Raw genomic sequence first — 57671 nt, 5'->3', positions numbered from 1 at the left:
GCAACGGGCTCCGACCCGGCCGCTACGTCGTCACCGACGACGGGCTCGTGGTGCTCGCCAGCGAGATCGGCGTGCTCGACATCGACCCCGCGAAGGTGGTCCGCAAGGGACGCCTGCAGCCCGGCCGCATGTTCCTGGTCGACACCGAGCAGGGCCGCATCGTCGAGGACGAGGAGATCAAGGGGCAGCTCGCCGCCTCCGGTCCGTTCGAGGAGTGGCTCGAGAAGGGCCGCATCAACCTCAAGGACCTCCCCGAGCGCGAGCACATCGTGCACACGCCCGCCTCGGTCAACCGCCGCCAGCGCACCTTCGGCTACACCGAGGAGGAGGTCCGCCTCCTCCTGCTGCCGATGGCGCGCGCCGGTGCGGAGCCGCTCGGAGCGATGGGCTCGGACACCCCCGTGGCCGTCCTGTCCAAGCGCCCCCGCCTGCTCTTCGACTACTTCACGCAGGCCTTCGCGCAGGTGACGAACCCGCCGCTGGACTCGATCCGCGAGGAGGTCGTGACCTCGCTCCGCCTGGGCCTCGGCCCCGAGCGCAACCTGCTGACCGCCGGTGCCGAGCACGCGCGCCAGGTCGTCCTCGACTTCCCGGTCATCGACAACGACGAGCTCGCGAAGATCCAGCACATCGCGCCGCGCCCGCTGAGCCACATCACCACGACGATCCGCGGCCTCTACCGCGTCGACGCGGGACCCCGCGCGATGCAGGACCGCATCGACGAGATGTGCGACGAGGCCGACGAGGCCATCGCCGCGGGAGCGCAGTTCCTGGTGCTCTCGGACCGCGACTCCACCAAGGACCTCGCGCCGATCCCCTCGCTGCTGATGCTCGCCGCCGTGCACCACCACCTCATCCGCACCGAGAACCGGATGCGAGTGGGGCTCGTGGTCGAGGCGGGCGACGTCCGCGAGGTGCACCATGTGGCGACGCTCATCGGCTACGGCGCCTCCGCGGTCAACCCGTACCTGGCGATGGAGACCTGCGAGGACCTCGTCCGCAGCGGCATGCTGTCGGACGTCTCGCCGGAGAAGGCCGTGAAGAACGTGATCAAGGCGCTCGGCAAGGGCGTGCTGAAGATCATGTCCAAGATGGGCATCTCCACCGTGTCGAGCTACGCCGGGGCGCAGACCTTCGAGGCCGTCGGCCTCAGCCAGGCGTTCGTCGACCAGTACTTCACCGGCACCGTCTCGAAGCTCGGCGGCATCGGCATCGACGTCGTCGCCGAGGAGAACGCCGCGCGTCACCGCGCCGCGTACCCCGAGGACGGCGCGATCGTCGCGCATGAGCGCCTGGCGGTCGGCGGCGAGTACCAGTGGCGCCGCGACGGCGCCCCGCACCTGTTCAACCCGGACACGGTGTTCCGCCTGCAGCACTCGACGCGCAACCGCCGCTACGACGTCTTCCGCGAGTACACGAAGATGGTCGACGACCAGGCGAGCTCGCTGATGACCCTCCGCGGCATGTTCAAGCTCGACACCGCGGGGCGCACGCCGATCCCGATCGACGAGGTCGAGCCGGTCGAGGCGATCGTGAAGCGCTTCTCGACGGGCGCGATGAGCTACGGCTCCATCTCGCCGGAGGCGCACGAGACGCTCGCCATCGCGATGAACCGCCTCGGCGCCAAGTCGAACACGGGCGAGGGCGGCGAGGACACCGAGCGGCTGCTCGACCCGGAGCGTCGCTCCGCGATCAAGCAGGTCGCCTCGGGCCGCTTCGGCGTCACGAGCATGTACCTCACCCACGCCGACGACATCCAGATCAAGCTCGCCCAGGGCGCCAAGCCCGGCGAGGGCGGTCAGCTGCCGCCCACGAAGGTGTACCCGTGGATCGCGCGCACCCGGCACGCGACCGCCGGTGTCGGCCTGATCTCGCCGCCGCCGCACCACGACATCTACTCGATCGAGGACCTGAAGCAGCTGATCTTCGACCTCAAGCGGGCGAACCCGTCGGCGCGCATCCACGCGAAGCTGGTCAGCCAGTCGGGCATCGGAGCGGTCGCCGCCGGCACCGCGAAGGCCCTCGCCGACGTGATCCTCGTCTCGGGTCACGACGGCGGCACCGGCGCGAGCCCGGTGAACTCGCTCAAGCACGCGGGCACGCCCTGGGAGCTCGGCCTGGCCGAGACCCAGCAGACGCTGATGCTCAACGGCATGCGCGACCGTGTGGTCGTGCAGGTCGACGGCCAGATGAAGACCGGTCGCGACGTCGTCATCGGCGCGCTGCTCGGGGCCGAGGAGTTCGGCTTCGCGACGGCCCCGCTGATCGTCGAGGGCTGCATCATGATGCGCGTCTGCCACCTCGACACCTGCCCGGTGGGCGTCGCGACGCAGAACCCGGAGCTGCGCCAGCGGTTCTCCGGAAAGCCGGAGTTCGTCGTCAACTTCTTCGAGTTCATCGCCCAGGAGGTGCGCGAGTACCTCGCGCAGCTCGGCTTCCGGAGCGTCGACGAGATCGTCGGACACCGCGAGCTGCTCGACGTCGACCAGGCGATCGAGCACTGGAAGGCGAGCGGGCTCGACCTGACGCCGATCCTCGTCGGACCGGTCTTCACGGCGGAGGAGCCGCGCCGCCACGGCCGCGCGCAGGAGCACGAGCTCGAGCACCACTTCGACAACGAGCTGATCCGCCTCGCGGCGAACGTGCTCGACCACCGCGGCACCGTGCGGATCGAGCGCGAGATCAAGAACACCGAGCGCGCCGTCGGCACCATGCTGGGCCACGAGGTCACCGTCCGATTCGGCGAGAACGGCCTGCCGGCCGACTCCATCGTCGTGTCGCTCCGCGGCTCGGCCGGGCAGTCGCTCGGAGCGTTCCTCCCCGCCGGCATCACGCTGCGGCTCGAGGGCGACTCCAACGACTACGTCGGCAAGGGCCTCTCGGGCGGCCAGATCGTGGTGCGGCCGGACCGCCGCAGCACCTTCGACGCCTCGACGAACGTGATCGCGGGCAATGTGATCGGCTACGGGGCGACCCAGGGCACGATGTTCATCCGCGGGATGGTCGGCGAGCGCTTCCTGGTCCGCAACTCCGGCGCCACCGCGGTGGTCGAGGGAGTGGGCGACCACGCGCTCGAGTACATGACCGGCGGCCTGGCGGTGATCCTCGGCGAGACCGGGCGGAACCTCGGCGCCGGCATGTCGGGCGGCACGGCCTACATCCACGGCCTGCGCCGCGAGCTCGTGAACCGCGACGCGATCGCCTCCGGCGAGCTGACCCTCTCCGAGCTCGGCAGCGCCGACGTGGAGATCCTGCGCGATCTGCTCGAGCGGCACGTCGCGGAGACCGAGTCGACCCTGGCCCAGGGGATGCTCGACGATTTCGACGGAACGGTCTCGCGTTTCGTCAAGGTACTGCCCCGCGACTTCGCCGCGGTGCTCGCGACGCGCGCATCCGCTGTGGAGGAGGGGCTCGACCCCGACGGCGACGTCGTCTGGGGACGGATTCTGGAGGTGACCGGTGGCTGATCCCAAGGGGTTCCTGAAGGTGCAGGACCGGGAGCTGCCCAAGCGGCGTCCCGTGTCCGTCCGCCTGATGGACTGGAAAGAGGTCTACGAGCAGGGCGACTCCGCCGTGCTGCGCCGGCAGGCGGGCCGCTGCATGGACTGCGGCATCCCGTTCTGCCACAAGGGCTGCCCGCTGGGGAACCTGATCCCCGAGTGGAACGACCTGATATGGCGCGGCGAGGGCCGCCAGGCGATCGAGCGCCTGCACGCGACGAACAACTTCCCGGAGTTCACGGGCCGGCTCTGCCCGGCGCCGTGCGAGTCGTCCTGCGTGCTCGGCATCAATCAGCCCGCCGTCACGATCAAGCAGATCGAGGTCTCGATCATCGATCAGGCCTTCGGCAACGACTGGGTGCAGCCGCACCCGCCGGAGCGCCTGACCGGCAAGACCGTCGCGGTCGTCGGCTCCGGCCCGGCGGGGCTCGCCGCCGCTCAGCAGCTCACCCGCGCCGGGCACACCGTCGCGGTCTACGAGCGCGACGACCGCATCGGCGGCCTCCTGCGCTACGGGATCCCGGACTTCAAGATGGAGAAGAAGCACCTCGAGCTCCGCCTGAACCAGATGAAGGCCGAGGGCACCCGGTTCCGCGCGGGCGTCGACATCGGCTCCGACATCACCTGGGACGACCTGCGGGCGCGCTACGACGCGGTCGTGGTCGCCACCGGTGCTCTCGTGCCGCGCGACCTGCCGATCCCGGGTCGCGACCTCGACGGCGTGCACTTCGCCATGGAGTACCTCGTGCAGTCGAACCGCGCGATCGCGGGCGACCGCGTCTTCGAGCAGATCTCGGCCGAGGGCAAGCACGTCGTCGTCCTGGGCGGAGGCGACACCGGAGCGGACTGCATCGGCACCGCCCACCGCCAGAAGGCCGCGTCGGTCACGAACCTGGCGATCGGGCAGCAGCCGCCGTCGCAGCGCCCGGACAGCCAGCCCTGGCCGATGGACCCGACCGTGTTCGAGGTCTCGAGCGCCCACGAGGAGGGCGGGGAGCGGATGTTCCTCGCGTCGACCGTGGAGTTCCTCGCGAACGAGGGCGGCGAGGTCCGCGCGGTGCGCGTGGCCGAGACCGAGTACCTCGACGGGCGCCGCGTCCCCAAGGCGGGCACCGAGCGCGAGATCCCGGCCGACCTGGTCCTGCTCGCCCTCGGCTTCACCGGCCCGGAGGCGGACCATCTCGGCCGTCAGCTCGACGTCCCCTTCACCGAGCGCGGCAACGTCGCGCGCGGCGACGCCTTCGAGACCTCCGTCCCCGGCGTCTTCGTGGCCGGCGACGCCGGGCGCGGCCAGTCCCTGATCGTCTGGGCGATCGCGGAGGGCCGCTCCGTCGCGGCCGAGGTCGACCGCTACCTCGAGGGCACGACCCAGCTGCCGGCGCCGGTCGGCCCCAACGACCGGGGCTTCACGCTCTAGTCCCCGGGACGCGATAGTCTCGGCCCGCCAGCAATCAGCTCACCCTCCCCGCTAACGACGCGCCTCCGGGCGCAGAACAACGGAGCACCCCCTCAATGAGACGAGCGAAAATCGTCGCCACCCTCGGCCCGGCAACGTCGTCGTACGAGACCATTCGTGCGATCATCGACGCCGGCGTGGACGTGGCCCGCATGAACCTCAGTCACGGAAGCTACGACGTCCACGAAGGCATCTACCGCATCGTGCGGAAGGCCGCGGACGACGCCGGGCGCGCGGTCGCGATCCTCGTCGACCTGCAGGGTCCGAAGATCCGCCTCGGCAAGTTCGAGGGCGGCCCGTACGCCCTCGCCGAGGGCGACGTCTTCACCATCACCACCGAGGACGTCCTCGGCACGCGCGAGCTCTCGGGCACCACGTTCAAGGGCCTCCCGGACGACGTGAACCCGGGCGACATGCTCCTCATCGACGACGGCAAGGTCGCTGTCCGCGTCACCGCCGTCGAGGGCCCCCGGGTCGTCACCGAGGTCGTCGTCCCCGGCAACGTCTCGAACAACAAGGGCATCAACCTGCCCGGTGTCGCGGTCAACGTCCCCGCCCTCTCCCAGAAGGACGAGGACGACCTCCGCTGGGCGATCCGCCTCGGCGCCGACATCATCGCCCTCTCCTTCGTGCGCAACGCCAGCGACATCGAGCGCGTGCACGAGATCATGGCGGAGGAGGGCCGCAAGGCTCCCGTCATCGCCAAGATCGAGAAGCCGCAGGCGGTCGACAACCTGCAGGAGATCATCGACGTCTTCGACGGCATCATGGTCGCCCGCGGCGACCTCGGCGTCGAGCTGCCCCTCGAGGCGGTGCCGATCGTGCAGAAGCACGCCGTCGAGCTCGCCCGCCGCTGGGCGAAGCCGGTCATCGTCGCGACCCAGATGCTCGAGTCGATGATCGAGAGCCCCCGCCCCACGCGGGCCGAGGCCTCGGACGTCGCGAACGCCATCCTCGACGGCGCGGACGCGGTCATGCTCTCGGGCGAGACCAGCGTCGGAGCCTGGCCCGTCGTCACCGTGCAGACCATGGCCCGCATCGTCGAGTCCACCGAGGAGCACGGCCTGGAGCGCATCCCCCCGCTGGGCAGCAAGCCCCGCACCCAGGGCGGATCGGTCACGCTGGCCGCCGCCGAGGTCGCGGAGTTCGTCGAGGCGAAGTTCCTCTGCGTGTTCACGGAGTCGGGCGACTCGGTCCGCCGCATGACGCGCCTGCGCCACGGCATCCCGATCATCGGCTTCACCCCCGAGCCGGCCGTCCGCCGCCGCATGGCGCTGAACTGGGGCGTCCAGTCCTTCGTCACGCCGCGCGTCAACCACACCGACGCGATGTTCGCGCAGGTGGACGCGGTGCTGCTCCGCGAGGGCCTCGCCCAGGCGGGCGAGACCGTGGTCGTCGTCTCCGGATCGCCCCCCGGGCGCGCCGGCACGACGAACGACATGCGGGTGCACATCGTCGGCTCGTCCAGCTCGGCCGACAGGGCCGAGAACTGGGACCACTGAGTCCAGCACCCCCGGAGGGCCCGGTCGCGAGAGCGGCCGGGCCCTCCGGCGTTCCCCGGCGGTCCGCGTGGCGGGACGCGCCTCCGCGGGCGGATACCGTGGACCCATGCGACTCGGCGTGCTCGACATCGGCTCCAACACGGTCCACCTGCTCCTCGTCGACGCGCACCCCGGCGCCCGCCCGGTGCCCTACCGCTCGCACAAGCGGAGCCTCGCTCTCGTGGCGCACCTCGACGAGGCGGGGGAGATCACCGAGCGGGGCCAGCGCGAGCTGATCGCGTTCGTGACCGAGGCCGCCGAGGTCGCCCGCGAGCACCGCGCGGAGGACCTGCTGGCGTTCGCGACCTCGGCGATCCGCGAGGCCGGCAACGGCGCGGCGGTCCTCGACCGGGTCCGCGCCGAGACGGGAGTGCACCTCCAGGAGCTCGGCGGCGAGGCGGAGGCGTCGGCCACCTTCCTCGCCGTGCGCCGCTGGTTCGGCTGGGGCGCGGGCTCGATCCTGGACCTCGACATCGGCGGCGGCTCGTTCGAGCTCTCGATGGGCGTGGACGAGGTGCCCGAGCTCGCCGTGTCGGTCCCGCTCGGAGCGGGGCGGGTGACGCGGGACCTGCTGGTCGGCGATCCCGCCTCGGCCACGAGCGTGAAGGCCGCCCGGCGTCACGCCCGCGAGGTGCTCGCGGAGCCCGTCCGCGGCTTCCTCGCCCTGGCGCGCCCCGACCTGGTCGCAGGCACGTCGAAGACCTTCCGCTCGCTGGCGCGGATCACCGGCGCCGCTCCGAGCGCCGCCGGTCCGCTGGTGCGCCGCGAGCTGCACCTGGTCGATCTCCGGCTGTGGTCCGCCCGCCTCGCCGCGATCAGCGCGGCCGACCGCTCAGCGCTGCCCGGCGTCTCCGCTCTGCGGGCTCCGCAGCTGCTCGCGGGCGCTCTCGTCGCGGAGGCGGCCATGGACGCCCTCGGCATCGAGACCCTGGTGATCTGCCCCTGGGCCACCCGCGAGGGGCTGATCATCCGCCGCTTCGAGCTGCTCGACGCGCAGATCCAGCGCGAGGACGTTCAGCTCAGCGCGATGCTGTAGGACAGCGACCGCCGGCCGCCCGGCTCGAGGACGATCTGGCGCGGCTTGTCGACGATGTCGCCGTCCCAGCCCTCGGGGGTCGGGACGCTCCGCCACGGCTCGAGGCAGACGAACGGGGCCCCGACGGGCTTCCACACGCCGACCACGTCGAAGTCCCCGGTGTCGACGACGATCGCGCGGGCGGCGCCGTCGGCCTCGAGCCGGAGGGTCCGCCGGCGCGGCTCGTCGAAGATCATCACGCCCTCCTCGAAGTGCGCGTCGTCCACTGTCAGGACCCCGTCCTCGAGCGGCGCCGGGTGGCGCGCCTCGAGCAGCAGGTTCTCCGGAGCGCGGCGGTACCCTTCCGGCTCGGGCTGCGCGAAGCGGATGCGGTGCTCGCCGCGGCCCTCGGGCAGCGGCAGCGCGAAGGCCGGGTGGTTCCCGAGCGAGAAGCCCAGCGGAGAGGGACCCCTGTTCTCGACGGTCTGGGTGATCCGGAGCGAGGCGCCGGTCACGGCGTAGGCGATGAGGAGCGTCCAGTCGAAGGGGAACACCGCGCGCGTGGCGTCGTCGCTCCGGAGCCGGAACACCGCCTCGTCCGCCGAGACGCCCGCGAGCTCGAAGACCCGGTCCCGCGCGAAGCCGTGCTGCCCCATCCGGTGGTCCGCGCCGTCGTGGTGCAGCGTGTCGCCGGGGAGGCGCCCGATGATCGGGAACAGGACGGGAGCGTGCCGGCGCCACTCCGGGCCGGCCTGCCACAGGTACTCGCGGCCCTCGTCGTCGCGGAGGGACGTCATCTCGGCCCCGGCGGTCGTCAGGGCGAGGCGCAGGCTCTCGCTGCCGAGGGTGAGGACGGTGGGCGCGGGGGAGTCGCTGCTGGTCATCCTCCGATTCTGCCCGTCACGCGGTGCGGGCGGGGGTGTCGGCGGCGCGTGGCAGCATGGGGCGGTGCCTCCCGAGTCGACCCCCTCCTCCTGGCGCGCCCGCGTCGGCGAGCTCAGCGGACCCCCCGAGGCCGAGTCGCCGACCGTCCTCACTCCGATCGGGCTGCAGTTCGAGCTGCGCCGGCTGGTGCGCCGGGCCGACGATCCGTGGCGGGCGCCGGCGAGCGAGCGCGTCACGGCGAAGACCTACGATCCCGACGAGCGCCGCGACCACCGTCTGGCCACCCGCCCCGCCGTCCGTGGGCGCGGGGGCGCCTGGAACCGCACCACCCTCACCTGGAAGTCGCTGAACTTCCAGACCCACCGGCTCTCGCTCGACCCCGCTCACCAGCGCTGGTTCGCCGAGTTCGCGGCTCTGCACCGCGCCACGCGCACCGTCCACCTCGGGCAGGACCCCGACTGGATCCACCTCGACGACTACGAGAGCCCACTGCTCTGGCGGCTGCTCGAGCAGGCGCAGGCCGCCGGGATCCCGCTGCTCGCCCCGGAGAAGGGCGCGGTCCGTCTCGCCGGTCCCGCGCATGTGGCGGTGACGGTCTCGGCGGAGGAGGGAGCGCTCCGGCTGCGGCCCGTCCTGCGCATCGACGGCGCGGAGCACGCGCCCGAGTCGGCGCGTCCGGTCGCCCGGCACGGCGTCTACGTGGTCGAGGGCGGCGATCCGTCCTCGCTCCTGCTCGCGCCCGCGTCCCTGCCCTTCGACGACGAGGAGCTGCGGCTCCTCGACCACCCCGAGGAGACGGAGGTCCCGGCGGAGGACGTGCCCGAGTTCGTCGGCGAGCACCTCCCCGCCCTCCGCGGCCGCGTCGCGGTGCGCGAGGAGGGCGTCGACCTCGTCCTGGACGATCCGGAGCCCCCGCGCCTGGTCTGCACGGTCTCGTTCGAGCCGCGGCGCGCCGTCAGGGTGGGCTGGCACTGGCGCCGCTCGCCCGATCGCGCGGGCGAGCTCGACGGCACGGCCGACGCGGCTCTCGAGCGCGCGGTGCTCCGCCGGGTGCGCTCGGTGCTCGGCGAGGCCGGGTCCGCTCTCGTGCCGGAGCCGGGGACGAGCGCGGTCCTGCGCGGGGCCGAGGCGGCGGTGTTCGTGGTGGAGCAGCTCCCGCAGCTGGAGGGGATCGGCGGGGTCCGGATCGAGCGCGAGGGCGCGGCCCCGGACTACCGCCTGCTGACCGGACCGCTCACGCTCACCATCACCGCGGTCGACACCGAGAGCGCCGACTGGTTCGACCTCGGCGTCGTCGTGAGCATCGGCGACGCGACCGTGCCGTTCCTGCCCCTCTTCCGCGCTCTGGCCGCGGGCGGCGACCGCATCCGCCTGGTCGACCACTCCTACCTCTCGCTCGCGCACCCCGGCCTCGACCGGCTCCGGGAGCTGCTGACCCGGGCGGACGAGCTCGAGGAGTGGGAGACGGGACCGCGGCTCGGCCGGCACCAGGCCGGGCTGTGGAACGAGCTGGAGGAGCTCGCCGACGAGAGCGTCCCCTCCGACGCGTGGCGCGCCGTGCTCGACTCCGCGCTGGCCGCCGGGTCGCCGGAGGACTTGGAGCCGCCGGAGGGCCTGACCGCCCGGCTGCGTCCGTACCAGCGGGCGGGCTACGCCTGGCTCGTGCACCGCCTCCGTCACGGGCTCGGCGGGATCCTGGCCGACGACATGGGCCTCGGCAAGACCCTGCAGGCGCTGGCCATGATGCTCGACGCGGTCGAGGAGGCGGGCCGCGCCGGGATCCGCCGCGCGCCGTTCCTCCTGGTCGCCCCCACCTCGGTCGTGCCGGGCTGGCGCTCGGAGGCCGAGCGCTTCGCGCCCGCCCTGCGCGTCCACGTCGTCGCGAGCTCGCGGGAGGGCGCGCTCGACGCGATCCCGGCCGACGCGGACGTGGTCCTCACCAGCTACGCGGTCCTGCGCCTCGGCGGCGAGCGCTGGGCGTCGAGGACGTGGTCGGCGCTGATCCTCGACGAGGCCCAGTTCGTCAAGAACCCCGCCTCGCAGACGCACCGGGCCGCCCGCGGGGTCGGCGCGCCCGTCACGCTCGCGCTCACCGGCACACCGCTGGAGAACTCGCTCGACGAGCTCTGGGCGGTCCTCGCCCTGGTGGCGCCCGGGCTCCTGCCGCCGCTGCGCCGCTTCCGCGAGGAGTACACCCGGCCGATCCTGCACGCGGAGGCGCCCGTCGGCATCGCCTCGCCCGATCTGTCCGAGGGACGGACCGTCAGCCACACCGAGGGCGCGCGCCACCGCCTCGAGAGATTGCGCCGACGACTGCGTCCGTTCCTGCTCCGCCGCACCAAAGAGGCGGTGGCGCCAGAGCTCCCCGAGAAGCAGGAGCAGACGATCGAGGTCGCGCTGACGCCCGCCCACAGGGTGCTCTACGACGGCTACCTCCAGCGCGAGCGGCGGAAGCTCCTGGGCCTGGTCGACGACCTCGACCGGCAGCGCTTCACGGTGTTCCGATCGCTCACCCTCCTGCGCCTGCTCGCGCTCGACGCGTCCCTGGTCGACCCGGCCTACCGGCACGTCCCGTCCGCGAAGCTCGACGTGCTCGTCGAGCAGCTCGACGACGTGATCGCGGAAGGCCGTCGGGCCCTCGTCTTCAGCACCTTCACCTCGTACCTGGAGCGGGCGGGGGAGCGGCTGCGCCGGCGCGGCATCCCGTTCGTGCAGCTCGACGGCTCCACACGGGACCGCGCGGGCGTGATCGAGGAGTTCCGCTCGGGAGCCGCGCCCGTCTTCCTGATCAGTCTGAAGGCGGGCGGCACCGGGCTCACCCTCACCGAGGCCGACCACGTCTTCATCCTCGACCCGTGGTGGAACCCGGCGGCCGAGGCGCAGGCCGTCGACCGCGCGCACCGCATCGGCCAGGAGCGGCGGGTGAACGTGTACCGGCTGGTGGCGACGGACACGATCGAGGAGAAGATCGTGCGCCTCCAGGAGCGCAAGGGCCGCCTCAGCACGGCGGTGCTCGACGAGGGCGAGCTCTTCGCCCGGGCGCTGTCGGCCGACGACGTCCGCGAACTGCTGGCCGAGTGACCACGGCCCCACGAAGGGTGACAGAACGGCCAGCCGCGGCCCAGGATCCGAGCGCACACTGAGCGGATGAGACGCCGCCGCCCCCGCCCCCGCGCCGACTGGATCGTCGCCCTCGAGAAGGGCGACGACGCCGGGCTCTTCGGACCGGGCAGCGCGGTCTGGGCGGTCAACGGCGGCCTGCCCACGATGATCGCCGGAGTGCGGGCTCTGCTCATGCAGACCCTCCATGCCGGAGCGATGGCCGGTGTGCACGACCACTCCCGCTACCGCGAGGACCCGATGGGCCGCCTCGACAACACGGTCCGCTGGGTCCTGACCACCAGCTTCGGCGACACCGCCGCGGCGAGCGGAGCGGCGCGCTGGGTGACCGGCGTGCACGAGCGGATCGTCGGCTCCTACGAGGAAGCCGGCGGGCGCGAGCGCTCCTACTCGGCGCAGGATCCCCGCCTGCTGCTCTGGGTGCACGACGCCTTCACCGACGCGTTCCTCGGCGCCCACGAGATCTGGGGCGGACGGATCCCCGGCGGCCCCGACGCCTACGTGCGCGAGTGGGCCGCCTCCGGCCGGCTGCTCGGAGTGCAGGATCCGCCCGAGAGCGTCGCGGAGCTCCGCGCGCAGCTCGCCGGATTCGCGGGCGAGCTCAAGCCCGACGCACGCGTGCACGAGGCGGTCGGCTTCCTCCGCGACATCCGGCTGCCGGGCGAGGCGGGCGTGGTCTACCCGCTGCTGTTCGCCGGCGCGGTCGCCTCGCTCAGCCCCGAGGTGCGGAGGCTCCTGGGCCTCCGGCGCCCGTGGTGGCCCGCGATCACGGCGAACCGCCTGCTGTTCGTGTTCCTGGGCCGGTATCTCGGCCGGGTCTCGCCGAGCGAGCAGGCCGCGATCGACCGCATCGCCGGCCTCGACCAGGTTCGCACCGGCGCCTGACGCTCTTCCCGTACACCTGTCCGGGAAGTGGTAGACTGACGTCGATGACTCCCGCCCGCCTCGCCTCCGTGCCCGCGGCGGAGTCCCCCTCGGCGCTCGGCTCCGCCGATCCGCGAGCCCGGCGCACCCGCCGCCGCGTGTTCGACGCGGTCGAGCGGCTCGTCATGCAGAGCGACGGCGAGAGGGCCGAGGGCATCGCGGTGAGCGACATCGTGCGCGAGGCCGGGATCAGCCGCAGCTCGTTCTACGCCCACTTCGACGACGCGGCGGGAGTCGCCTCCGCGCTGCTCCGCCAGGACCTCGTGGTCGCCGACGTCGCCGAGGGCGATCCCGCCGACCGCTCCGGAGCCGACGCCCTGCAGCGCGGCTACTCGCGGCTCGTCGAGCGGCTGGTCGACCGCCACGCCTTCCATGCCCGGCTCCGCGCGCGGGCCTCCGCCCGGGTCGCCTCCGACGACGCCGTGCTCGACACGGCGCTCGCCCTGCACCGCGAGGTGCTCGCCCGGGTCGACGTCCCCGCAGCGGTCGACCCCGAGCTCACCGCGGTCTTCGCGGCCGGCGGCGTCCTCTCCGTGGTCGGCGCCTGGCTCGCCGGCTCCCTCGACGGCACCGACGAGGAGCTGGTCGAGCACCTCGTCGCGCTGCTCCCGGCCTGGCTCGCCGCGGCGCCGCTGCGCCCCCTGGACTCCTCACTCCCACCACGCCCCACGACGAAAGGCACGACATGATGACATTCGAGGTCGGCGAGACCCTGGTCTACCCGCACCACGGAGCGGTGACGATCACCGGGCTCGAGAAGCGCTCGGTCAAGGGCGTCGAGAAGACGTTCATGACGATGAACGTGCACACCAGCGAGCTCACCATCACCCTCCCCGTCGAGAACGCCGAGCTCGTCGGCGTCCGCGAGATCATCGACGACGCCGGAGTCCAGGCGGTCTACGACGTCCTGCGCAGCGACGTCGCGGAGGAGGCCAGCAACTGGTCCCGCCGCTTCAAGGCCAACCAGGAGAAGATGGCCAGCGGCAGCGTGTACCGCGTCAGCGAGGTCGTCCGCGACCTGTGGCGCCGCGAGCAGGCGGGCGGCGTCTCGGCCGGCGAGAAGCGGATGCTCCTCAAGGCGCGTCAGATCCTCGTGTCGGAGCTCTCGCTCGCCCTGAAGGGCACCGACGAGGAGGCCTCGGCCAAGCTCGACGAGGTCCTCGCCTCGGCGATCTGACCCCGCGTCGCGGCGGGTCGGCTCACTCGGGCCGGCACGCCGCGATGATCCTCGCGGCGACCTCGTCCTGCGAGGCGGAGCCGTCGATCCGCACCAGGAGCTCGCGCTCGTCGTAGACCTCCGCCAGAGGAGCCGTCTCGCGCTCGTAGACCTCGATCCGGTTCCGCACCACCTCGGGGTCGTCGTCGGCGCGGTCCTGCTCCTGCGCCCGCACGTGCAGCCGTTCGAGCACCACGTCCGCGTCGGCCGTCAGCAGCACGACGCACGAGAGCGGCGTGCCCCGCTCCTCGAGGAGCTCCGCCAGCGCGTCCACCTGGGCGAGCGTGCGCGGGTAGCCGTCGAGGATGAACCCGTCCCGGGCGTCCTCCTCGGCGATGCGCTCGGCGACCAGGGCGTTCGTCAGCTCGTCCGGCACGTACTCGCCGGCCTCCACGAGCGCCCGCAGACGCCGTCCGAGGTCGGTGCCGTCGGCGACGTGCGCGCGGAACAGATCGCCGGTGGAGATCGCCGGCACCCCCAGCTCGCGCGACAGCACGGCCGCCTGGGTGCCCTTGCCCACGCCGGGCGGGCCCATCATGATGACGCGCATCGCTCGTCCTCCTCGGTGTCGTCAGGCGATGCTAGCGGTGCGGAGCGGGGTGGCCGGTGCACACCGCGCCCGTAGGCTGGCGGGACGAGCCGAGGAGGAGCGATGCCCGCAGCACCCGGGGCCGAGCAGGCCGCCGCCGATCTGGCCGCGCTCCTGCGCGAGGTCTCCGCAGAGCTCGACGCCCGCGGCATCGCCGACCAGGCCGTCGCCGAGCTGCGGACGCCGCGCGCGATCCTCGGCTTCCGCCGCAAGCCGGTGATGGCGCCGGTGACCCGCGCGTGGCGCCTCGGCGTGGTGCTCCTCGGACGCGAGGGCGAGCTCCTCGCGACGGGATCGGTCACTCGTGCCGTCGCTCCGCTGCACGCCAACAACCAGTCCGAGTCGCAGGAGGCGCGCCGCGAGATCCGGCGCGCCGCCTTCGACGGTCCGTTCCAGGAGGGCGAGATCGTCAACTACGGCTGGCGGCGCCTCGCACTGGACGCCGCAGCGCTCGAGTCGGGCCAGGAGCCGCTGGCCCTGCGCGGCTCCGAGGTGCTCGTGCGCTGGGCGCCCGGTCTGGGCGAGCAGGGACTGATGCCGCTGCGCCGGTACCTGGCCGACCGCCTCGACCTCCTCGAGGCCGACTAGCGCCGGGTCACTCCTCCTCGGCCACCGGGTGGAACCACGGCGGATAGACGGCGACGCGGGGAGAGGCGTCGATGCCCTCGAAGAGAGCTTTGACGCGGTTGCGGGCGGCGACCGACGCCACGCCGACCGTCGCGACGCCCTCGAGCGGGAAGCGCTCGGGCACGAGCGCCTCCGCGCTGCGCAGGGCCGGCTCGTCGACCAGGAGGCGCGCGAAGGTGCGCACGAGCGCGTCGCCCTCGGTGAAGCGCGTGAGGACGTGGGAGGCGTCGCCGTCGCTCAGCACCGGGGCGGAGGCGAGCGAGCCCACCAGGACGACGTACTGCGAGGCGGTGGTCTCGTGGGCGCTCGGCGACCAGTGCGGAGCGACCCGCTCGCCGCGCAGGTCGGCCCAGAGGGCGGCGTCGGGGGAGAGGAAGAAGGGCACGAAGCCGGCGACGCTGACGCCGTCCTTCACCTGCACGGCACGGCGGTGCTCGCGGGTGGTCTCGGCGCTGACGTCGATCGCGGGGCGCTCCTGGAGCTGCTGGTCCGCCAGGATCGCGCCGGCGGCGACGATCGCCTCGAGGTTGTCGAGGTGGGTGACGTGGTAGATCCGCTGCGCGGCGATGTCGACCTTCGGCAGGGGCTTCTCGCGCGCCGTGCCGCGGGCGGCGGCGCGGGCGGTGGCCGCACGGGAGGTCCCGGGCACGCGCGCGGGGGCGCGGGTGGCACGGCCGACCTGCTCGGGGAGCTTCTTCGGGGTGCAGACGTCGCAGAGCGCGATGTCGAGGCCGTGGATGCATTCGGTGGGCACTCTGGATTCCTTCTGCGCGCGGGCTCGGGGTTCCGCCGCAGGGACGACGTTACGCGACCGGGGCCCCCGCGCGTCCCGGCGGCGGGGATCTGCGGAGCCGCGGCGTCCGCCCGGGCATCCTCTGGGAGGCGCCGGAGCACCGCTCCCCGCCGCGTAGCGTGAGCGGGATGAAGCGCGTGCCGCCCGCCGAGGGCCAGGAATCCGTCTGGGACTACCCGCGACCGCCGAGGGTCGAGACCACCACCGAGCACGTGGTCGTGCGGCTGGGCGGCGTCGTCGTCGCCGAGTCCCGCGACGCTCTCCGCGTCCTCGAGACGAGCCACCCTCCCGTCTACTACCTCCCCGTGTCCTCGTTCGCGCCCGGGGCGCTCGAGCCCGCGCCCGGCCGCAGCATCTGCGAGTTCAAGGGCGCGGCCTCCTACCTGACCGTGCGCGGGGGAGGAGGAGCGGTCGCGGAGGCGGCGGGCTGGACGTACCCCGAGCCGATGGCCGGCTTCGAGGCCCTCGTCGACACCGTCGCCCTCTACCCCGGCCGGATGGACTCCTGCACGGTCGACGGCGAGACGGTCCAGCCGCAGCCGGGCGACTTCTACGGCGGCTGGATCACCTCGCGTGTGGTCGGTCCGTTCAAGGGCTCGCCGGGCACGATGTTCTGGTGAATCAGACAGGGGAGGGCGGACCGAGCGGGTCCTGGACGAGGACCGCTCGTGCGGCGTCGATCCCCGAGGCCTCCAGCGTCCATTCCGGCCGCACCAAAGTCTCCGGCGTGACGCGGAACCGCAGCTCCTCGACCGGCGCACCGTCCGGACCGACGATCCGGTGCGTCCCGTTCGGCCGGTAGCCGAGGGCCTCCGAGACCCGGATCGAGCGGGTGTTCCAGGCGAGGGCGGCGCTCTCGGCGACCTCGGCTCCGAGGTGGTCGAAGGCGAGGAGGAGGACGGCGGCGCGCATCTCCTGCCCGAGGCCGCGGCCCTGCGCCGAGCGGGTGAGCCACGAGCCCGAGGTCAGAGTGCGGGTGGCGGCGAAGGACTCGGCGACCACGTCCTGGCAGCCGACGACCCGGCCGTCCTCGACCACGGCGAACGCGACGCGCCACGACTCCCGCGTCGTCTGCGCGCGCTGCGACCAGTGGAAGCGGGCGAGCTCGCCGGGCAGGCGCTCCGCCGGCGCCTCGGCCCAGGGGGAGGGGAACGGCGAGCGGCCGCTCTCGTGCACGCCCGCAAGGGCTGCCTCGGCGAGAGGGCCGAGGTCGGCGTCGCGGACCGGATGCAGCTCGAGCCGCGGCGTGCGCAGCTCCAGCGAGAACAGGGGCCAGGGGTCGGTGCTCATCCGACGACGCTAGCGAGCGGAGGCGCGCACCGCGCGACCAGGCCGGTACCGGTGGTGGGACTCGAACCCACAAGCCCTCTCGGACAGAGCATTTTGAGTGCCCCGCGTCTGCCATTCCGCCACACCGGCTCATCACCAGCCCGTCGAGAATACCGTAGGCTCATCGGCGTGACTGACCAGGAACCCTCGTCGACCGCACCCCGTCGGGTCGTCGTCGCCGAAGACGAATCCCTCATCCGCCTCGACATCGTGGAGATCCTCCGCGACAACGGCTTCGAGGTCGTCGGCGAGGCCGGCGACGGCGAGACCGCTGTGGCCCTCGCCACCGAGCTGCGCCCCGATCTCGTCATCATGGACGTCAAGATGCCCCAGCTCGACGGCATCTCGGCGGCCGAGCGCCTCTCGAAGGCGCACATCGCGCCCGTCGTCCTGCTCACCGCCTTCAGCCAGAAGGAGCTCGTCGAGCGCGCCAGCGAGGCCGGAGCGCTCGCCTACGTCGTGAAGCCCTTCACGCCCAACGACCTGCTGCCCGCGATCGAGATCGCCCTCTCGCGGTACGCCCAGATCCTCACCCTCGAGGCCGAGGTCGCCGACATGGTCGAGCGCTTCGAGACCCGCAAGCTCGTCGACCGCGCCAAGGGCCTGCTCAACGAGAAGATGGGGCTCACCGAGCCCGAGGCGTTCCGCTGGATCCAGAAGGCCTCCATGGACCGCCGGCTCACCATGCACGACGTCGCGCAGGCGATCATCGAGCAGCTGAGCACGAAGAAGGCCTAGCGCGAGGCCGGGCCCGAGGGCCCACGGCCTCAGGGCCAGAGGCGGGTGCGCTCCCACGGGGAGCCGCCCGCCTCCGTCGTTCCCGGGCGGTACTCGAGACGGGTGTGATCCTGCTCCGGCGCGGTCGAGCCCTGCCAGAACTCGATGCGCTCGGGCACGACGCGGTAGACGGCCCACTCCCGGTCGAGCGTCGCGGGCGAGCAGCCCACGGCGACGCTGGTCTGGAGCGTGACGAGGCCGAAGTCCTGCGCGCTGCGCATCGGCTCGCTCTGGCGTCCGACGAGCAGGGCGGTGCGAGCGGCCTCGGAGCGGCGGCGGAAGTCGTCGGCCGACTCCTGCGCGGAGGCGCGCTCGACCCGGCCCTCGACCCGGACCTGACGGCCCTGGACCGGCCAGAAGAAGGTCAGCGCGGCGTGCGGGTTCTCCTCCATGGCGCGTCCCTTGGGGCTGGTGGCATGGGTGGAGAACGCCCAGCCCGCCTCGTCGATCTCGCGCAGCACGAGCACGCGCGCCGAGACGGTGCCGTCGTCGGAGGCGGTGGAGAGCGTGGCGCCGTGGGGGAGGAGCTGGCCCGCGTCCTTCGCCTCCTCGAGCCACTGCGCGAACAGCTCGAGAGGATCGGCCGGAGCCGCCTCCGCATCGAACGAAGGCAGCTCGGAGGGCATGGACGGGAGGCTCTTGAGGAGATGGCGAAGGCTCATCCGCTCAGTGTCGCCCTTCGGGCACCATCGGGCACAGTCGCGCGCCGTCGCTTGACAGTGCCGCTCGCCGCGGTGCCGGGTCCCCGAGCGGCGCGGCCGACCGGTCGATCCCCCGTCGCTCGCAGGCACGGGCGGTCCCGACGGCGGTCGCGGTCCTGGGCGCGGTCCTCGCGCACCGCTCCCGCGAGGGGGACCCGTCCGCTCCCGTCAGCGGGCGTCGCGGATGATGTTGGTGATCCGCACGGTGGAGAGGCGGCGCCCCTCCTGGTCGCGCACGACGATCTCGTGGGTGGTGAGGGTGGACCCCAGGTGGATCGCGTCGCAGGTGGCGATCACGAAGCCCGAGTGGACCGAGCGGCTGTGGCTCGCGTTCAGCTCGATGCCCATCGCCAGGCGGCCCGCGCCGGCGTGCACGTTCGCCGCGATCGAGCCCATCGACTCGGCGAGCACGACGTGCGCGCCGCCGTGCAGGATGCCGACCGGCTGCCGGTTGCCCTCGACGGGCATCGAGGCCACCGAGTGCTGCGGGGTGAGCTCGTGCCAGAGGATCCCCATCCGCTCGGCGAGCTCGCCCATGCCGCGGCCGATCCCGGCGACCAGGTCGAGCGCGGGCGGGCGGATCCAGGCGGTCGTGGTGGGGGTCGGCTCGGTCACGTCGCTCCTCGCGCTGGAGCCTCGGAGCGGCCCTGACCGGCGGGCGCGAGCGGGCCGATCCGGTGTCGGAGGCGCTGTGTAGTCTGGCCCTGTGTCAGATCCGGAACAGCCTACCCTCCTGCTCGTCGACGGCCATTCCCTGGCGTTCCGGGCGTTCTACGCGCTCCCGGTCGACAGCTTCCAGACCCGCGAGGGCCAGCACACGAACGCCATCCACGGCTTCCTCTCGATGCTGATCCTGCTGCTGAAGAACGAGAAGCCGACCCACCTCGGCGTCGCGTTCGACATCTCCCGCTACTCGTTCCGCACGCGCGAGTACCCGGAGTACAAGGGCACCCGCGGCGAGACGCCGCCCGAGTTCAAGGGCCAGGTCCCCCTCCTCGAGGAGGCGCTGCACGCCATGAACATCCGGACCGTCTCGAAGGAGGACTTCGAGGCCGACGACATCCTCGCGACGCTCGCCCGCCAGGGGGCCGAGGCCGGCTTCCGCGTGCTGGTCGTCTCGGGCGATCGCGACACCATCCAGCTGGTGACTCCGGACGTCACCCTGCTCTACCCCTCCACCCAGGGCGTCTCGCAGCTCACCCGCTACGACCGCGACAAGGTCTTCGAGAAGTACGGCGTCGAGCCGCACCAGTACCCCGAGATCGCCGCGCTCGTCGGCGAGACCAGCGACAACCTGCCCGGCGTCGACAAGGTCGGCCCCAAGACGGCCGCGAAGTGGGTCAACCAGTACGGCACGGTCGCCGACATCATCGCCCACGCCGACGAGATCAAGGGCGTGGTCGGCGAGAAGCTGCGCGAGCAGAAGGAGAACGCGCTCCGCAACCGCCGCCTCAACCGGCTGGTGACGGACGTCGAGCTCCCCCTCGGGCCGCACGATCTGACGCGCCGTCCGATCGATCCCGACGCGGTCCGCGAGATCTTCAGCCGCCTCGAGTTCAAGACCCTGCAGGAGCGGGTCCTCACGATCGCCGCGGAGGAGGGCGTCGACGGCGCTGCCGCGGCCCTGGCGGGCGACGTGGTCACGACCTCCGCACCCGCCGTCCGCACCCTGGTCGACGAGGAGCTCGCGCACTGGCTCGACCGCGTGTCGGCGAAGGGCACCGCGCCCGTCGCCGTGCAGGTCCTGCTCGGAGCCGGCGGGCTCGAGGGTGTGGGTCTCGCGGTCGAGAAGGAGACGGCGTTCGTCCCGTGGGCCGCCGAGCGGCCCGACTACACCGCGCTCGAGCAGTGGCTGGCCGGGCCCGCCCCCAAGTACTTCGCCGACGCGAAGCCCCAGATCAAGGCGCTGCGGAGGGCCGGACTCCCCGTCGCGGGGCTCGCGTTCGACACCCGCGTCGCCTCCTGGCTGGTGCAGCCCACCGGGCACCCGGCCACGCTCGCGGCGCAGGTCGCGCAGCACCTCGACGAGACCATGGCGCAGGGCGACCCGAACCAGCTGGTCCCCACCGTCGAGCCGATGGGGCCCGCCACCGAGGCCTGGTACGCGTACCGGCTCGTCGCTCCGCTGCGCGAGCGGCTGGGCGAGGGGATGCTCTCGGTGCTCGTCGACATCGAGCTGCCGATCGTCCAGGTCCTCGCGACGATGGAGCTCACCGGCGTCGCGATCGACGCCGACGTGCTGGCGCGCCTCCGCGCCGAGCTGACCGTCTCGGCCGCCGACCTCGCGAGCCGCGCGTTCGCCGAGATCGGCCACGAGATGAACCTCGGCTCGCCCAAGCAGCTGCAGCAGGTCCTCTTCGAGGAGCTCGACATGCCGCGCACCCGGGCCACGAAGACGGGCTACACCACCGACGCCTCCGCCCTCGCAGACCTGCAGGAGTCGCACCCGCACCCGTTCCTCGGGCTGCTCCTCGAGCACCGCGACGCGACCAAGCTCAAGCAGATCATCGAGACGCTCGAGAAGTCGGTCACCGCCGACGGCCGGATCCACACCAGCTACGACCAGACCGGCACGGCCACCGGCCGGATCTCCTCCAACGACCCGAACCTGCAGAACATCCCCGTCCGCAGCGAGGTGGGCCGCCGCATCCGCACCGCCTTCGTCCACGGAGCGGAGGCGAGCACCCTCCTCACTGCCGACTACTCGCAGATCGAGATGCGGATCATGGCGCACCTCTCCGGGGACGCCGGGCTGATCGAGGCCTTCCACTCCGGCGAGGACCTGCACCGCTTCGTCGGATCGCGGATCTTCGGCGTCGATCCGGGCGACGTCACCTCGGCCATGCGCAACAAGGTCAAGGCGATGTCGTACGGTCTCGCCTACGGCCTGAGCGCCTTCGGCCTGTCGAAGCAGCTGCGCATCTCGAGCGCCGAGGCCAAGCAGCTGATGACCGACTACTTCGTCCGCTTCGGCGCGGTGCGCGATTACCTCCGCAGCGTCGTCGAGCAGGCCCGCGAGACCGGCTACACCGAGACGATCTTCGGACGCCGGCGTCCGTTCCCCGACCTGCAGAGCGCGAACCGCGTCCTCCGCGACAACGCCGAGCGGGCGGCGCTCAACTCGCCGATCCAGGGCTCGGCCGCCGACATCATGAAGCGGGCGATGATCGGCGTGCAGGCCGACCTCGACGAGCAGGGGCTCGGCTCGCGGATGCTCCTCCAGGTGCACGACGAGCTCATCTTCGACGTCGCCCCCGGCGAGGAGGAGCCGCTCGAGGCGATCGTCCGCGGCCGGATGGCGGGAGCCGCCGACCTGAGCGTCCCGCTCGAGGTGCAGGTGGGCCACGGGTCCGACTGGGACGTCGCCGCGCACTGAGCCGGCCGCAGCGCCTGGCTAGGCTCGGAGGCATGAGCACCGACACCCCCCGCGAGCCCACCGCCGTCGACGCCGTCGCCGAGCGCTGGGTCGACACGCTCGTCGACCTCGACCCCACCCTCGGCACCGCGATCGGACGCAGCGGCGCGAACGGCCGCCTGGGCGACTACTCGCCGGCCGGTCTCGAGCGCGCCCGGGCGGCGACCGCCTCGGCCCTCGCCGAGCTCGAGGCCGCCGACCCCGTGGACGACGTCGACCGCGTCACGGTCGCTGACCTCGGCGCCGAGCTCCGGCTCTCCCTGGAAGGGCACGACGCCGGTCTGCCGCTGCGGGACCTCAACGTGATCGCGTCCCCGGCGCAGGAGCTGCGCGACGTCTTCGACCTGATGCCGACGGACGAGGTCGCCGACTGGGAGGCGGTCGCCGAGCGGCTGCTGGCCGTGCCGGCCGCCCTCGAGGGCTACGCGGAGACCCTGCGCGAGGGGATGCGCACCGGCGTGGTCCCGGCCCGCCGCCAGGTCGAGCTCGTCGCCGAGCAGGCGCGGAAGATCGCCGCTCCCCGGGGGTTCTTCGCCGAGCTGGCCGCGGAGGCCGCTCCCGCCGCCGGATCCCTGCCCGCGTCGCTCGCTCAGCGACTGGAGGACGGCGCCCGCCGTGCCTCGGCCGCCTACGGGTCGCTCGCGCAGTTCCTCCGGGGCGAGCTCGCCCCCGCCGCGACCGAGCAGGACGCCGTCGGCCGGGAGCTGTACGCGCTTCACTCCCGCCGCTTCCTCGGCGCTGTCGTCGACCTCGACGAGACCTACGAGTGGGGGATCGAGGAGCTGGCCCGCATGACGTCCGAGCAGGAGGCGATCGCGCGCGAGATCCTGCCCGGCGCCTCCGTCGCCGAGGCGATCGCCCACGTCGAGGCGGACCCGGCGCGCACTCTGCACGGCGTCGACGCTCTGCAGGCCTGGATGCAGGAGACCAGCGACCGCTCCGTCCGCGAGCTCGCCGGCACCGCCTTCGACATCCCGGAGGAGGTGCGCCGCCTCGAGTGCAGGATCGCGCCGACCCAGGAGGGCGGCATCTACTACACCGGTCCGAGCGACGATCTCTCGCGCCCGGGGCGGATGTGGTGGTCGGTCCCGGCCGGAGTCACCGAGTTCGCCACCTGGCGGGAGCTGACCACGGTCTACCACGAGGGCGTCCCGGGCCATCACCTGCAGATCGGCCAGGCCGTCCACAACCGCGCCCGCCTCAACACCTGGCGCCGTCAGCTCGCCGGGACCTCCGGCCACGCCGAGGGCTGGGCGCTCTACGCGGAGCGGCTGATGGAGCGCTTCGGCTACCTCGACGACCCGGCCGACCGCCTGGGCATGCTCGACGGCCAGCGGATGCGCGCGGCGCGCGTCGTGCTGGACATCGGCGTGCACCTCCAGAAGCCGATGCCGGGCTCCGGCACCGTCTGGACCGCCGAGTCGGCCCTCGACTTCATGCGGGCCAACGTGAACATGGACGACGCGTTCGTGCGCTTCGAGGTGAACCGGTACCTCGGCTGGCCGGGGCAGGCTCCGTCCTACAAGATCGGGCAGCGGATCTGGGAGCAGCTGCGCGACGAGGCGGAGGCGCGCGAGGGCGCCGCGTTCTCGCTCGCGGCCTTCCACCGGAGGGCGCTCGACCTCGGCGGCGTCGGTCTCGACACCCTCCGCTCCTCCCTCGCCGGCTGACTCCGGAACCCGCGCCTGGACGGGCGCGGCGAGATTGCCGTGCGCCTCCCGGGGCGTCTAAGCTGGGGTGTCACTTCTGTGGCGCCGCCGTGCCCGCGGCGCGCGAGGAAGGCCGGTCCTCCGGCCGGCCGAGCGCGGCTCCCGGGCCGGAGGCACATCCCTCACCACCGCAGTGGTCACCACTCCGCCGAGCCGCGAGGCCCGCAGGCGGCCGCCGCCCGAGACCCATCCATCCTGGAGCATCCCTTAATGACAACCGCAACGACCGACAAGGCAACCAAGCAGGTCGCGATCAACGACATCGGGTCTGCTGAAGACTTTCTTGCCGCGGTCGAAAAGACTCTGAAGTTCTTCAACGACGGAGACCTCATCGAAGGCACCGTCGTGAAGATCGACCGCGACGAGGTCCTCCTCGACGTCGGCTACAAGACCGAGGGCGTCATCCCCTCGCGCGAGCTCTCCATCAAGCACGACGTCGACCCCTCCGAGGTCGTCAACGTGGGCGACAGCGTCGAGGCCCTCGTCCTCCAGAAGGAGGACAAGGAGGGTCGCCTGATCCTGTCCAAGAAGCGTGCGCAGTACGAGCGCGCGTGGGGCGACGTCGAGAAGATCAAGGAGTCGGACGGCGTCGTCACCGGCTCGGTCATCGAGGTCGTCAAGGGCGGTCTCATCGTCGACATCGGCCTCCGCGGCTTCCTCCCGGCCTCGCTCATCGAGCTGCGCCGCGTCCGCGACCTCACGCCGTACCTCGGCCAGGAGATCGAGGCGAAGATCCTCGAGCTCGACAAGAACCGCAACAACGTGGTCCTGTCGCGTCGCGCGCTCCTCGAGCAGACCCAGTCCGAGAGCCGCACCACGTTCCTGAACAACCTGCACAAGGGTCAGGTCCGCAAGGGCGTCGTGTCGTCGATCGTCAACTTCGGCGCGTTCGTCGACCTCGGCGGCGTCGACGGTCTCGTCCACGTCTCCGAGCTCTCCTGGAAGCACATCGAGCACGCCTCCGAGGTCGTCGAGGTGGGCCAGGAGGTCACCGTCGAGATCCTCGAGGTCGACCTCGACCGCGAGCGCGTGTCGCTCTCGCTCAAGGCGACCCAGGAGGACCCGTGGCAGGTCTTCGCCCGCACCCACGCGATCGGACAGGTCGCGCCGGGCAAGGTCACGAAGCTGGTCCCGTTCGGTGCCTTCGTCCGCGTCGCGGACGGCATCGAGGGCCTCGTCCACATCTCCGAGCTGTCGGGCAAGCACGTCGAGCTCGCCGAGCAGGTCGTGTCGGTCGGCGAAGAGGTGTTCGTCAAGGTCATCGACATCGACCTCGACCGTCGCCGCATCTCCCTCTCGCTCAAGCAGGCGAACGAGAACGTCGACCCCGAGGGCACCGAGTTCGACCCGGCGCTCTACGGCATGGCCACGGAGTACGACGACCAGGGGAACTACAAGTACCCCGAGGGCTTCGACCCCGAGACCAACGAGTGGCGCGAGGGCTTCGAGTCGCAGCGCGAGGCCTGGGAGCTGGAGTACGCCGCTGCTCAGGCGCGCTGGGAGGCCCACAAGGCCCAGGTCGCCAAGTCGCAGGAGGAGGCGGCCACCGTCTCCGAGGGCGTCTCGGTCGGCGCCGGCTTCACCAGCGAGTCGACCACCGGCGGCACCCTCGCCGACGACGAGTCGCTCGCCGCGCTCCGCGAGAAGCTGTCCTCGAACAACTGATCGCGAGCACATCGCATCGAACGGCCGGTCCCCTCGGGGGCCGGCCGTTCGGCGTTCCGGGCGACGGCGCTGGGTAGGGTGGCCGGGTGCATCTCGTCGCCCTCACCGGAGGCATCGCCTCGGGCAAGTCCACCGTCGCCCGCCGTCTCGCCGAGCACGGAGCGGTGGTGGTCGACGCCGACGTCCTCGCGCGCGAGGTCGTCGAGCCGGGGGAGCCGGCGCTGGCGGCGATCGCCGAGCGCTTCGGCCCGTCCGTGATCCGCGCGGACGGCGCGCTCGACCGCCCGGCGCTCGGCGCGATCGTCTTCTCGGACGCGGCGGCCCGCGCCGACCTCAATGCGATCACCCATCCGGCGGTGACCCTCCGTTCGCAGCGGCTGTTCGCGGAGGCCGCCGAGGCGGACCCGGCCGCGGTGGTCGTCTACGACGTCCCCCTCCTGGCCGAGGGCCGTGGAGCGGGGGAGTTCGACGAGGTGGTCGTCGTGCACGCGCCGCAGCACCTCCGCATCGAGCGTCTCGTCGCCCTCCGGGGACTGACCGAGGAGGAGGCTCGTGCGCGGGTCTCGTCGCAGGCGAGCGACGAGGAGCGCCTCGCCCTCGCCGACGTCGTGATCGACTCCTCCGGCATGCTGGAGGAGACGCTCGCTCGGACCGACGCGCTGTGGGAGCGTCTCGCCCGCTGACGGTCCGTCCCGGACACCCGCCCTCGTGGCCGAGCGGCCCGGCCGGAGAGCGCACCCCCGTTCGCCGCCAGCGCACGCGCCGTCCGGTGTCGGTGGTCGCGGCTACGCTTCGAACCATGGAGCCAACCCGTGCCGTGCACCCGTTCGAGGTCATCAGCGAGTACAAGCCGAGCGGTGACCAGCCCGGCGCGATCGCCGATCTGAGCGCCCGCATCAACGCCGGCGAGACCGATGTCGTCCTGCTGGGCGCCACCGGGACCGGCAAGTCCGCGACCACGGCCTGGCTCGTCGAGGCCGTGCAGCGCCCCACGCTCGTGCTCGCGCACAACAAGACCCTCGCCGCGCAGCTCGCCAACGAGTTCCGCGAGCTGTTCCCCAACAACGCCGTCGAGTACTTCGTCTCGTACTACGACTACTACCAGCCCGAGGCCTACGTCCCGCAGACGGACACCTTCATCGAGAAGGACAGCTCGGTCAACGCCGAGGTCGAGCGGCTGCGCCACTCCACCACGAACTCGCTCCTGAGCCGCCGCGACGTGATCGTGGTGTCGACCGTCTCCTGCATCTACGGCCTCGGCCAGCCCGAGCAGTACCTCGAGGCGATGGTGGCGCTCCAGGTCGGCCAGCGGGTCGACCGGGACCGCCTCATCCGCAAGTTCGTGTCGATGCAGTACGCGCGCAACGACGTCGACTTCGCCCGCGGCACCTTCCGGGTGCGGGGCGACACGATCGAGATCATCCCGATGTACGAGGAGCTCGCGATCCGGATCGAGATGTTCGGCGACGAGATCGAGGCGCTCTACACGCTCCACCCGCTCACCGGCGACATCGTCCGGAAGCTCGACTCCGTGTCGGTCTTCCCCGGCTCGCACTACGTCGCCAGCCAGGACGTCATGCACCGTGCGATCGACACCATCCAGCAGGAGCTCGAGGTGCGCCTGGCCGACCTCGAGAAGCAGAACAAGCTCCTCGAGGCGCAGCGCCTGCGGATGCGCACGACCTTCGATCTCGAGATGATGCAGCAGATCGGATTCTGCTCCGGCATCGAGAACTACTCCCGCCACATCGACGGCCGCGAGTCGGGCGAGGCCCCGCACTGCCTGCTCGACTACTTCCCGGACGACTTCCTCGTCGTGATCGACGAGTCGCACGTGACGGTGCCGCAGATCGGTGCGATGTACGAGGGCGACGCCTCCCGCAAGCGCACGCTGGTCGAGCACGGCTTCCGCCTGCCCTCGGCGATGGACAACCGGCCCCTGAAGTGGGAGGAGTTCAAGTCTCGCGTCGGTCAGACCGTCTACCTCTCGGCGACCCCGGGCCGCTACGAGATGGGCATCGCCGACGGCATCGTCGAGCAGATCATCCGCCCGACCGGCCTGATCGATCCCGAGATCGTCGTCAAGCCGACGAAGGGCCAGATCGACGACCTGCTCGAGGAGATCAAGCGCCGCACCGAGCGCGACGAGCGCGTGCTCGTCACGACGCTGACGAAGCGCATGGCCGAGGAGCTCACCGACTTCCTCACGGAGGCCGGCGTCCGGGTCCGCTACCTGCACTCCGACGTCGACACCCTGCGGCGCGTCGAGCTCCTCTCGGAGCTGCGGGCGGGCGTGTACGACGTCCTGGTCGGCATCAACCTGCTGCGCGAGGGGCTCGACCTGCCGGAGGTCTCGCTCGTGGCGATCCTCGACGCCGACAAGGAGGGCTTCCTCCGCTCGTCCACGTCGCTCATCCAGACGATCGGCCGTGCGGCGCGCAACGTCTCTGGCGAGGTCCACATGTACGCCGACAAGGTGACGGACTCGATGCGGCTCGCGATCGACGAGACCGACCGCCGACGCGAGAAGCAGGTCGCCTACAACCTCGACCACGGCATCGACCCGACGCCGCTGCGGAAGAAGATCGCCGACATCACCGACGCCCTCGCCCGCGAGGGGGCCGACACCGCCAAGCTGCTCGCCGGGCGCGACGCCAAGAAGAAGAGCCCGACGCCGAACCTGCGCCGTCAGGGTCTCGCTGCGAACGGCGGCAACGATCTCGAGGCGATCATCTCCGACCTCAACGGGCAGATGCTCCAGGCGGCGGGCGAGCTCAAGTTCGAGCTCGCGGCCCGGCTGCGGGACGAGGTCCAGGAGCTCAAGCGCGAGCTCCGCCAGATGGAGAAGGCCGGGCACCTGTCCTGATCGGGGGCGCTGATCCGCAAGGGGAGGGGCCCGCGGATCAGCGCCCAGCGAACGCCACGGGCGATGTCGGTGGCTCCGCATACACTTTCGGAGTGTCGATCCTGAACGCCGTTACGGACCCCTCCTCCACCCCCTCTCCCTCCTTCCACCGCTTCGTCTCCTCGCTCGACGAGTCGTCCTCGAAGCTGGTGGTGAGCGGCGCGCGGGTGCACAACCTGCAGAACGTCGACCTCGAGATCCCGCGCGACTCGATGGTGGTGTTCACCGGTCTCTCGGGCTCGGGCAAGTCCTCCCTGGCCTTCGACACGATCTTCGCGGAGGGCCAGCGGCGCTACGTCGAGTCACTCTCCGCGTACGCCCGCCAGTTCCTCGGGCAGGTGGACCGGCCGGACGTCGACTTCATCGAGGGCCTCAGCCCCGCGGTCTCGATCGACCAGAAGTCGACGAACCGCAACCCGCGCTCCACCGTCGGCACGATCACCGAGATCTTCGACTACATGCGTCTGCTGTGGGCGCGCATCGGCGTCCCGCACTGCCCCATCTGCAGCGAGCGGATCTCCGCGCAGACCGTGCAGCAGATCGCCGACCAGCTGATGGAGCTCGAGACCGGTACCCGCTACCAGATCCTCAGCCCCGTCGTCTCGCAGAAGAAGGGCGAGTTCGTCGACCTCTTCAAGGAGCTGACCGCGGGCGGCTACTCCCGCGCCATGGTGGACGGGAAGCTCGTCCAGCTGAGCGAGCCGCCGGTGCTCAAGAAGCAGTACAAGCACGACATCTCCGTCGTGGTCGACCGGCTCGTGGCCGGCCCCGACATCCTCGGGCGCCTCACCGACTCGCTCGAGACGGCCCTGCGGCTCACCGACGGCCTCGTGCAGATCAACTACGTCGACGGCGAGGGCGACGGCGCCTGGACCACCTACTCCGAGAAGCTGTCCTGCCCCAACAACCACCCGATCTCGCTGACCGAGATCGAGCCGCGGACCTTCTCCTTCAACGCGCCCTTCGGCGCCTGCCCGGAGTGCTCGGGCCTCGGCACGCGCATGTCGGTCGACGACGAGCTGCTGCTCGGCGACCCCGACCTGAGCATCGCCGAGGGCGTCATCATCCCCTGGACCACCCAGGGCAAGGGCTTGTTCCAGTACTACGAGAAGCTGCTCGACGGCCTCTCCCGCGACCTCGGCTTCACGCTCACCACCCCGTGGAAGCGCCTCAGCACCGAGGTGCAGCAGGCCGTCCTCCACGGCGACAACTTCGAGGTCAAGGTCAAGTGGAAGAACCGCTACGGCCGCGAGATGAGCTACACCTCGGGCTTCGAGGGCGTCGTGCCCTACATCGAGCGCCAGTTCGTCCAGGCCGAGACCGACGTCCAGCGCACCCGTTGGTCCGAGTTCCTCCGCGAGGTGCCCTGCCCCGTGTGCAAGGGCTCCCGCCTGAAGCCGGAGGTGCTCGCCGTGCTCGTGCACGGGGCGAGCATCGCGGACGTGGCCGACCTCAGCCTCGGCGACGCCCAGGACTTCATGAGCCGGCTCGAGCTGACCGACCGCGAGGCGCACATCGCCGCGCAGGTGCTGCGCGAGATCCGCGCGCGCATCGACTTCCTCATCGAGGTCGGGCTCAACTACCTCAACCTCTCGCGCGCCGCCGCCTCCCTGTCGGGCGGCGAGGCGCAGCGCATCCGCCTGGCGACCCAGATCGGCTCCGGGCTGACCGGCGTGCTCTACGTGCTCGACGAGCCGAGCATCGGCCTGCACCAGCGCGACAACCGCCGCCTGATCGACACCCTCATCAAGCTGCGCGACCTGGGCAACACGCTGATCGTGGTCGAGCACGACGAGGACACCATCCGCACCGCCGACTGGATCGTCGACATCGGCCCGGGCGCCGGGGTCAACGGCGGCAAGGTCGTGCACTCCGGCTCCTACGAGTCGCTGCTCGAGAACACCCACTCGCTCACCGGCGACTACGTCTCGGGCCGCAAGGCGATCGAGGTCCCGAAGAAGCGGCGGAAGATCGACCGCAAGCGGATGATCAAGGTCGTCGGGGCGAACGCCAACAACCTCCGCAAGGTCGACGCGGAGTTCCCGCTCGGCACGTTCGTCGCGGTCACCGGGGTCTCCGGCTCCGGCAAGAGCACCCTCGTGAACGACATCCTCTACCGCGTGCTCGCCAACCAGCTCAACGGCGCCCGCAAGGTGCCGGGCAAGCACACGCGCGTCACCGGCCTCGAGAACCTCGACAAGGTCGTGCACGTCGACCAGAATCCGATCGGCCGCACGCCGCGCTCGAACCCCGCCACCTACACGGGCGTGTTCGACCGCATCCGCAACCTCTTCGCCGAGACCACCGAGGCGAAGGCGCGGGGGTACCTGCCCGGCCGCTTCAGCTTCAACGTCAAGGGCGGCCGCTGCGAGGCCTGCTCGGGCGACGGCACCATCAAGATCGAGATGAACTTCCTGCCCGACGTCTACGTGGCGTGCGAGGTCTGCGGGGGAGCGCGCTACAACCGCGACACCCTGACCGTGCACTACAAGGGCAAGAACATCGCCGAGGTGCTCGACATGCCGATCGCCGAGGCGGCCGACTTCTTCGAGCCGATCACGGCGATCCACCGCTTCCTCCGCACGCTGGTGGAGGTGGGCCTCGGCTACGTCCGCCTCGGGCAGAGCGCGACCACGCTCTCCGGCGGCGAGGCGCAGCGCGTCAAGCTGGCGACCGAGCTCCAGCGCCGCTCCAACGGCCGCAGCGTCTACGTGCTCGACGAGCCGACGACGGGCCTGCACTTCGAGGACGTCCGCAAGCTCCTCCTCGTCCTCAACGGCCTGGTCGACAAGGGCAACACGGTGATCACCATCGAGCACAACCTCGACGTCATCAAGTCGGCAGACTGGCTGATCGACATGGGTCCCGAGGGCGGCGCCGGCGGCGGACAGGTGGTCGCGGTGGGCACCCCCGAGCACGTGGCGAAGGTCGAGGGCAGCCACACCGGCATGTTCCTCGCCGAGATCCTCGGCTGACGCGAGCGAGAGGCATGGCGCAGACAGTCGACTTCCGGCCGAAGCCGGGTGAGATCCCGACCCTCCCGGGCGTGTACCGCTTCACGGACGCCCGGGGGCGGGTGCTCTACGTGGGCAAGGCCAAGAACCTCCGCGCGCGGCTGAGCAACTACTTCGCCCCGCTGCCGAGCCTGCACGAGCGCACCCGCCGGATGGTCACCTCGGCCTCCGGGGTCGAGTGGACCGTCGTCGGCACCGACGTCGAGGCCCTGCAGCTCGAGTTCACCTGGATCAACGAGTTCGATCCCCCGTTCAACGTCAAGTTCCGCGACGACAAGTCCTACCCCTACATGGCGGTGACGCTCGGCGACGAGGCCCCGCGGGTGATGGTCACGCGGAACGCCAAGATCAGGAAGGCCCGCTACTTCGGGCCCTACCCCAAGATCTGGGCGATCCACGAGACGATCGACCTGATGATCAAGGCGTTCCCGATCAGGACCTGCAACGACTCCAACTACAAGCGCGCCATGCAGAGCGGCAAGCCCTGCTTCGCGTCGCAGATCGGCCGCTGCGGCGGGCCCTGCTCCCACCGCGTCACCTTCGCCGAGCACCGCGAGATGGTCGACCGCTTCGTCGCCTTCATGGGCAGCCACGACCGCCGGATGATCGGCGAGCTCGAGAAGGAGATGCGCGAGGCTGCGGCGGCGATGGAGTACGAGCGCGCGGGGAAGCTTCGCGATCAGGCCGCCGCCCTCGACGCGGTCCTGGCCAAGAGCGCGGTCGTGCTCAAGGACAACGTGGACGTCGACCTCTACGCGATCGTCCACGACGAGCTCGCCGCCTCCGTGCAGCAGTTCCGGGTCCGCGGCGGGCGCATCCGCGGCGAGCGGGGCTGGGTCGTCGACAAGGAGCTCGACATGAGCACGGCGGAGCTCGTCGACACGGCACTCCAGGCCGCCTACGAGACCGGCGACGTCCCGCCCCGGGAGGTCGTCGTGCCGGAGCTGCCCGAGGACACCGAGGCGCTCGAGGAGTGGCTGAGCGGACTGCGCGGCACGAACGTGCGCCTCCGAGCGGCCCAGCGCGGAGACAAGGCCGCCCTCCTCGAGACGGCGACGCAGAACGCGAAGCACTCGCTGATGCTCTACAAGACCCGCCGCTCCGCCGACTTCACCGCTCGGACGCAGGCTCTGGAGGACATCCGCGACGCCCTCGGCATGAGCGAGGCGCCGCTCCGGATGGAGTGCTACGACGTCTCCCACCTCAGCGGCACCAACATCGTCGCCTCGATGGTGGTCTTCGAGGACGGGCTCGCGCGGAAGGACCAGTACCGGCGGTTCTCCATCGCGGAGTCGACGGACGACACCGAGTCGCTGCACCAGGTGCTCACCCGCCGCCTCGCGTACCTCCGCGAGCCGGTCGAGCCCGCGGCGGTCGACCCCGAGACCGGCGAGGCCAATCGGCGCAAGTTCTCGTACCCCCCGCAGCTGCTGATCGTCGACGGCGGTCAGCCGCAGGTCGCAGCCGCGCAGCGCGCGCTCGACGAGTCCGGGGTGACCGGCATCACCCTCTGCGGGATCGCCAAGCGCCTCGAGGAGATCTGGCTGCCGGACTCCGACTTCCCCGTCATCCTGCCGCGCAACAGCGATGCGCTCTTCCTCTTCCAGCGCATCCGCGACGAGGCGCACCGCTTCGCGATCACCCACCAGAGGACGCGTCGCAAGCGCGACATCTCGTCGCAGCTGGCCGAGGTGCCCGGGCTCGGAGGCACGCGAGTCCGCGACCTGCTGAAGCACTTCGGATCCGTCGCCCGGCTCCGCGAGGCGGGCGAGGCCGAGATCGCCGAGGTCAAGGGCATCGGCCCGACGCTGGCGGGCGCGATCCACGCGCACCTGCATCCGGACGGGTCCGCCGTCGGGGGCACGCCCTAGGCTGGAGGCCCGCGCTCCGGGGGAGAGCGGCCGGTGCCCCGCACCGAGGACACGAGCAGACACGAGCACGGAGAGCGCATGAGCACGGAGAGCGAGCAGCAGGACGTGCTGATCGTCACGGGGATGTCCGGAGCGGGCCGGTCCACCGCCGCGAACGCGCTGGAGGACCTCGGCTGGTACGTCGTCGACAACCTGCCGCCGCAGATGCTGCGCCCGCTGGTCGACCTGGCGCAGCGTGCGGGGGACACGCTGCCGAAGATCGCGGCGGTCGTCGACGTCCGCGGACGCGACTTCTTCGAGGACCTCGGCGACATCGTCCGCGAGCTGCGCGCCGGGGTCGACCTCCGAGTGGTGTTCCTCGAGGCCACCGACGCCGCGCTCGTCCGCCGCTTCGAGCAGGTGCGCCGTCCGCACCCGCTGCAGGGCCGGGGGACCCTCCTCGACGGCATCTCCGCCGAGCGGACGCGCCTCGCTCAGCTGCGGGAGTCGGCCGACATCGTCATCGACACCTCGGACCTCAACATCCACCAGCTGGCCACCAGCATCACCGAGCGCTTCGCCGAGGCCGGCCGCGCGGGCCTCCAGGTCACGGTGATGAGCTTCGGCTTCAAGTACGGGCTGCCGACGGACGCCGACATGGTGGCCGACGCGCGGTTCCTGCCGAACCCGTACTGGATCCCGGAGCTGCGTCCGCACACGGGTCTCGACGAAGAGGTGAGAGACTACGTGCTGGCCCAGCAGGGCGCCGAGGAGTTCATCGACTCCTACTCCCGGGCCCTGCGCCCCGTGCTCGACGGCTACCAGCGCGAGAACAAGCGCCACGCGACCATCGCGATCGGCTGCACGGGAGGCAAGCACCGCTCCGTCGCGGTCGCGGGCCGTGTCGCGGCCCGTCTGGCCGAGCTGCCGGGCGTCGCCGTCAACGTGGCGCACCGCGACCTCGGCCGAGAATGATCCCCGCGCGCTCAGTCGCGCACCCGACGTAAGGAAGACTCCGTGGCCCTCACCGCAGACGTCAAGGGCGAACTGGTCGCGATCGTCTCGCGCAAGAACACCGTCCGTGCCGCCGAACTGGCGACCATCCTCCGCTTCTCCGGAGGACTGCACATCATCTCCAACCGCCTCGCGGTCGAGGTCGAGCTCGACTCCGCCCCGCTCGCGACCCGCGTGCGCCGCGACCTCGCCGAGCTGTACGGCGTCCGCAGCGAGGGCAGCATCGTCTCGGCCGGCGGATCCCGGAGGACCACGAGCTGGCTGGTGCGCGTCGTCGAGGGCGGGGACACCCTCGCCCGGCAGACCGGCCTCCTCGACCAGCGGGGCCGGCCCGTCCGCGGCCTGCCCAACCGCCTCACGACCGGCTCCCGCGAGGAGCTCGCCGCCCTGTGGCGCGGCGCCTTCCTCGCCCAGGGCTCGCTGACCGACCCGGGCCGCTCCGCGGCGCTCGAGATCATCTGCCCCGGCAACGAGGCGGCCATGGCGATCGTCGGAGCCGCCGGACGCCTGGGAGTCCAGGCCAAGTCCCGCGAGGTGCGCGGCGTCCACCGGGTCGTCATCCGCGACGGCGAGAGCATCAGCGCGATGCTCACCCTGATGGGCGCGACCGCGACCGTCGCGAGCTGGGAGGAGCTGCGCCAGCGCCGCGAGGTGCGGGCGACCGCGAACCGCCTCGTCAACTTCGACGACGCGAACCTCCGCCGCTCCGCCCAGGCCGCCGTCGCGGCGTGCGCCCGCGTCGAGCGCGCGATGGAGATCCTGGGCGACGACATCCCCGAGCACCTTCGCTACGCCGGGCGCCTGCGCCTCGCGCACCGCGACGCGAGCCTCGACGAGCTCGGCCACCACGCCGATCCGCCGATGACGAAGGACGCCGTCGCCGGCCGCATCCGCCGCCTCCTCGCGATGGCCGACAAGCGCGCGTCCGACCTCGACATCCCGGGCACCGACGCGAACCTCCCGGCCGAGCTGCAGGACCTGTAGACCCGGCCGCACGGCGCGCCCCGCCCGGCGAACGCTGAGTGTCTCCTGGTCGAACAACGCAAGCCCTCCGAACGCGGAGGGGCCCCCTCGCTAGACTGATCGGGTCGCTCAGGACACTCCCGGCCCTCCTCCTCCGCCTCGCGGAGGACGCCGAGACGCCGGCGGGTCGCACGGGAGCGACGACCACGAACAGGAGATCGCACATGGCTGACTACACGCTCGCCGAACTGCCCTACGACTACTCGGCCCTCGAGCCGAACATCAGTGGGCGGATCATGGAGCTCCACCACGACAAGCACCACGCGACGTACGTGGCCGGGGCGAACACCGCCCTCGCCTCGCTGCAGGAGGCTCGCGACAGCGAGAACCTCGCGAACGTGAACAAGCTCCAGAAGGACCTCGCCTTCAACCTCGCCGGTCACGTGAACCACACCGTGTTCTGGAACAACCTCTCGCCGGACGGCGGCGACAAGCCCGTCGGCGAGCTCGCCGCGGCCATCGACGACAACTTCGGGTCGTTCGACAAGTTCCGCGCCCACTTCACCGCCTCGGCCCTCGGCATCCAGGGCTCCGGCTGGTCGATCCTCGCCTGGGACTCTCTCGGCGAGAAGCTCATCATCGAGCAGCTCTACGACCACCAGGGCAACCTCGCCGCGGCGACCGTCCCGGTCCTCCTCCTCGACATGTGGGAGCACGCCTTCTACCTCGACTACGTCAACGTGAAGGCCGACTACGTCAAGGCGTTCTGGAACATCGTGAACTGGGCCGACGTCTCCGCGCGCTTCGAGAAGGCCCGCGAGAAGACTTCGGGCCTGCTGCTACTGTCGTAGCGATCTCGGCGTCCCGGGCCCCGCGTCCGGGACGCCCTGTCGTCGGCTTCCACCCCTCCACTGCACCGTCGAGGTGCCTTTCCTCACCAGGAGATATCTGTGTCCGTCAAGATCGGCATCAACGGCTTCGGCCGTATCGGCCGTAACTTCTTCCGTGCAGCCCTCGCCAAGGGCAGCGACCTCGAGATCGTCGCGGTCAACGACCTCACCGACAACAAGGCCCTCGCGCACCTCCTGAAGTACGACTCCATCACGGGCCGCCTCGACGCGACCGTCGAGCTCGACGGCGACCGCATCGTCGTCAACGGCAAGCCGATCATCGTCCTCGAGGAGCGCGACCCCGCGAACCTCCCCTGGGGCGAGCTGGGAGTCGACGTCGTCATCGAGTCGACCGGCCGCTTCACCAAGTCGGAGGACGCGCGCAAGCACATCACCGCGGGTGCCAAGAAGGTCATCGTCTCCGCTCCCGCCACCGGCAGCGACGTCGCGACCCTGGTCCTCGGCGTGAACGAGAACACCTACGACCCCGCGACGCACGACATCATCTCGAACGCGTCCTGCACCACGAACTGCCTCGCGCCGCTCGCCAAGGTGCTGCTCGACAACTTCGGCATCGAGCGCGGCCTGATGACCACGGTCCACGCGTACACCGCCGACCAGAACCTCCAGGACGGCCCGCACAGCGACCTGCGTCGCGCCCGCGCCGCCGCCGTCAACATCATCCCGACCTCGACCGGTGCCGCCAAGGCGCTCGGCCTGGTCATCCCGGAGCTCGTCGGCAAGCTCGACGGCTACGCCCTCCGCGTCCCGGTCCCGACCGGCTCGATCACCGACCTCACCGTCGAGCTGACCAAGCCCGCCACCGTCGAGGAGATCAACGCGGCGTACAAGGCGGCCTCCGAGGGAGACCTCAAGGGCATCCTCAAGTACACCGAGGACCCGATCGTCTCGAGCGACATCGTGACCGACCCGCACTCGTCGATCTTCGATGCGGGCCTCACGAAGGTCATCGGCAGCCAGGTCAAGGTCGCCTCCTGGTACGACAACGAGTGGGGCTACTCCAACCGCCTCGTCGACGTCACCGAGTTCGTCGCCGGCAAGCTCTAAGGGCTGCGCGCAGTGACGTACCGCACTCTGGACTCACTGGGCTCCCTCGCAGGCAAGCGCGTCGTCGTCCGCTGCGATCTGAACGTCCCCCTGAAGGACGGAACGATCACGGATGACGGCCGCGTGCGCGCGTCGGTGCCCACGCTCCAGCGTCTGGTCTCCGAGGGCGCCCGAGTCGTGGTCGTGAGCCACCTCGGGCGCCCCGAGGGGAAGCCCGAGGCGAAGTACAGCCTCGCTCCCGTCGCCGCCCGCCTCGGCGAGCTGCTCGACGCTCCGGTGGCCTTCGCCGAGGACACCGTCGGGGAGGCGGCGTCGGCCGCCGTCGACGCCCTCGAGGACGGCCAGGTCGTCGTCCTCGAGAACCTCCGGTTCAACGCCGGCGAGACGAGCAAGGACGAAGCCGAGCGCCGCACCTTCGCCGAGAAGCTGGCCGCCTACGGCGACGCCTTCGTCTCCGACGGGTTCGGCGTCGTGCACCGCAAGCAGGCGAGCGTCTACGAGCTCGCCGAGCTTCTCCCCAGCGCCGCCGGCACGCTGATCGCGGCCGAGCTCGAGGTGCTGGAGCGGCTCACCGAGAAGCCCGAGCGCCCCTACGCGGTCGTCCTCGGCGGCTCGAAGGTCTCGGACAAGCTCGGCGTGATCGAGCACCTGCTGCCGAAGGTCGACTCGATCCTCATCGGCGGCGGAATGCTGTTCACCTTCCTCAAGGCCCAGGGCCACGAGGTCGGCGCCAGCCTGCTGGAGGCGGACCAGGTCGACACCGTGCTCGGCTACCTCGCGAAGGCGAAGGAGCTGGGCGTGGAGATCGTCCTGCCGACGGACGTCGTCGTGGCGTCGGAGTTCGGCCCCGACGCCGAGCACCAGGTCGCCTCGGCCGACGCGATCGAGGGCACGCCCTTCGGTGAGAAGGGCCTCGGCCTGGACATCGGACCGGACACCGCCGCGCACTTCGCCGAGATCATCGCGGCGTCCGAGACGGTGTTCTGGAACGGCCCCATGGGCGTCTTCGAGCTCGAGCCGTTCGCGGCGGGCACCAAGACCGTCGCGAAGGCGCTCACCGAGGTCGACGGCCTCAGCGTCGTCGGCGGAGGCGACTCCGCCGCGGCCGTCCGCGCCCTCGGGTTCCGTGACGACCAGTTCGGCCACATCTCGACGGGAGGCGGAGCGAGCCTCGAATTCCTCGAGGGCAAGCGCCTCCCCGGACTGGAGGTCCTCGGATGGTAGACACCGCCGCCCGCACCCCGCTCATCGCCGGCAACTGGAAGATGAACCTGGACCACCTCCAGGCCATCGCCTTCGTGCAGAAGCTGGCGTGGAGCCTTAAGGACGCCGACCACGACTTCGACGGCGTCGAGGTCGCGGTGTTCCCGCCCTTCACGGACCTCCGGCCCGTGCAGATCCTCGTCGACTCGGACAAGCTGCCGCTCAAGTACGGTGCGCAGGACGTCTCGAAGTTTGACAGCGGCGCCTACACCGGTGAGATCTCGGGCCAGTTCCTGAAGCAGCTCGACTGCGACTACGTGATCGTCGGCCACTCGGAGCGTCGCACGCTCCACGGCGAGACGGACGCGGACATCGCCGCGAAGTCGGCTGCGGCCCTCCAGCACGGCGTCGCTCCGATCATCTGCGTCGGCGAGACCGCGGAGGACCTCGAGAAGCACGGCCCGTCGGCCGTGCCGGTCGCCCAGCTGAAGGAGGCCCTCACCGGCCTCCCCGCGGACGCCGACCTCGTCGTCGCCTACGAGCCGGTCTGGGCCATCGGCTCCGGACAGGCCGCGACGCCCGAGCAGGCCCAGCAGGTCTGCAAGGCGCTCCGCGGTGTCGTCGCCGACGTCCTCGGCGCCGACACCGCCGCGAAGACCCGCATCCTCTACGGCGGCTCCGTGAAGTCCGGCAACATCGCCGGCTTCATGCGCGAGCCCGACGTCGACGGAGCACTCGTCGGAGGCGCCAGCCTCCAGGTCGACGAGTTCGCGGCGATCGCGCGATTCCGGAACCACGTCGGGGTCTGAGCTGCTGCGACGAGAGGGCGGGCCCATCGGGCCCGCCCTCTCGTCGTCCACGCCGCTCCCTGCACGGCGTGGCGCGGTCGGCTTCGCGACGGGGCGCGGTTCCGAGAGCGGGATGCGTTCGGCTACGTCGATCCGCTGGGACGCGGATCGCCGGTTCGCCTCGCTTCGTCCACGCCGCTCCCCGCGCGGCGTGGCGCGGTCGGCTTCGCGACGGGGCGCGGTTCCGAGAGCGGGATGCGTTCGGCTACGGAGATCCGCTGGGACGCGGATCGCCGGTTCGCCTCGGAGATCCCACACCGGCATCACGCGTTGGCCGGTCCGGGGCTGTCGGCTCGTCGCGGGGTGTCGTCCGAGAGCGTGGCGCGTTCGGCTCGATCGATCCGCTGGTACGTGGACCACAGGCTCGCGGTCCAGCGACTGAAGAGGTTGTCGAGGGCACCGCGACGAGGCCACCCGCTCCGCCCCTCGACGGACACTCGTATACATCGCCCCGAACACGGGACGACGCATTCCTCGCGGATTCGCAGGCGCCGTTATACTCGTCGGGGCGCGCAACGCGCCAGAACTTCGAAAGGTACCGCGTGGACATCCTCCAGGTCGTGCTCCAGGTCATCCTGGGCATCACGAGCCTCCTGCTCACCATGCTGATCCTGCTCCACAAGGGGCGCGGCGGCGGACTGTCCGACATGTTCGGGGGCGGAGTCACCTCCAACCTCGGCGCGTCGGGCGTCGCCGAGCGCAACCTCAACCGCATCACCGTGATCCTGGGCGTCGTCTGGCTGGCCTGCATCGTGGTGCTCGGACTCATCACCAAGTTCACCACCGGAGCATAGGGGTACTCGCAATGGCATCAGGCGGCAGTGCAATCCGCGGTTCGCGCGTCGGCGCAGGACCCATGGGCGAGCAGGACCGGGGCTTCCACGCGGAGCGCGTCGCGGTCTCCTACTGGGACGCTCTCGGCAACGAGACGGTGCGCCACTTCTCGGCGGCCCTCCCCGAGGACGAGATCCCTGAGGTGATCGACTCGCCGCAGTCCGGTCTCCCCGCGGGCCGCGACCGGGCGAACCCGCCGCAGGTCGCGAAGACCGAGCCCTACAAGACGCACCTCGCCTACGTGAAGGAGCGCCGCACCGAGGCCGAGGCGGCTCAGCTCCTCGAGGAGGCGCTGCAGCAGCTGCGCGCCCGACGAGGCACCGCGACCCCGTCCTGATCCTCACCGGACGACGAACGACGGAAGGCCCGCCCCCTCGGGGGACGGGCCTTCCGTCGTTTCCGGACCGTGCTCAGTAGCTCGGAGCGATGAGCGACTCGGGGACCTCGGCCGCTGCCTCCTGGTCGACGAAGAACACCGTGCGCTTGCGGCCGAACGCGCCCGACGCGGGCACCTCGTTCGTGCTGGCACCCGCGAGCGCGAGGCCCAGGGCCGAGGCCTTGTCGGCGCCGGCGAGCACCATCCAGATGCGGTCCGACTGGTTGATCAGCGGCAGCGTGAGGGTGAGGCGCTCGGGCGGCGGCTTCGGCGAGTTGCGGACAGCGAGGACGCCGGGCGTCGTGGAGCGGATCGCGGAGCGCTCGGGGAACAGCGACGCGATGTGCCCGTCCGGCCCGACGCCGAGGAAGGTGATGTCGAAGCGCGGGTAGTCGCGCCCCTCGGAGGCGTGCTCGCGCAGCTCCGCGTCGTAGGCAGCGGCGGCGCCGTCGAGGTCCAGGCCCTCGTCCGAGGCCGGGTAGGAGTGCACGTTCGCCGCCGGCACATCGAGGACGCTGAAGAGGTCCCCGGCCTGGACGTCGTTGCGGTCCTCGTGGCCGCGGGGCACCCAGCGCTCATCGCCCCACCAGAAGTGCACGCGCGACCAGTCCACGTTGCCGGCGGCGGAGGAGGAGCCGATCTCCTTGAGCGTGGCGGCTCCCATCGTCCCTCCGGTGAGCACGACGTTCGCCGAACCCAGGTCGTCGAGGACGTCGATCGTCTTGGTGAGGAACCGGGCGGCGACCGAGCCGGCGAGGGTCTGCTTGTCGCGGTGGACCAGCACGCGGCGTTCGGTGGTCATCTCAGGGGACTCCTTCGGGTTCGGGTGCCGATCGGCGGGGTTCGGCTCCGTGTCGGGAAGCTCTGAGGCGTGGGCGCCCTGGACGGGCGCCCACGCCTCAGGAGGCGCTGCGGGCCTCGGCCTTCTCAGTGAGCATGTCGACCCCGCGCGAGATCACTTCACCGTACAGGTCATCCGGGTCGAGCCGGCGCAGCTCCTCCGCCAGGCAGTCCCGGAGGCTGCGGCGGGGGAGCGAGATGTCGTGGACCGGCTGATCGGGCTGCGTGAGCGTCGCGACGTTGGGCACCGAGCGCTCGAGCTCGATCACTCCGGAGTCGCGGATGAGCCGCACGCCGTGGATCCCGCTGGACCCGGTGGCGCTGATCGTGAGCTCGTGGTCGACGGGGATGTCGAGCTCGAGCTGCAGCCAGGCGGCGAGCAGGATCGTCGAGGGGGAGTCGGGCGCGCCCGAGACCTCGACGGCCGTGATCGGCTCGTAGGGCGGCTGGTCGAGCACGGCTGCGAGCTGCGCGCGCCAGAGGGTGAGGCGGGTCCAGGCGAAGTCGGTGTCGCCGGGGGCATAGGTGGAGGCGAGGTGGTGCAGCGCCTCCGCCGGGTTCGACTGGGCCGACGCGTCGGTGATCCGCCGGGTGGCGATCCGGCCGATCGGGGACGCGGAGGCGTTGTCCGGAGCGCTGTTCGGCCACCAGGCCACGACGGGGGCGTCGGGGAGGAGCAGGCCCGTGACCAGGCTCTCCTCGTCCTCGGCCGCGTCCCCGTAGGGACGGAGCACGACGACCTCGCTCGCGCCGGCGTCGCCTCCGACCCGGATCTGCGCGTCGACCCGCGCCGTCGCGTCGACCGGGACCGTGGTGGTGCCGTCGTCTTTCGAGACCACGATGACGCGCATCGGGTGCTCGCGGGACGCGTCGTTCGCGGCTTCGATGGCCTCCTCCTCGTGACCCCGGGAGGTCGCGATGATGAGGGTGAGGACGCGGCCGAGGGCGACGGCGCCGCCCTCCTCGCGGATCTTGACGAGGGTCTTCGAGACCTCGCTCGTCGTGGTGTCGGGCAGATCGACGATCATGGACGCCTCCAGGTGCGGCCGTCGCGGGCGAGGAGCTCGTCGGCGGAATCGGGGCCCCAGGTTCCGGGGCGGTACTGCTCGGGCTGGCCCTGCGTGGCCCAGAACTCCTCGATCGGGTCGAGGATCTTCCAGGACAGCTCGACCTCCTCGTGCCGGGGGAAGAGCGGCGGCTCGCCCAGGAGGACGTCGAGGATGAGACGCTCGTAGGCCTCGGGACTCGCCTCGGTGAACGCGTGGCCGTAGCCGAAGTCCATCGTCACGTCGCGCACCTGCATGCCGGCGCCGGGCACCTTCGAGCCGAAGCGCATGGTGACGCCCTCGTCGGGCTGGACCCGGATGACGAGCGCGTTCTGGCCCAGCGACGTGGTCTGGCTCTCGGCGAAGAGCTGCTTCGGTGCCCGCTTGAACACGACCGCGATCTCGGTGACGCGGCGGCCGAGGCGCTTGCCGGCCCGCAGGTAGAACGGCACGCCGGCCCAGCGTCGGGTGCCGATGTCCAGGCGCATGGCGGCGTAGGTCTCGGTGGTCGAGGTGGGGCTCATGCCGTCCTCCTCGAGGAAGCCGAGCACCTTCTCGCCGCCCTGCCAGCCGCCGGCGTACTGCCCGCGGGCGGTCGCGGTGGAGAGGTCGGCGGGGAGGCGGACGGCCGCGAGGACCTTCTCCTTCTCCGCACGGAGGTCGGCCGCGTCGAACGAGATCGGCTCCTCCATGGCGGTCAGGGCGAGCAGCTGCAGCAGGTGGTTCTGGATGACGTCGCGCGCCGCTCCGATGCCGTCGTAGTAGCCCGCGCGCCCGCCCACGCCGATGTCCTCGGCCATGGTGATCTGCACGTGGTCGACGTAGTTCGAGTTCCAGAGCGGCTCGTACATCATGTTGGCGAAGCGGAGGGCCAGGATGTTCTGGACCGTCTCCTTGCCGAGGTAGTGGTCGATCCGGAAGACGGAGTCGGGCGGGAAGACCGACTCGACGACGTCGTTCAGCTCGCGAGCCGTCTTCAGGTCGCTGCCGAACGGCTTCTCGATGACGACGCGGCGCCACTGGCCGTCCTTCTGCTCGGCGAGGCCGGAGCTGCGCAGCTGCTCGGTGACCTGCGGGAAGGACTTCGGGGGGATCGAGAGGTAGAAGGCGAAGTTGCCGTTCGTGCCGCGCTCGCGGTCGAGGTCGTCGACGGTCGTCTTCAGGCGGGCGAACGCCTCGGGGTCGTCGAACTCGCCCTGCACGAACCGGATGCCCTGCGCGAGCTGCGCCCAGACCTCCTCGTGGAACTCGGTGCGGGCGTGCTTCTTCACGGAGTCGTGGACGACCTGCTCGAAGTCCTGGTCGTCCCAGTCGCGCCGGGCGAATCCGACGAGGGCGAAGCCGGGAGGCAGGAGGCCGCGGTTGGCGAGATCGTAGACCGCGGGCATGAGCTTCTTGCGGGAGAGGTCGCCGGTCACGCCGAAGATGACGAGGCCGCTGGGCCCGGCGATCCGGTTCAACCGGCGGTCGAAGCTCAACCTCAGCGGATTGAACTCGGGGGTGATGTCCACAGACATGTGCAGTGTCCTTCTGTGTGCCGGTGGGACCGGCGCACTGCTATCGGTGAGGGAGGGGGAGGAGCGGGCGGGCCCGGCTGCTGCCCCGGGAAGTGGTCGCGGGACGACCGCGGGCACGCCGCCGCGCGCTCGAGAGCGCAGCGGCGGCGTGCCCGTCGGATCAGGTGTTGAGGGCCTCGAAGAGCGCCTCGAGGTCGGCCTCGGGGTCGGTCAGCGTGAGGGTCAGCACCGGCCGGCCGTGCTCGGCGAGCACGCTCGCGTCGCCGGCGGCCTGCGCCAGGATGAGCTGGCCGAAGGTGAACGGGCTGTCCGGGATCTCGAGGTCCACGTCGGAGCGCTCGGTGATCTGGAGGAACACGCCGGTCGGCGCCCCTCCCTTGTGGTACTGCCCGGTCGAGTGCAGGAAGCGCGGGCCCCACCCGAAGGTGACGGGGCGCTGGGCCTGCGCGGCGAGGAGGTCGCGCACGCCCTCGAGCTGCGGGAGCGCGAGGCGGTCGACGTACGCCTGGATCGAGACGTAGCCGCCGTCGCCCAGCTGCGCGAGGAGGCGGTCGACAGCGGCGGCGACGGTCGAGACGCCCTCGGTGACGCTGCTGCTGCCGGTGACCTCGATGCCCGCGTCGGTGAACGCGGGCGCCTCGGGCTCGGGGCGCTTCTCGAGCAGGGCCCGGGTCGCGACCTTCGCCGACTCGACGTCGGGCTGGTCGAACGGGTTGATGCCCAGGAGGCGACCCGCGACGGCGACGGCGTACTCCCACGTCAGCATCTGAGCGCCGAGCGAGCCGGAGAGGAGGATCTCGCCCTCGTGGCGGTCGCGCGGGAACAGGTGCAGCGCCGTGGCGTCCTCGACCAGGCGGACGACCTGCACGTCGGGCAGGTCCTCCGAGAGCTCGGGGGCCAGCGTGCCGAGGACGACGGGGAGGATGCCCGTGCCGTCCTTGCCGGTGGACTCGGCGATCAGCTGCTCCGCCCAGTCGGCGAAGCCGACGATGTCGGTCCCGTCGGCGACGATCGCGAGCTTGTCGCGGCGCGGGCTGGTCGCGGCGATCGCCGCTCCGAGGATCAGGCCCGGGTTCTCGGGGGAGTCCACGGCGAGCCCGAGGGAGGCCTCGGCCGCCTCGTCGAGGAGGGCCTCGATGTCGGCGCCGGCGAGCCCGGACGGCACGAGGCCGAACGCGGAGAGCGCCGAGAAGCGCCCGCCGATGTTCGGGTCGGCGTTGAACACGCGGTAGCCGGCCTCGCGGGAGGAGGTGTCCAGGGGCGAGCCCGGGTCGGTCACGATGACGATGCGGTCGAGCGGATCGATGCCCGCCTCCGTGAACGCCTTCTCGTAGGCCTTCTTCTGGCTCGCGGTCTCGACGGTCGAGCCGGACTTCGAGGAGATGACGACCGCGGTCGACGCGAGCCGGTCGTTCAGGGCCGCGAGCACCTGGCCGGGCGCCGTCGAGTCGAGCACGGTGAGCTCGACGCCGGCGGTGCGGGTGATGACCTCGGGCGCGAGCGAGGAGCCGCCCATGCCGCCGAGGACGATGTGGTCGACGCCCTTGGCCTGGAACTCCTCGCGCAGGGCGAGGATCTGGGGGATCAGGGGGCGGGAGACGGTGGTCGACTCGGTCCACCCGAGGCGCTTGGCCGCCTCCTCCTCCGCCGCGGCGCCCCACAGGGTGGGGGCCTGGGCGGTGATGCCGGACGCGACCTCGTCGGCGACGAGCTCCGGGACGACGCGGTCGACGGCCTTCTCGGCGTCTCCGCTGACGTGGATCTGGATGGCCATGATCAGGCCTGCGCCTTCGCGCCCTCGAGCGCCGCGGTGACGGTGTCGAGCAGCTCGTTCCAGGAGACGATGAACTTCTCCACGCCCTCCTTCTCGAGCAGCTCGGTGACGTCGGCGTACGAGACGCCCTGCGCCGCGACGGCGTCGAGGACGGCGTTCGCGTCGGCGTACGAGCCGGTGACGGTGTCGCCGGTGATGACGCCGTGGTCGAAGGTCGCCTCGAGGGTCTTCTCGGGCATCGTGTTGACCACGCCGGCCGCGACGAGCTCGGTCACGTAGAGGGTGTCGGGGAGGTCGGTCGACTTGACGCCGGTCGAGGCCCAGAGGGGGCGCTGGCGGTTGGCGCCGGACTCCTGGAGCAGCAGGGCGCGCTCGGTGGCGAACGCCTCGACGAAGACCTCGTAGGCCAGCTGCGCGTTGGCGACGCCGGACTTGCTCTTGAGGGCGCGGGCCTCGTCGGTGCCGACGGCCTCGAGGCGCTTGTCGATCTCGGTGTCGACGCGCGAGACGAAGAACGAGGCGACGGAGTGGATGGTCGACAGGTCGATGCCGGCGTCCTTGGCCTTCTCGAGGCCGGCCAGGTACGCGTTGATGACGGCGCGGTAGCGGGCGAGCGAGAAGATCAGGGTGACGTTCACCGAGATGCCGGAGCCGATGACCTCCGTGATGGCCTCGAGGCCCTCGACGGTCGCGGGGATCTTGATCATCGCGTTGGGGCGGTCGACCTTGGCCCAGAGGGCCTTGGCCTGCTCGATGGTGCCCTGGGCGTCGTGCGCCAGGCCGGGCTCGACCTCGATCGACACGCGGCCGTCGTAGCCGTTGGTCGCGTCGTAGATCGGGCGGAAGATGTCGGACGCCGCGGCGACGTCGTCGGTGGTGATCTCGAAGACGGCGTCGGTCACCGAGGTGCCGGCGGAGGCGAGCTCGCGCACCTGGGCGTCGTAGGACTCGCCGTTGGTCAGGGCCGCGGCGAAGATCGTGGGGTTCGTGGTGACTCCGACGACGTTCTTCTCCTCGATGAGCTTCTGCAGCCCTCCGGTGGAGATGCGCGAGCGGGAGAGGTCGTCGAGCCAGATGCTGACGCCAGCGGCGGAGAGCTCTGCGGTGGGGGTGTTCTCGGTCATGTCTCTTCTTCTTCTGCGTAGGTGGTGCGTGGTGTGAGGGGGAGCCGCTGCTCCGACGGCGAAGGCCGCGTCCGTGGTGGACGCGGCCTTCGGGTCAGGAGGCTGCGAGCGACTCCTTGGCGGCGGACAGTGCCGCCTCGGTGGTGATCCCGAACTCGCGGAACAGGGTCTTGTAGTCGGCCGAGGCGCCGAAGTGCTCGATCGAGACGGAGCGGCCGGCGTCGCCGACGTACTTCTGCCAGCCCAGGCTCAGGCCGGCCTCGATCGAGACGCGCGCCTTCACCGAGGAGGGCAGGACCTTCTCGCGGTACTCGGCGTCCTGCTCCTCGAACCACTCGAGGGACGGAGCCGAGACGACGCGGGCGTTGACGCCTTCGCTCCTCAGGGCCTCGCGCGCCTCGACGGCGATCTGGACCTCGGAGCCGGTCGCGATGAAGATCACGTCCGGGGTGCCGCCCGGCGCCTCGGCCAGGATGTAGGCACCACGGGCGACGTTCGCGGCGGAGGCGAAGGTCTCGCCCTCCGCGTCGCCCTCGCCGCGCTCGAACACCGGGATGTTCTGACGGGTGAGCGCGAGGCCGGCGGGGCCCTCGCGGCGCTCGAGGATGGTCTTCCAGGCGTAGGCGACCTCGTTCGCGTCGCCGGGGCGGACGATGTCCAGGCCCGGGATCGCGCGGAGGGTCGACAGCTGCTCGACCGGCTGGTGCGTCGGGCCGTCCTCGCCGAGCGCCACGGAGTCGTGGGTCCAGACGTAGATGGCCGGCGCCTTCATGAGCGCGGCGAGACGGACCGCCGGGCGCATGTAGTCGGAGAAGATCAGGAAGGTGCCGCCGAAGGGGCGGGTGTTGCCGTGCAGGACGATCCCGTTGAGGATCGCGCCCATGGCGTGCTCGCGGATGCCGAAGTGCAGCACGCGGCCGCCCTTCTTCCCGGTCCACTCGTGGGTCGAGAACTCCGTCGGGACGAAGGAGCCGGCTCCCTCGATCGTCGTGTTGTTCGACTCGGCGAGGTCGGCGGAGCCGCCCCACAGCTCGGGGATCACGCCGGCGAGGGCGTTGATGACCTTGCCGGATGCAGCGCGGGTCGAGACCTCCTTGCCGGGCTCGAAGACGGGGAGCGCCTCCTGGACGCCCTCGGGCAGCTCGCCCGAGAGGACCCGGTCGAGCAGCTCCTTCTTCTCGGGGTTCGCGGACGCCCAGGCGGCGAGCTGCTCGTCCCACTCGGCGTGCTGGGCCTGGCCGCGCTCGACGGCCTTGCGGGTGTGCTCGATGACCTCGTCGGCGACGTCGAAGGTCTTCTCGGGGTCGAAGCCGAGCACCTCCTTGAGTCCGCGGAGCTCGTCGGCGCCCAGGGCGGAGCCGTGGATCTTGCCGGTGTTCTGCTTCTTCGGCGACGGCCAGCCGATGATGGTGCGCAGGATGATGAGCGACGGCTTGTCGGTCTCGCCCTTCGCGGCCTCGATCGCGGCGTGCAGCTCGGCGACGTCCTCGTGGTACTCGCCCGTCTTCTTCCAGTCGACGACCTGGACCTGCCAGTCGTAGGCCTCGTAGCGCGCCTTGACGTCCTCGGTGAAGGCGATGTTGGTGTCGTCCTCGATCGAGATCTGGTTGGAGTCGTAGATGACGACCAGGTTGCCGAGCTTCTGGTGGCCGGCCAGCGAGGAGGCCTCGCTGGTGACGCCCTCCTGCAGGTCGCCGTCGCCGGCGATCACGTAGACGAAGTGGTCGAACGGGGAGGTGCCCGCGGCGGCCTCCGGGTCGAACAGGTCGCGCTCGAAGCGCGAGGCGTAGGCGAAGCCCACGGCGGAGGCGAGGCCCTGGCCGAGCGGCCCTGTGGTGATCTCGACGCCGTCGGTGTGGCCGTACTCCGGGTGGCCCGGGGTCTTCGAGCCCCAGGTGCGCAGCGCCTTGAGGTCGTCGAGCTCGAGTCCGTAGCCGCCCAGGTAGAACTGGACGTACTGGGTCAGCGACGAGTGGCCGACCGACAGGATGAACCGGTCGCGGCCGATCCAGGTCGCGTCGGACGGATCGCGGCGCATGACCTTCTGGAACAGGAGGTAGGCGGCGGGCGCGAGGCTCATGGCGGTTCCGGGATGGCCGTTGCCGACCTTCTCGACCGCATCCGCGGCGAGAACCCTCGCCGTGTCGACTGCCTTCTCGTCAATGGATTCCCATTGCAGTTCTGACACTTGGTACTGACCCTTCTCGAGACGTGGGGCAGACGGGGACCGTCCGCCCTCTCGCATGGTGGAGCACGCCGCATGACGACTTCGACACGATGCTCCGGCGACGGCCCTCTCGGCCCCGTGCCGACGATCGTCGGGCGGGCTCGGGTGCGTGCCGGGCGCTCTGGCGAGCAGTCCCGAGTATACGGAGGGGGGTGCGCCGCTGACCGGGGGTTGCGTGGTCGCATATGTCTGCGTCCGATTGGACAAGCGTGCACGCCGGGCCCGGCTCCCGGACGGGCGCATTACACTCGTTCGGGATCATCGAATCGTTAGAGGAGCAATGGACGCAGTCGTGGAGACCACCGCCGTCGAGCGGGACGGGGCGTCGCCGACGACCCTCTCGCGCAAGGTGAAGGCCTTCGTCGCTCTGACGAAGCCGCGCGTGATCGAGCTGCTCCTCGTGGTGACTGCTCCGACGATGATCCTGGCGCAGGGCGGGATCCCGAATCTGCTGCTGGTCCTCAACGTCCTGATCGGCGGCGCCCTGAGCGCCGGGTCCGCGGGCGCGTTCAACTGCTACTTCGACCGCGACATCGACCGGATCATGAACCGGACGAAGAACCGGCCGCTCGTGACCGGGGAGATCTCGGACCGGGCCGCGCTCGTCTTCGCGACCACGATCGGCGTCCTGTCGATCGTCTGGCTCGGCCTCACTGCCAACTGGCTCTCCGCGGGCCTCTCGCTCGCCGCGATCCTGATCTACGTCGTGTTCTACACGCTCTTCCTCAAGCGCCGGACGCCGCAGAACATCGTGTGGGGCGGCATCGCGGGCTGCATGCCGGTGCTGATCGGCTGGGCGGCGGTCACCGGCTCGCTCGACTGGGCCCCCGTCATCCTCTTCTCCGTCATCTTCCTCTGGACGCCGCCGCACTACTGGCCGTTGTCGATGAAGTACCGGGACGACTACCAGGCCGCCGGCGTGCCGATGCTGGCCGTCGTGCGCGGGCGCACGATCGTCGGGCTCCAGGTCATCCTCTACGCCTGGGCCACCGTCGCCTGCTCGCTCCTGCTGATCCCCGTCGCCGGAATGGGGGTGCTCTACACGGTGGTCGCGCTCGGCAGCGGAGTCTGGTTCATCGCCGAGACGCACCGCCTCTACAGCCTCGCGATCCGTCACGAGCACGTCTCGCCGATGCGGGTGTTCCACGGGTCCATCGGATACCTCACCCTGCTCTTCCTCGCCGTCGGCATCGACCCGCTGCTGCCCTTCTGATGGTGACGCCGTTCTCCTTGCTCGCCGAGCGGGTGACCCTCGGTCCGCGCGCACTGCGCTGGGGGACCACCGCGGCGCTCGTCGCGAGCATCCTGATCATCTTCTTCGGGGGCGTCGTCCGGCTGACCGGCTCGGGCCTCGGCTGCCCCACCTGGCCGGCGTGCGAGCCGGGCTCGCTCACCTCGACACCCGAGCTCGGGATCCACGGCTTCATCGAGTTCACGAACCGCGCGTTCACCGGCGTCCTCGTGGTCGCGGTGGGCTGGGCGATCACGGCCGCGCGCCTGCAGAAGCCGCGCGACCGCACCATGACCCGGCTCGCCTGGTCGCAGTTCTGGCTCGTCGTCGCGAACGCCCTCGCGGGCGGCGCGACCGTGCACTCGGGCCTGAACCCGTACATCGTGGCCGGGCACTTCGTTCTCGCCATCGCCCTCCTCACCACCACCGCACTGACGTGGCACCGCGCCCACCGCTCGCAGTCCGTGGCCTTCGAGCCGGACCGCGCGACGCGGGCGCTCAGCATCGGGCTCGTCGGCCTGACGCTCCTCGTCATCCTCGTGGGGACCCTCGTGACGGGGACCGGCCCGCACGCCGGCGACTCCGCGGAGGTGCCCCGCATGCAGTTCCACTGGGAGAGCGTGACCGTCGTGCACGGCGTGCTCGGCACAGCGGTGCTCGTCGTGGGCGCCGCGCTGCTCCTGCGCCTGTCGCGGGCGGCGGGCTCGGAGCTCGCCCGGCGGCGCGTGATCGCCTTCCTCGTGGTCGTCGTGCTGCAGGCGCTGGTCGGGGTGGCGCAGTCGCTCACCGCGCTGCCCGAGACGCTCGTCGCGGTGCACCTCCTCGGCTCGGCGCTCATCTGGGTCGGCGCGGTCCGCGTGCTGCTCGACGTGAACCCGAGGCTGTTCACCGTGCGCGCCCAGCGCCGGGGCGCCGCCCAGGAGCTCCAGCCCGCCGCCTGACCGCGGGCTCCGGCTCGGCGGAGAGCAGGTGCCGCCGGAGGCGCAGGAGCACGCGGGGGAGCGCCCGCAGCGGGAGGTCGGCCGCGATCGCGCGGGCGAGAGGGCCGAACGCCCGTGCGGGTCCGGTCGGCAGGCCGGCGCCCACCAGTGCGGTCACGAGTCGTGCGGGGATCGGGGTCGATGCGTCGTTCGTCATGGCGGAACCGAATCACGGACCACCGACACCGGTATGGCCATGCGCGTCTGGAGGCACGTCACCGGTGCCCGGCCGACACCCAGGTGCGGAGGTTCCGCTGAACGGCGGACGCCGGTAGAATGAGAAGCTGGTCACGGTTCGACGCACCCTGCGCACGTGATCCGCACACGGCCCGATGGAGCGCCGACGCACACCTCCGGAATCCAGGGACGCACATCATCCGCTCCGCGCATCAGATCGATCGCGCGACCGGCCGGAGAGCACCCGCGGGCCACCCCCGGGGGAATGACTCCGGGACCCGACCGGTTAGCAGTGGGTAGGAAACGAGGTACACATGTCAGACATCCTGATCGACCGCCCCGAGCTCGAGAGCCTGGGCGTCTACGAGTTCGGCTGGTCCGACTCGGACTCCGCCGGAGCCTCCGCGCGACGCGGCATCTCGCCCGAGGTCGTCTCCGACATCTCCGCGCTCAAGAACGAGCCCGCCTGGATGCGCGACCGCCGCATGAAGGCCCTGAAGCTCTTCGAGCGCAAGCCCATGCCGACGTGGGGCGCCGACCTGTCGGACATCGACTTCGACAACATCAAGTACTTCGTCCGCTCCACCGAGAAGCAGGCGCAGACCTGGGACGACCTCCCGGACGACATCAAGAACACGTACGAGAAGCTCGGCATCCCGGAGGCGGAGCGCCAGCGCCTCGTCGGCGGCGTCGCGGCCCAGTACGAGTCCGAGGTCGTCTACCACCAGATCCGCGAGGACCTGGAGGAGCAGGGCGTCATCTTCATGGACACCGACACGGCGCTGCGCGAGCACCCCGAGATCTTCGAGGAGTACTTCGGCACCGTCATCCCCGCGGGCGACAACAAGTTCGCGGCGCTGAACACCGCCGTCTGGTCCGGCGGCTCCTTCGTGTACGTCCCCAAGGGCGTCCACGTCGACATCCCGCTGCAGGCCTACTTCCGGATCAACACCGAGAACATGGGCCAGTTCGAGCGGACCCTGATCATCGCGGACGAGGACAGCTACGTCCACTACATCGAGGGCTGCACGGCTCCGATCTACAAGTCGGACTCGCTGCACTCGGCCGTGGTCGAGATCATCGTGAAGAAGAACGCCCGCGTGCGCTACACGACGATCCAGAACTGGTCGAACAACGTCTACAACCTCGTCACCAAGCGCGCGATCGCGCACGAGGGCGCGACGATGGAGTGGATCGACGGCAACATCGGCTCCAAGGTCACGATGAAGTACCCGTCGATCTTCCTGGTCGGCGAGCACGCCAAGGGCGAGACCCTCTCCGTCGCGTTCGCGGGCCCCGGCCAGCACCAGGACGCCGGCGCGAAGATGGTCCACATGGCGCCGTACACGCAGTCGTCGATCGTCTCGAAGTCGATCGCCCGCGGCGGCGGTCGCGCCGGATACCGCGGCGAGGTCCGGGTGGACGCGAACGCGCACCACTCGGCGAACACCGTGCGCTGCGACGCCCTCCTGGTCGACACCATCTCGCGCTCCGACACCTACCCGGCGATCGACATCCGCGTCGACGACGTGCAGCTCGGCCACGAGGCGACGGTGTCGAAGGTCAGCGAGGAGCAGCTCTTCTACCTGATGTCGCGCGGCCTGCCGGAGGACGAGGCCATGGCCATGATCGTTCGCGGCTTCATCGAGCCGATCGCGCGCGAGCTGCCCATGGAGTACGCCCTCGAGCTGAACAAGCTCATCGAGATGGGGATGGAGGGCAGCGTCGGTTGACGCCCGCCTCCCCCCTCGAAGGGGCGCCCGGACGGGGCGCCCCGCACCCATCGAAAGGAACCACCGCCAGATGACGGTCCCCACGAGCGCCGCGACCCCCGAGATCGACGGCGCGGCCGCCGCTGAGCGCCTGGGCATCAGCGCCCACTCCGACGGGGCGTTCACGCCCGTGCAGACGCGCTCCGAGCGCTTAGCGTCGGTCGACGTCGAGGCCTTCGAGGCCGTCACCGGCCGCGAGATCGCCTGGAAGCTGACGCCCGTCGCCCGCCTGGGCGATCTCATCGACGGCGCGCTCGACGGCTCGCCCGCCCCGGTCGAGCACACGGCGGTGGACGGTGTCGACGTCTCGTGGGTCGGCCGCGACGACCAGCGGATCGGCACTGCCGGCCTCCCCGAGGACCGCGCCGCCGCGAACGCCTGGTCGAGCTTCGAGAAGGCTCTCGCCGTCCGCGTGACGGGAGAGGACGAGAAGGTCGCCACCCTCGTCCGCTCGGGCCTCGGCTCCGCACCCCGCGCCGCGCACACGATCATCGAGGCGGCGCCCTACGCCCGCGCCGTCGTCGTGCTGCAGAACGAGGGGGAGGCCTCCCTCGCGGAGAACGTGGAGATCCTCGTCGGCGAGGGCGCGCAGCTCACCGTCGTCACCGTGCAGGAGTGGGCGGACGACGCCCGGCACCTGGCCAACCACTTCGTGCGGGTCGGACGCGACGCGAAGGTGAAGCACATCGTGGTCACCCTCGGCGGCTCCATCGTCCGGGTGAACCCCTCGGCGCACCTCGTCGAGCGCGGAGCGGACGGCGAGCTCTTCGGTCTGTACTTCGCCGACGGCGGCCAGCACCTCGAGCAGCAGGTGTACGTCGACCACGACGCCCCCGACACCCGCAGCCGCGTGACCTACAAGGGCGCGCTGCAGGGCGAGGGCGCGCGCACCGTCTGGATCGGCGACGTCCTGATCCGCAACAGCGCCACCGGCACCGACAGCTACGAGCAGAACCGCAACCTGGTCCTCTCGGACGGCACGCGCGCCGACTCCATCCCGAACCTCGAGATCGAGACCGGTGACATCGCCGGAGCGGGGCACGCCTCGGCGACCGGCCGCTTCGACGACGAGCAGCTCTTCTACCTGCAGTCCCGCGGGATCCGCGAGGACGAGGCGCGACGCCTGGTCGTGCGCGGGTTCCTCAGCGAGATCGTGCAGCAGATCAAGGTCGCCGAGCTCGAGGACCGACTGCAGCTCGCGATCGAGGCGGAGCTCGCCGGCAGCGCCGGCCAGACCGGCTCCTCCCGCGGAGCGGCGGTCACCGCATGAGCAACGCCGCGATGATCTGCTCGGTCTCCGAGCTGATCCCCAACCAGGCCATGCGGGTCGAGGTCGACGGAGTCGCGATCGCGGTCGTGCAGGACTCCGCCGGCGAGATCCACGCCATCGGCGACACCTGCACCCACGGCGAGATCTCGCTCTCCGAGGGCTTCGTCGAGGGCGACAGCCTCGAGTGCTGGGCGCACGGCTCCCAGTTCTCCCTCCGCACCGGCACCCCCCTGAACCTCCCGGCCTACGAGCCGGTCCCCGTCTTCGTCGTCGAGATCATCGACGGCGACGTCTACATCGACCCGACCGTCACGAAGGAAGTCTGAATGTCCGTTCTCCAGATCAGCGATCTCCACGTCAGTGTCGAGACCGAGCAGGGGACCAAGCAGATCCTCCGCGGTGTCGATCTCACCATCAACCAGGGTGAGATCCACGCGATCATGGGCCCGAACGGGTCCGGCAAGTCCACCCTCGCGTACACGATCGCGGGACACCCCAAGTACCACGTCGACGGCGGCTCGATCACCCTCGACGGCGTCGAGGTACTCGACATGTCCGTCGACGAGCGCGCCCGCGCGGGCCTCTTCCTCGCCATGCAGTACCCGGTCGAGATCCCCGGTGTGACCAACACCAACTTCCTCCGCACCGCCAAGACCGCGATCGCCGGCGAGGCGCCCGCCATCCGCACGTGGACGAAGGACGTCAAGTCGGCGATGGCGAACCTCCGCATGGACTCGTCCTTCGCGGCGCGCAACGTCAACGAGGGCTTCTCGGGCGGCGAGAAGAAGCGCAACGAGATCCTCCAGCTCGAGCTGCTCGCCCCGCAGTTCGCCGTCCTCGACGAGACCGACTCCGGCCTCGACGTCGACGCGCTCAAGATCGTGTCGGAGGGCGTCAACCGCGCCCACCAGAGCACCGGTCTCGGCGTGCTGCTGATCACGCACTACACGCGGATCCTCCGCTACATCCAGCCCGACTTCGTCCACGTCTTCGTCGCCGGCCGCGTCGCCGAGCAGGGCGGCAAGGAGCTCGCCACCCGGCTCGAGGACGAGGGCTACGACCGCTTCCTGACCTCGGCGACGGTCTGATCATGGCGGTCACCACTCTCGAGCCGAAGCTCTTCGACCAGGTCGAGGAGGCCCTCAAGGACGTCATGGACCCCGAGCTCGGGGTCAACGTGGTCGACCTGGGACTCATCTACGACCTGGGCTGGGACGACGAGAACGACGCCCTCGTCATCCATATGACCCTCACCTCGGCGGGCTGCCCGCTGACCGACGTGCTCGAGGAGCAGACCGCCGAGTCGCTCGACGGCATCGTCGAGGCGTTCCGGATCAACTGGGTCTGGATGCCGCCGTGGGGTCCCGACCGGATCACCGAGGACGGGCGCGACATGATGCGCGCACTCGGCTTCTCGATCTAGCCGCTGCACACCGACGCCGAAGGGCCGGGAGGAGTCGTCCTCCCGGCCCTTCGGCGTTCCTGTCGTCTTCAGCCTGTCGCAGTCCGTCGTGGAGTCGGAACGGCCGGGCGGGACGGCTCCGGAGTCCGGGGCCGTCGTCGTCCCCGCCGGTCGAGTCGGTGGAGTCTCCACCGATGTCAAGTAGGAGGACCGGGCGGCTCGACCTCTGCCGGATGCCCGAAGGGCCGGGAGGAATCGTCCTCCCGGCCCTTCGGGCATCCGTGCGACCGCTCAGCGCGAGCGTCGCGAGAGCATCGCCCAGGTGGTGGGGAGCAGCGCGGCAGCGACCAGCGCCTTGAGCGCGTCGCCGACCAGGAAGGGCACGAGTCCCGCGGAGAGGACGGAGCCGAGGTCGGCGGGCAGCCCCAGCGAGGCGAGGGCGGCGGCCAGCCAGGGCAGGCCGACGAGGTAGATGGTGGCGGTGCCGGCGAGGAAGGTCACCAGCGTGCCGAGGACGCGACGGTCCCACTGCCGCTGGGCGAGCCACCCGGTGACGATCGACGCGAGGACGAAGCCGACGATGTAGCCGCCGGTGGGACCCGCGAGGACCGCCCAGCCGTGCGAGCCCTCGGTGAAGACCGGGGCGCCGAGAGCGCCGACGAGCGCGTACACGAGCATGGAGAGCGCGCCGCGGAGTGCGCCGAGCGTCGTGCCGACCAGGAGGACCGCGAAGGTCTGGCCCGTGAAGGGCACCGGCCACATCGGGATGAACAGCTGCGCCATCGCCGCGGTGAGACCCGCACCCGCGAGCACCAGCAGGGCGTCGGTCGCGACGGAGCGGGTGACGAGCCGGTCGGCGAGGACCGGGCGCGGGAGGGCGGAAGAGGAAGGGGACATGGGTGATCTCCGAGAGTCCTGGTCGCCCGAGAGCGAGGAGCGAGCGCGTCCGCGGTGAGCGGACGTGGATCCGCCCCGCGGCTCAGGAAATATACTAGGGGGCTGCCGCATCGCGGCCCCTTGCCCCACTCCTCCCGAACCGAACGCCATTTCTTGGCGGGAACGGACAGCACTGTGCTCAGCGTGCACGACCTCGAACTCCGAGTCGGCGCCCGACTCCTGATGGAGAACGTCTCCTTCCGGGTGGGCGACGGCGACAAGGTCGGCCTCGTCGGCCGCAACGGGGCGGGGAAGACGACGCTGACCAAGGTCCTCGCGGGCGACCTCATCGCCTCGAAGGGCACGGTCGACCGCGGCGGCGAGATCGGCTACCTCCCTCAGGACCCGCGCTCCGGCGACCCGGAGGAGCTCGCGCGCACCCGCATCCTCGACGCCCGCGGGCTGGGGCAGCTGGTGCTCGGCATGCAGGAGGCGACGGTCGCGATGTCGAGCAGCGACACCTCCGTGAGCGAGGCCGGCATGAAGAAGTACGGCAACCTCACGGACCGCTTCCTCTCCCTCGGCGGATACGCGGCTGAGGCGGAGGCCGCGTCGATCGCGAGCAACCTCAACCTCCCCGACCGGATCCTCGACCAGCCGCTCAAGACGCTCTCCGGTGGCCAGCGGCGCCGCATCGAGCTCGCGCGCATCCTCTTCTCCGACGCGAGCACGCTGATCCTCGACGAGCCGACGAACCACCTCGACGCCGACTCCGTCGTCTGGCTCCGCGAGTTCCTCAAGAACTACCGCGGCGGCTTCATCGTGATCAGCCACGACATCGAGCTGGTCGGCGAGACCGTGAACCGCGTCTTCTACCTCGACGCCAATCGCCAGGTCATCGACGTCTACAACATGAACTGGAAGAACTACCAGCGCCAGCGCGCCGCCGACGAGGAGCGCCGCAAGAAGGAGCGGGTCAACGTCGAGAAGAAGGCCGGCGCCCTCCAGCTGCAGGCCGCGAAGTTCGGCGCAAAGGCCTCGAAGGCCGCAGCGGCGCACCAGATGGTCGCGCGGGCCGAGCGCATGCTCAGCGGGCTCGAGGAGGTCCGCGCGGTCGATCGCGAGGTCGACGGCGGTGAAGATCTCGAGCGAGCCGTAGCTCTTCGACAGGTTCTGAGCCTGCAGAGGGGTGCGACCGCAGGCGGACG

General features: G+C 71.2%; 47 protein-coding genes and 1 tRNA gene (1 of these 48 running past the window's edge). 34 read left to right on the top strand and 14 right to left on the bottom strand.

Going from position 1 to position 57671, the window contains the following annotated elements; all coding sequences use genetic code 11:
- The 4 genes from gltB to C5C74_RS03815 form a co-directional block, all read left to right on the top strand.
- A protein-coding gene (gene gltB, locus C5C74_RS03830) for a glutamate synthase large subunit (RefSeq protein ID WP_104232656.1) crosses the window boundary here: on the top strand, positions 1–3467 show its 3' portion. 1129 nt of this gene lie to the left of the window's left edge; 3467 of the gene's 4596 nt are visible here — the last part of the coding sequence; the start codon falls outside the window, past its left edge; the stop codon is at positions 3465–3467.
- Positions 3460–4917, top strand: a complete 1458-nt coding sequence (locus C5C74_RS03825) for a glutamate synthase subunit beta (protein WP_104351007.1) — start codon at positions 3460–3462, stop codon at positions 4915–4917. Before gltB ends, C5C74_RS03825 begins: the two co-directional genes overlap by 8 nt.
- Before the next feature lie 95 nt (positions 4918–5012).
- Positions 5013–6458 carry a pyruvate kinase gene (gene pyk, locus C5C74_RS03820; protein ID WP_104221869.1) on the top strand — a complete coding sequence of 482 codons (1446 nt, stop codon included), beginning with the start codon at positions 5013–5015 and terminating at the stop codon, positions 6456–6458.
- 106 nt (positions 6459–6564) lie between these two features.
- Complete coding sequence (locus tag C5C74_RS03815; RefSeq protein WP_104221871.1) at positions 6565–7533, top strand: exopolyphosphatase; 969 nt, start codon at positions 6565–6567, stop codon at positions 7531–7533.
- Here the strand turns inward: C5C74_RS03815 and C5C74_RS03810 are convergent.
- The gene (locus C5C74_RS03810) at positions 7512–8396 is read right to left on the bottom strand and encodes an aldose 1-epimerase family protein (RefSeq protein WP_104221873.1); all 885 of its coding nucleotides are present in this window, start codon (positions 8394–8396) and stop codon (positions 7512–7514) included. The two genes, C5C74_RS03815 and C5C74_RS03810, sit on opposite strands and share 22 nt — an antisense overlap.
- A gap of 64 nt (positions 8397–8460) precedes the next feature.
- Here C5C74_RS03810 and C5C74_RS03805 point away from each other — a divergent pair, with 64 nt between their 5' ends.
- From C5C74_RS03805 to C5C74_RS03790, 4 genes are all read left to right on the top strand, one after another.
- The gene (locus C5C74_RS03805) at positions 8461–11478 is read left to right on the top strand and encodes a DEAD/DEAH box helicase (RefSeq protein WP_104351016.1); all 3018 of its coding nucleotides are present in this window, start codon (positions 8461–8463) and stop codon (positions 11476–11478) included.
- Positions 11479–11544: 66 nt separating this feature from the next.
- A complete protein-coding gene (locus C5C74_RS03800) occupies positions 11545–12402 on the top strand; it encodes an oxygenase MpaB family protein (protein ID WP_104351006.1) in 858 nt (285 codons plus the stop codon).
- A gap of 44 nt (positions 12403–12446) precedes the next feature.
- A complete protein-coding gene (locus tag C5C74_RS03795) occupies positions 12447–13130 on the top strand; it encodes a TetR/AcrR family transcriptional regulator (protein ID WP_104221877.1) in 684 nt (227 codons plus the stop codon).
- On the top strand, positions 13130–13618 hold the full coding sequence (locus tag C5C74_RS03790; RefSeq protein ID WP_068257183.1) for a CarD family transcriptional regulator: 489 nt from the start codon (positions 13130–13132) through the stop codon (positions 13616–13618). Before C5C74_RS03795 ends, C5C74_RS03790 begins: the two co-directional genes overlap by 1 nt.
- Positions 13619–13640: 22 nt before the next feature.
- Here C5C74_RS03790 and C5C74_RS03785 read toward each other — a convergent pair whose 3' ends face one another.
- Positions 13641–14207, bottom strand: a complete 567-nt coding sequence (locus C5C74_RS03785) for an adenylate kinase (protein WP_104221879.1) — start codon at positions 14205–14207, stop codon at positions 13641–13643.
- A gap of 102 nt (positions 14208–14309) precedes the next feature.
- Here C5C74_RS03785 and C5C74_RS03780 point away from each other — a divergent pair, with 102 nt between their 5' ends.
- Entirely contained in the window at positions 14310–14834 is a 525-nt protein-coding gene (locus C5C74_RS03780; RefSeq protein WP_104232649.1) for a hypothetical protein, read from the top strand.
- Positions 14835–14841: 7 nt separating this feature from the next.
- Here the strand turns inward: C5C74_RS03780 and C5C74_RS03775 are convergent, their stop codons facing one another.
- Positions 14842–15627: a DarT ssDNA thymidine ADP-ribosyltransferase family protein gene (locus C5C74_RS03775; protein ID WP_104221883.1), complete on the bottom strand. Its 786-nt coding sequence runs from the start codon at positions 15625–15627 to the stop codon at positions 14842–14844.
- 167 nt (positions 15628–15794) lie between these two features.
- Between C5C74_RS03775 and C5C74_RS03770 the strand changes: the two genes are divergently transcribed.
- Positions 15795–16286, top strand: coding sequence for a DUF427 domain-containing protein (locus C5C74_RS03770; protein WP_104225302.1), 492 nt, complete (start codon positions 15795–15797; stop codon positions 16284–16286).
- A gap of 1 nt (position 16287) precedes the next feature.
- Here the strand turns inward: C5C74_RS03770 and C5C74_RS03765 are convergent, their stop codons facing one another.
- Positions 16288–16956, bottom strand: a complete 669-nt coding sequence (locus tag C5C74_RS03765) for a GNAT family N-acetyltransferase (protein WP_104309124.1) — start codon at positions 16954–16956, stop codon at positions 16288–16290.
- Between the two features lie 46 nt (positions 16957–17002).
- Positions 17003–17085, bottom strand: a tRNA-Leu gene (locus C5C74_RS03760).
- A 39-nt stretch (positions 17086–17124) separates the two neighbouring features.
- Here C5C74_RS03760 and C5C74_RS03755 point away from each other — a divergent pair.
- Positions 17125–17733: an ANTAR domain-containing response regulator gene (locus C5C74_RS03755; protein WP_104221889.1), complete on the top strand. Its 609-nt coding sequence runs from the start codon at positions 17125–17127 to the stop codon at positions 17731–17733.
- 29 nt (positions 17734–17762) lie between these two features.
- On the opposite strand, the gene C5C74_RS03750 is transcribed toward C5C74_RS03755, so the two are convergent.
- Both C5C74_RS03750 and C5C74_RS03745 read right to left on the bottom strand, forming a co-directional pair.
- Positions 17763–18434, bottom strand: a complete 672-nt coding sequence (locus C5C74_RS03750; RefSeq protein WP_104232645.1) for a pyridoxal 5'-phosphate synthase — start codon at positions 18432–18434, stop codon at positions 17763–17765.
- Positions 18435–18641: 207 nt separating this feature from the next.
- The gene (locus C5C74_RS03745) at positions 18642–19088 is read right to left on the bottom strand and encodes a PaaI family thioesterase (RefSeq protein ID WP_374953047.1); all 447 of its coding nucleotides are present in this window, start codon (positions 19086–19088) and stop codon (positions 18642–18644) included.
- A gap of 91 nt (positions 19089–19179) precedes the next feature.
- Between C5C74_RS03745 and polA the strand changes: the two genes are divergently transcribed.
- The 15 genes from polA to C5C74_RS03670 all read left to right on the top strand — a co-directional run bounded on the left by polA (position 19180) and on the right by C5C74_RS03670 (position 40188).
- Complete coding sequence (polA, locus tag C5C74_RS03740) at positions 19180–21849, top strand: DNA polymerase I (RefSeq protein ID WP_104351005.1); 2670 nt, start codon at positions 19180–19182, stop codon at positions 21847–21849.
- Positions 21850–21881: 32 nt separating this feature from the next.
- The gene (locus tag C5C74_RS03735; RefSeq protein ID WP_104351004.1) at positions 21882–23558 is read left to right on the top strand and encodes a DUF885 domain-containing protein; all 1677 of its coding nucleotides are present in this window, start codon (positions 21882–21884) and stop codon (positions 23556–23558) included.
- A 249-nt stretch (positions 23559–23807) separates the two neighbouring features.
- The gene (gene rpsA, locus C5C74_RS03730) at positions 23808–25262 is read left to right on the top strand and encodes a 30S ribosomal protein S1 (RefSeq protein ID WP_104225298.1); all 1455 of its coding nucleotides are present in this window, start codon (positions 23808–23810) and stop codon (positions 25260–25262) included.
- An 86-nt stretch (positions 25263–25348) separates the two neighbouring features.
- On the top strand, positions 25349–25945 hold the full coding sequence (coaE, locus tag C5C74_RS03725) for a dephospho-CoA kinase (protein WP_104225297.1): 597 nt from the start codon (positions 25349–25351) through the stop codon (positions 25943–25945).
- 116 nt (positions 25946–26061) lie between these two features.
- The gene (gene uvrB / locus C5C74_RS03720) at positions 26062–28128 is read left to right on the top strand and encodes an excinuclease ABC subunit UvrB (RefSeq protein ID WP_104221901.1); all 2067 of its coding nucleotides are present in this window, start codon (positions 26062–26064) and stop codon (positions 28126–28128) included.
- A 188-nt stretch (positions 28129–28316) separates the two neighbouring features.
- On the top strand, positions 28317–31142 hold the full coding sequence (gene uvrA / locus C5C74_RS03715) for an excinuclease ABC subunit UvrA (RefSeq protein ID WP_258064088.1): 2826 nt from the start codon (positions 28317–28319) through the stop codon (positions 31140–31142).
- Positions 31143–31156: 14 nt separating this feature from the next.
- Positions 31157–33052: an excinuclease ABC subunit UvrC gene (gene uvrC / locus C5C74_RS03710; RefSeq protein WP_104351003.1), complete on the top strand. Its 1896-nt coding sequence runs from the start codon at positions 31157–31159 to the stop codon at positions 33050–33052.
- 78 nt (positions 33053–33130) lie between these two features.
- Entirely contained in the window at positions 33131–34006 is an 876-nt protein-coding gene (gene rapZ, locus C5C74_RS03705; RefSeq protein WP_097166020.1) for an RNase adapter RapZ, read from the top strand.
- Positions 34007–34048: 42 nt separating this feature from the next.
- Positions 34049–35029 (top strand): DNA-binding protein WhiA, encoded by a 981-nt coding sequence (gene whiA / locus C5C74_RS03700; RefSeq protein WP_104221905.1) that lies wholly within the window; start codon positions 34049–34051, stop codon positions 35027–35029.
- A gap of 203 nt (positions 35030–35232) precedes the next feature.
- On the top strand, positions 35233–35859 hold the full coding sequence (locus C5C74_RS03695) for a superoxide dismutase (protein ID WP_104221907.1): 627 nt from the start codon (positions 35233–35235) through the stop codon (positions 35857–35859).
- Positions 35860–35958: 99 nt separating this feature from the next.
- Positions 35959–36966 carry a type I glyceraldehyde-3-phosphate dehydrogenase gene (gap, locus tag C5C74_RS03690; protein WP_104221909.1) on the top strand — a complete coding sequence of 336 codons (1008 nt, stop codon included), beginning with the start codon at positions 35959–35961 and terminating at the stop codon, positions 36964–36966.
- A 12-nt stretch (positions 36967–36978) separates the two neighbouring features.
- Positions 36979–38190: a phosphoglycerate kinase gene (locus C5C74_RS03685; protein WP_104351002.1), complete on the top strand. Its 1212-nt coding sequence runs from the start codon at positions 36979–36981 to the stop codon at positions 38188–38190.
- Positions 38184–38978 carry a triose-phosphate isomerase gene (tpiA, locus tag C5C74_RS03680; RefSeq protein WP_104237487.1) on the top strand — a complete coding sequence of 265 codons (795 nt, stop codon included), beginning with the start codon at positions 38184–38186 and terminating at the stop codon, positions 38976–38978. Before C5C74_RS03685 ends, tpiA begins: the two co-directional genes overlap by 7 nt.
- A 581-nt stretch (positions 38979–39559) precedes the next feature.
- The gene (gene secG / locus C5C74_RS03675; protein ID WP_104221915.1) at positions 39560–39811 is read left to right on the top strand and encodes a preprotein translocase subunit SecG; all 252 of its coding nucleotides are present in this window, start codon (positions 39560–39562) and stop codon (positions 39809–39811) included.
- 11 nt (positions 39812–39822) lie between these two features.
- Positions 39823–40188, top strand: a complete 366-nt coding sequence (locus C5C74_RS03670; RefSeq protein WP_055791968.1) for an RNA polymerase-binding protein RbpA — start codon at positions 39823–39825, stop codon at positions 40186–40188.
- A 73-nt stretch (positions 40189–40261) separates the two neighbouring features.
- Here the strand turns inward: C5C74_RS03670 and pgl are convergent, their stop codons facing one another.
- From pgl to tkt, 6 genes are all read right to left on the bottom strand, one after another.
- Positions 40262–41029, bottom strand: coding sequence for a 6-phosphogluconolactonase (gene pgl / locus C5C74_RS03665; RefSeq protein ID WP_104221917.1), 768 nt, complete (start codon positions 41027–41029; stop codon positions 40262–40264).
- Between the two features lie 97 nt (positions 41030–41126).
- On the bottom strand, positions 41127–42095 hold the full coding sequence (locus C5C74_RS03660; RefSeq protein ID WP_104232638.1) for a glucose-6-phosphate dehydrogenase assembly protein OpcA: 969 nt from the start codon (positions 42093–42095) through the stop codon (positions 41127–41129).
- Entirely contained in the window at positions 42092–43630 is a 1539-nt protein-coding gene (gene zwf / locus C5C74_RS03655; RefSeq protein WP_104246802.1) for a glucose-6-phosphate dehydrogenase, read from the bottom strand. Before zwf ends, C5C74_RS03660 begins: the two co-directional genes overlap by 4 nt.
- A 160-nt stretch (positions 43631–43790) precedes the next feature.
- Positions 43791–45404: a glucose-6-phosphate isomerase gene (locus C5C74_RS03650; protein WP_104260739.1), complete on the bottom strand. Its 1614-nt coding sequence runs from the start codon at positions 45402–45404 to the stop codon at positions 43791–43793.
- A gap of 2 nt (positions 45405–45406) precedes the next feature.
- Positions 45407–46528, bottom strand: coding sequence for a transaldolase (tal, locus tag C5C74_RS03645; protein WP_104221924.1), 1122 nt, complete (start codon positions 46526–46528; stop codon positions 45407–45409).
- 94 nt (positions 46529–46622) lie between these two features.
- The gene (gene tkt / locus C5C74_RS03640) at positions 46623–48716 is read right to left on the bottom strand and encodes a transketolase (RefSeq protein WP_104221926.1); all 2094 of its coding nucleotides are present in this window, start codon (positions 48714–48716) and stop codon (positions 46623–46625) included.
- A 319-nt stretch (positions 48717–49035) separates the two neighbouring features.
- On the opposite strand from tkt, the gene C5C74_RS03635 reads away from it, so the two are divergent.
- The 7 genes from C5C74_RS03635 (at position 49036) to C5C74_RS03605 (ending at position 55608) form a co-directional block, all read left to right on the top strand.
- Positions 49036–49968: a heme o synthase gene (locus C5C74_RS03635; RefSeq protein WP_104221928.1), complete on the top strand. Its 933-nt coding sequence runs from the start codon at positions 49036–49038 to the stop codon at positions 49966–49968.
- The gene (locus C5C74_RS03630; RefSeq protein ID WP_104351001.1) at positions 49968–50927 is read left to right on the top strand and encodes a heme A synthase; all 960 of its coding nucleotides are present in this window, start codon (positions 49968–49970) and stop codon (positions 50925–50927) included. Before C5C74_RS03635 ends, C5C74_RS03630 begins: the two co-directional genes overlap by 1 nt.
- 530 nt (positions 50928–51457) lie before the next feature.
- A complete protein-coding gene (sufB, locus tag C5C74_RS03625; protein WP_104221933.1) occupies positions 51458–52876 on the top strand; it encodes a Fe-S cluster assembly protein SufB in 1419 nt (472 codons plus the stop codon).
- A 70-nt stretch (positions 52877–52946) separates the two neighbouring features.
- Positions 52947–54185 (top strand): Fe-S cluster assembly protein SufD, encoded by a 1239-nt coding sequence (gene sufD, locus C5C74_RS03620; protein ID WP_104348652.1) that lies wholly within the window; start codon positions 52947–52949, stop codon positions 54183–54185.
- A complete protein-coding gene (locus C5C74_RS03615) occupies positions 54182–54511 on the top strand; it encodes a non-heme iron oxygenase ferredoxin subunit (RefSeq protein ID WP_077222834.1) in 330 nt (109 codons plus the stop codon). Before sufD ends, C5C74_RS03615 begins: the two co-directional genes overlap by 4 nt.
- Positions 54512–55273, top strand: a complete 762-nt coding sequence (gene sufC, locus C5C74_RS03610) for a Fe-S cluster assembly ATPase SufC (protein WP_104221937.1) — start codon at positions 54512–54514, stop codon at positions 55271–55273.
- Between the two features lie 2 nt (positions 55274–55275).
- Entirely contained in the window at positions 55276–55608 is a 333-nt protein-coding gene (locus C5C74_RS03605; protein ID WP_104221939.1) for a metal-sulfur cluster assembly factor, read from the top strand.
- Between the two features lie 270 nt (positions 55609–55878).
- On the opposite strand, the gene C5C74_RS03600 is transcribed toward C5C74_RS03605, so the two are convergent.
- Positions 55879–56484, bottom strand: coding sequence for a biotin transporter BioY (locus C5C74_RS03600; RefSeq protein WP_104232632.1), 606 nt, complete (start codon positions 56482–56484; stop codon positions 55879–55881).
- Positions 56485–56658: 174 nt separating this feature from the next.
- Here C5C74_RS03600 and C5C74_RS03595 point away from each other — a divergent pair.
- The coding region (locus tag C5C74_RS03595; RefSeq protein ID WP_146083005.1) for an ATP-binding cassette domain-containing protein at positions 56659–57671 on the top strand (1013 nt) is incomplete at its 3' end.

Origin of the sequence: Rathayibacter sp. AY1E8, assembly GCF_002931415.1 — a bacterium.
Taxonomy (GTDB): domain Bacteria; phylum Actinomycetota; class Actinomycetes; order Actinomycetales; family Microbacteriaceae; genus Rathayibacter.
The sequence above is the reverse complement of the archived record's forward strand: the minus strand, read 5'-3'. Positions and strand labels throughout refer to the sequence as shown.

Coding starts and splice junctions, on each gene's coding strand:
- pyk (WP_104221869.1), top strand. CDS start 5,013: ATGAGACGAGCGAAAATCGTCGCCACCCTCGGCCCGGCAACGTCGTCG.
- C5C74_RS03815 (WP_104221871.1), top strand. CDS start 6,565: ATGCGACTCGGCGTGCTCGACATCGGCTCCAACACGGTCCACCTGCTC.
- C5C74_RS03810 (WP_104221873.1), bottom strand. CDS start 8,396: ATGACCAGCAGCGACTCCCCCGCGCCCACCGTCCTCACCCTCGGCAGC.
- C5C74_RS03800 (WP_104351006.1), top strand. CDS start 11,545: ATGAGACGCCGCCGCCCCCGCCCCCGCGCCGACTGGATCGTCGCCCTC.
- C5C74_RS03795 (WP_104221877.1), top strand. CDS start 12,447: ATGACTCCCGCCCGCCTCGCCTCCGTGCCCGCGGCGGAGTCCCCCTCG.
- C5C74_RS03790 (WP_068257183.1), top strand. CDS start 13,130: ATGACATTCGAGGTCGGCGAGACCCTGGTCTACCCGCACCACGGAGCG.
- C5C74_RS03785 (WP_104221879.1), bottom strand. CDS start 14,207: ATGCGCGTCATCATGATGGGCCCGCCCGGCGTGGGCAAGGGCACCCAG.
- C5C74_RS03780 (WP_104232649.1), top strand. CDS start 14,310: ATGCCCGCAGCACCCGGGGCCGAGCAGGCCGCCGCCGATCTGGCCGCG.
- C5C74_RS03770 (WP_104225302.1), top strand. CDS start 15,795: ATGAAGCGCGTGCCGCCCGCCGAGGGCCAGGAATCCGTCTGGGACTAC.
- C5C74_RS03765 (WP_104309124.1), bottom strand. CDS start 16,956: ATGAGCACCGACCCCTGGCCCCTGTTCTCGCTGGAGCTGCGCACGCCG.
- C5C74_RS03750 (WP_104232645.1), bottom strand. CDS start 18,434: ATGAGCCTTCGCCATCTCCTCAAGAGCCTCCCGTCCATGCCCTCCGAG.
- C5C74_RS03735 (WP_104351004.1), top strand. CDS start 21,882: ATGAGCACCGACACCCCCCGCGAGCCCACCGCCGTCGACGCCGTCGCC.
- rpsA (WP_104225298.1), top strand. CDS start 23,808: ATGACAACCGCAACGACCGACAAGGCAACCAAGCAGGTCGCGATCAAC.
- uvrB (WP_104221901.1), top strand. CDS start 26,062: ATGGAGCCAACCCGTGCCGTGCACCCGTTCGAGGTCATCAGCGAGTAC.
- uvrC (WP_104351003.1), top strand. CDS start 31,157: ATGGCGCAGACAGTCGACTTCCGGCCGAAGCCGGGTGAGATCCCGACC.
- rapZ (WP_097166020.1), top strand. CDS start 33,131: ATGAGCACGGAGAGCGAGCAGCAGGACGTGCTGATCGTCACGGGGATG.
- C5C74_RS03695 (WP_104221907.1), top strand. CDS start 35,233: ATGGCTGACTACACGCTCGCCGAACTGCCCTACGACTACTCGGCCCTC.
- tpiA (WP_104237487.1), top strand. CDS start 38,184: ATGGTAGACACCGCCGCCCGCACCCCGCTCATCGCCGGCAACTGGAAG.
- C5C74_RS03670 (WP_055791968.1), top strand. CDS start 39,823: ATGGCATCAGGCGGCAGTGCAATCCGCGGTTCGCGCGTCGGCGCAGGA.
- pgl (WP_104221917.1), bottom strand. CDS start 41,029: ATGACCACCGAACGCCGCGTGCTGGTCCACCGCGACAAGCAGACCCTC.
- C5C74_RS03660 (WP_104232638.1), bottom strand. CDS start 42,095: ATGATCGTCGATCTGCCCGACACCACGACGAGCGAGGTCTCGAAGACC.
- zwf (WP_104246802.1), bottom strand. CDS start 43,630: ATGTCTGTGGACATCACCCCCGAGTTCAATCCGCTGAGGTTGAGCTTC.
- C5C74_RS03650 (WP_104260739.1), bottom strand. CDS start 45,404: ATGGCCATCCAGATCCACGTCAGCGGAGACGCCGAGAAGGCCGTCGAC.
- tal (WP_104221924.1), bottom strand. CDS start 46,528: ATGACCGAGAACACCCCCACCGCAGAGCTCTCCGCCGCTGGCGTCAGC.
- C5C74_RS03635 (WP_104221928.1), top strand. CDS start 49,036: ATGGACGCAGTCGTGGAGACCACCGCCGTCGAGCGGGACGGGGCGTCG.
- C5C74_RS03630 (WP_104351001.1), top strand. CDS start 49,968: ATGGTGACGCCGTTCTCCTTGCTCGCCGAGCGGGTGACCCTCGGTCCG.
- sufB (WP_104221933.1), top strand. CDS start 51,458: ATGTCAGACATCCTGATCGACCGCCCCGAGCTCGAGAGCCTGGGCGTC.
- sufD (WP_104348652.1), top strand. CDS start 52,947: ATGACGGTCCCCACGAGCGCCGCGACCCCCGAGATCGACGGCGCGGCC.
- C5C74_RS03615 (WP_077222834.1), top strand. CDS start 54,182: ATGAGCAACGCCGCGATGATCTGCTCGGTCTCCGAGCTGATCCCCAAC.
- sufC (WP_104221937.1), top strand. CDS start 54,512: ATGTCCGTTCTCCAGATCAGCGATCTCCACGTCAGTGTCGAGACCGAG.
- C5C74_RS03605 (WP_104221939.1), top strand. CDS start 55,276: ATGGCGGTCACCACTCTCGAGCCGAAGCTCTTCGACCAGGTCGAGGAG.
- C5C74_RS03600 (WP_104232632.1), bottom strand. CDS start 56,484: ATGTCCCCTTCCTCTTCCGCCCTCCCGCGCCCGGTCCTCGCCGACCGG.